Origin of the sequence: Nocardia sp. NPDC049190 (assembly GCF_040648115.1) — a bacterium.
GTDB lineage: Bacteria > Actinomycetota > Actinomycetes > Mycobacteriales > Mycobacteriaceae > Nocardia.
In genome coordinates this window covers 1-56487 of record NZ_JBEZDE010000013.1, presented here as the reverse complement: position 1 = coordinate 56487, position 56487 = coordinate 1, and the positions used below count along the sequence as shown (strand labels likewise).

54 protein-coding genes and 1 pseudogene are annotated in these 56487 nt (G+C 66.7%); 24 read left to right on the top strand and 31 right to left on the bottom strand.

The window, feature by feature from the left end:
• The 7 genes and pseudogenes from AB0B25_RS14070 to AB0B25_RS14040 all read left to right on the top strand — a co-directional run.
• A partial coding sequence (locus tag AB0B25_RS14070; protein WP_357178356.1) for an acyl-CoA dehydrogenase family protein occupies positions 1 to 1317 on the top strand: 1317 nt, incomplete at its 5' end.
• A gap of 25 nt (positions 1318 to 1342) precedes the next feature.
• Positions 1343 to 2407, top strand: a complete 1065-nt coding sequence (locus AB0B25_RS14065) for an acyl-CoA dehydrogenase family protein (RefSeq protein ID WP_357178353.1) — start codon at positions 1343 to 1345, stop codon at positions 2405 to 2407.
• Positions 2392 to 3786, top strand: a complete 1395-nt coding sequence (locus tag AB0B25_RS14060) for an acyl-CoA dehydrogenase family protein (RefSeq protein WP_357178351.1) — start codon at positions 2392 to 2394, stop codon at positions 3784 to 3786. The genes AB0B25_RS14065 and AB0B25_RS14060 overlap by 16 nt, the downstream gene beginning before the upstream one ends.
• 18 nt (positions 3787 to 3804) lie before the next feature.
• Positions 3805 to 4683: pseudogene (locus tag AB0B25_RS14055) on the top strand (bifunctional MaoC family dehydratase N-terminal/OB-fold nucleic acid binding domain-containing protein); the annotation flags it as partial.
• A gap of 517 nt (positions 4684 to 5200) precedes the next feature.
• A complete protein-coding gene (locus AB0B25_RS14050) occupies positions 5201 to 6379 on the top strand; it encodes a lipid-transfer protein (RefSeq protein ID WP_357178348.1) in 1179 nt (392 codons plus the stop codon).
• Between the two features lie 106 nt (positions 6380 to 6485).
• On the top strand, positions 6486 to 6926 hold the full coding sequence (locus AB0B25_RS14045) for an NUDIX domain-containing protein (RefSeq protein ID WP_357178345.1): 441 nt from the start codon (positions 6486 to 6488) through the stop codon (positions 6924 to 6926).
• Between the two features lie 295 nt (positions 6927 to 7221).
• Positions 7222 to 8811, top strand: a complete 1590-nt coding sequence (locus AB0B25_RS14040; RefSeq protein WP_357178342.1) for an NAD(P)/FAD-dependent oxidoreductase — start codon at positions 7222 to 7224, stop codon at positions 8809 to 8811.
• 9 nt (positions 8812 to 8820) lie between these two features.
• Here AB0B25_RS14040 and AB0B25_RS14035 read toward each other — a convergent pair whose 3' ends face one another.
• The 4 genes from AB0B25_RS14035 to crtI are packed head-to-tail and all read right to left on the bottom strand — an operon-like array spanning position 8821 to position 13502.
• Positions 8821 to 10218 carry a carotenoid oxygenase family protein gene (locus AB0B25_RS14035; RefSeq protein WP_357178339.1) on the bottom strand — a complete coding sequence of 466 codons (1398 nt, stop codon included), beginning with the start codon at positions 10216 to 10218 and terminating at the stop codon, positions 8821 to 8823.
• Positions 10219 to 10239: 21 nt separating this feature from the next.
• Positions 10240 to 11016: a lycopene cyclase domain-containing protein gene (locus AB0B25_RS14030; RefSeq protein WP_357178336.1), complete on the bottom strand. Its 777-nt coding sequence runs from the start codon at positions 11014 to 11016 to the stop codon at positions 10240 to 10242.
• Between the two features lie 30 nt (positions 11017 to 11046).
• A complete protein-coding gene (locus AB0B25_RS14025; protein ID WP_357178333.1) occupies positions 11047 to 11979 on the bottom strand; it encodes a phytoene/squalene synthase family protein in 933 nt (310 codons plus the stop codon).
• On the bottom strand, positions 11976 to 13502 hold the full coding sequence (gene crtI / locus AB0B25_RS14020; protein ID WP_357178330.1) for a phytoene desaturase family protein: 1527 nt from the start codon (positions 13500 to 13502) through the stop codon (positions 11976 to 11978). Before crtI ends, AB0B25_RS14025 begins: the two co-directional genes overlap by 4 nt.
• A gap of 396 nt (positions 13503 to 13898) precedes the next feature.
• Between crtI and AB0B25_RS14015 the strand changes: the two genes are divergently transcribed.
• Positions 13899 to 14930 (top strand): polyprenyl synthetase family protein, encoded by a 1032-nt coding sequence (locus AB0B25_RS14015; protein WP_357178328.1) that lies wholly within the window; start codon positions 13899 to 13901, stop codon positions 14928 to 14930.
• 100 nt (positions 14931 to 15030) lie between these two features.
• Here AB0B25_RS14015 and AB0B25_RS14010 read toward each other — a convergent pair whose 3' ends face one another.
• Positions 15031 to 15897, bottom strand: coding sequence for a MaoC/PaaZ C-terminal domain-containing protein (locus AB0B25_RS14010; RefSeq protein ID WP_357178325.1), 867 nt, complete (start codon positions 15895 to 15897; stop codon positions 15031 to 15033).
• 117 nt (positions 15898 to 16014) lie between these two features.
• Positions 16015 to 17724, bottom strand: a complete 1710-nt coding sequence (kstD, locus tag AB0B25_RS14005) for a 3-oxosteroid 1-dehydrogenase (RefSeq protein WP_357178322.1) — start codon at positions 17722 to 17724, stop codon at positions 16015 to 16017.
• Positions 17725 to 17829: 105 nt separating this feature from the next.
• Here kstD and AB0B25_RS14000 point away from each other — a divergent pair, with 105 nt between their 5' ends.
• From AB0B25_RS14000 to dmpG, 4 genes are read left to right on the top strand one after another with little or no spacing between them, the layout of a single operon-like run.
• Entirely contained in the window at positions 17830 to 19455 is a 1626-nt protein-coding gene (locus tag AB0B25_RS14000; RefSeq protein WP_357178319.1) for an FAD-binding protein, read from the top strand.
• 1 nt (position 19456) lies between these two features.
• Entirely contained in the window at positions 19457 to 20242 is a 786-nt protein-coding gene (locus AB0B25_RS13995; RefSeq protein WP_357178317.1) for a 2-keto-4-pentenoate hydratase, read from the top strand.
• Between the two features lie 10 nt (positions 20243 to 20252).
• On the top strand, positions 20253 to 21197 hold the full coding sequence (locus tag AB0B25_RS13990; RefSeq protein WP_357178314.1) for an acetaldehyde dehydrogenase (acetylating): 945 nt from the start codon (positions 20253 to 20255) through the stop codon (positions 21195 to 21197).
• 11 nt (positions 21198 to 21208) lie between these two features.
• Positions 21209 to 22246, top strand: a complete 1038-nt coding sequence (dmpG, locus tag AB0B25_RS13985; RefSeq protein ID WP_357178312.1) for a 4-hydroxy-2-oxovalerate aldolase — start codon at positions 21209 to 21211, stop codon at positions 22244 to 22246.
• Between the two features lie 68 nt (positions 22247 to 22314).
• On the opposite strand, the gene AB0B25_RS13980 is transcribed toward dmpG, so the two are convergent.
• The 3 genes from AB0B25_RS13980 to AB0B25_RS13970 form a co-directional block, all read right to left on the bottom strand.
• Positions 22315 to 22590, bottom strand: coding sequence for a YggT family protein (locus tag AB0B25_RS13980; RefSeq protein WP_357178309.1), 276 nt, complete (start codon positions 22588 to 22590; stop codon positions 22315 to 22317).
• A 293-nt stretch (positions 22591 to 22883) separates the two neighbouring features.
• On the bottom strand, positions 22884 to 23288 hold the full coding sequence (locus AB0B25_RS13975; protein WP_357178306.1) for a type II toxin-antitoxin system VapC family toxin: 405 nt from the start codon (positions 23286 to 23288) through the stop codon (positions 22884 to 22886).
• Positions 23285 to 23560 carry a type II toxin-antitoxin system prevent-host-death family antitoxin gene (locus tag AB0B25_RS13970; protein WP_357178304.1) on the bottom strand — a complete coding sequence of 92 codons (276 nt, stop codon included), beginning with the start codon at positions 23558 to 23560 and terminating at the stop codon, positions 23285 to 23287. Before AB0B25_RS13970 ends, AB0B25_RS13975 begins: the two co-directional genes overlap by 4 nt.
• 95 nt (positions 23561 to 23655) lie before the next feature.
• On the opposite strand from AB0B25_RS13970, the gene AB0B25_RS13965 reads away from it, so the two are divergent.
• Complete coding sequence (locus AB0B25_RS13965; protein ID WP_357178301.1) at positions 23656 to 25137, top strand: ATP-binding protein; 1482 nt, start codon at positions 23656 to 23658, stop codon at positions 25135 to 25137.
• 91 nt (positions 25138 to 25228) lie between these two features.
• On the opposite strand, the gene hsaB is transcribed toward AB0B25_RS13965, so the two are convergent.
• The 4 genes from hsaB to hsaA all read right to left on the bottom strand — a co-directional run bounded on the left by hsaB (position 25229) and on the right by hsaA (position 28913).
• A complete protein-coding gene (hsaB, locus tag AB0B25_RS13960; RefSeq protein WP_357178589.1) occupies positions 25229 to 25795 on the bottom strand; it encodes a 3-hydroxy-9,10-secoandrosta-1,3,5(10)-triene-9,17-dione monooxygenase reductase subunit in 567 nt (188 codons plus the stop codon).
• 20 nt (positions 25796 to 25815) lie between these two features.
• The gene (hsaC, locus tag AB0B25_RS13955) at positions 25816 to 26721 is read right to left on the bottom strand and encodes an iron-dependent extradiol dioxygenase HsaC (RefSeq protein ID WP_357178298.1); all 906 of its coding nucleotides are present in this window, start codon (positions 26719 to 26721) and stop codon (positions 25816 to 25818) included.
• 138 nt (positions 26722 to 26859) lie between these two features.
• The gene (gene hsaD / locus AB0B25_RS13950) at positions 26860 to 27741 is read right to left on the bottom strand and encodes a 4,5:9,10-diseco-3-hydroxy-5,9,17-trioxoandrosta-1(10),2-diene-4-oate hydrolase (RefSeq protein ID WP_357178295.1); all 882 of its coding nucleotides are present in this window, start codon (positions 27739 to 27741) and stop codon (positions 26860 to 26862) included.
• 8 nt (positions 27742 to 27749) lie between these two features.
• The gene (gene hsaA / locus AB0B25_RS13945; RefSeq protein ID WP_357178292.1) at positions 27750 to 28913 is read right to left on the bottom strand and encodes a 3-hydroxy-9,10-secoandrosta-1,3,5(10)-triene-9,17-dione monooxygenase oxygenase subunit; all 1164 of its coding nucleotides are present in this window, start codon (positions 28911 to 28913) and stop codon (positions 27750 to 27752) included.
• Positions 28914 to 29112: 199 nt separating this feature from the next.
• Here hsaA and AB0B25_RS13940 point away from each other — a divergent pair, with 199 nt between their 5' ends.
• The 3 genes from AB0B25_RS13940 to AB0B25_RS13930 all read left to right on the top strand — a co-directional run bounded on the left by AB0B25_RS13940 (position 29113) and on the right by AB0B25_RS13930 (position 31679).
• Positions 29113 to 30378, top strand: coding sequence for a Rieske 2Fe-2S domain-containing protein (locus AB0B25_RS13940; RefSeq protein ID WP_357178289.1), 1266 nt, complete (start codon positions 29113 to 29115; stop codon positions 30376 to 30378).
• Positions 30378 to 30707: a hypothetical protein gene (locus tag AB0B25_RS13935; RefSeq protein WP_357178286.1), complete on the top strand. Its 330-nt coding sequence runs from the start codon at positions 30378 to 30380 to the stop codon at positions 30705 to 30707. The genes AB0B25_RS13940 and AB0B25_RS13935 overlap by 1 nt, the downstream gene beginning before the upstream one ends.
• A 156-nt stretch (positions 30708 to 30863) precedes the next feature.
• On the top strand, positions 30864 to 31679 hold the full coding sequence (locus AB0B25_RS13930) for an MBL fold metallo-hydrolase (protein ID WP_357178284.1): 816 nt from the start codon (positions 30864 to 30866) through the stop codon (positions 31677 to 31679).
• Positions 31680 to 31711: 32 nt separating this feature from the next.
• Here the strand turns inward: AB0B25_RS13930 and AB0B25_RS13925 are convergent, their stop codons facing one another.
• From AB0B25_RS13925 to AB0B25_RS13910, 4 genes are all read right to left on the bottom strand, one after another.
• On the bottom strand, positions 31712 to 31981 hold the full coding sequence (locus tag AB0B25_RS13925) for a hypothetical protein (protein WP_357178282.1): 270 nt from the start codon (positions 31979 to 31981) through the stop codon (positions 31712 to 31714).
• Complete coding sequence (locus AB0B25_RS13920) at positions 31978 to 33498, bottom strand: hypothetical protein (protein WP_357178280.1); 1521 nt, start codon at positions 33496 to 33498, stop codon at positions 31978 to 31980. The genes AB0B25_RS13925 and AB0B25_RS13920 overlap by 4 nt, the downstream gene beginning before the upstream one ends.
• 474 nt (positions 33499 to 33972) lie before the next feature.
• The gene (locus tag AB0B25_RS13915) at positions 33973 to 34383 is read right to left on the bottom strand and encodes a cupin domain-containing protein (RefSeq protein ID WP_357178278.1); all 411 of its coding nucleotides are present in this window, start codon (positions 34381 to 34383) and stop codon (positions 33973 to 33975) included.
• Complete coding sequence (locus tag AB0B25_RS13910; protein ID WP_357178275.1) at positions 34383 to 35450, bottom strand: saccharopine dehydrogenase NADP-binding domain-containing protein; 1068 nt, start codon at positions 35448 to 35450, stop codon at positions 34383 to 34385. The genes AB0B25_RS13915 and AB0B25_RS13910 overlap by 1 nt, the downstream gene beginning before the upstream one ends.
• Positions 35451 to 35547: 97 nt before the next feature.
• Here AB0B25_RS13910 and AB0B25_RS13905 point away from each other — a divergent pair, with 97 nt between their 5' ends.
• Positions 35548 to 36480 carry an AraC family transcriptional regulator gene (locus AB0B25_RS13905; protein WP_357178273.1) on the top strand — a complete coding sequence of 311 codons (933 nt, stop codon included), beginning with the start codon at positions 35548 to 35550 and terminating at the stop codon, positions 36478 to 36480.
• A gap of 78 nt (positions 36481 to 36558) precedes the next feature.
• Here AB0B25_RS13905 and AB0B25_RS13900 read toward each other — a convergent pair whose 3' ends face one another.
• The 7 genes from AB0B25_RS13900 to AB0B25_RS13870 all read right to left on the bottom strand — a co-directional run bounded on the left by AB0B25_RS13900 (position 36559) and on the right by AB0B25_RS13870 (position 43659).
• Positions 36559 to 37311, bottom strand: coding sequence for a DUF427 domain-containing protein (locus AB0B25_RS13900; protein WP_357178270.1), 753 nt, complete (start codon positions 37309 to 37311; stop codon positions 36559 to 36561).
• Positions 37312 to 37381: 70 nt separating this feature from the next.
• Positions 37382 to 37837, bottom strand: coding sequence for a MarR family transcriptional regulator (locus tag AB0B25_RS13895; RefSeq protein WP_357178267.1), 456 nt, complete (start codon positions 37835 to 37837; stop codon positions 37382 to 37384).
• A gap of 147 nt (positions 37838 to 37984) precedes the next feature.
• Complete coding sequence (locus AB0B25_RS13890) at positions 37985 to 39040, bottom strand: acyl-CoA dehydrogenase family protein (RefSeq protein WP_357178264.1); 1056 nt, start codon at positions 39038 to 39040, stop codon at positions 37985 to 37987.
• Positions 39037 to 40038: an acyl-CoA dehydrogenase family protein gene (locus tag AB0B25_RS13885; RefSeq protein ID WP_357178262.1), complete on the bottom strand. Its 1002-nt coding sequence runs from the start codon at positions 40036 to 40038 to the stop codon at positions 39037 to 39039. Before AB0B25_RS13885 ends, AB0B25_RS13890 begins: the two co-directional genes overlap by 4 nt.
• A complete protein-coding gene (locus AB0B25_RS13880) occupies positions 40035 to 41177 on the bottom strand; it encodes an acyl-CoA dehydrogenase family protein (protein WP_357178259.1) in 1143 nt (380 codons plus the stop codon). The genes AB0B25_RS13885 and AB0B25_RS13880 overlap by 4 nt, the downstream gene beginning before the upstream one ends.
• Positions 41177 to 42091 carry an enoyl-CoA hydratase gene (locus AB0B25_RS13875; RefSeq protein WP_357178256.1) on the bottom strand — a complete coding sequence of 305 codons (915 nt, stop codon included), beginning with the start codon at positions 42089 to 42091 and terminating at the stop codon, positions 41177 to 41179. The genes AB0B25_RS13880 and AB0B25_RS13875 overlap by 1 nt, the downstream gene beginning before the upstream one ends.
• A complete protein-coding gene (locus AB0B25_RS13870) occupies positions 42076 to 43659 on the bottom strand; it encodes a FadD3 family acyl-CoA ligase (RefSeq protein ID WP_357178253.1) in 1584 nt (527 codons plus the stop codon). Before AB0B25_RS13870 ends, AB0B25_RS13875 begins: the two co-directional genes overlap by 16 nt.
• Before the next feature lie 86 nt (positions 43660 to 43745).
• On the opposite strand from AB0B25_RS13870, the gene AB0B25_RS13865 reads away from it, so the two are divergent.
• The 6 genes from AB0B25_RS13865 to AB0B25_RS13840 all read left to right on the top strand — a co-directional run bounded on the left by AB0B25_RS13865 (position 43746) and on the right by AB0B25_RS13840 (position 49787).
• Complete coding sequence (locus AB0B25_RS13865) at positions 43746 to 44951, top strand: acyl-CoA dehydrogenase family protein (RefSeq protein WP_357178586.1); 1206 nt, start codon at positions 43746 to 43748, stop codon at positions 44949 to 44951.
• On the top strand, positions 44948 to 45745 hold the full coding sequence (locus AB0B25_RS13860) for an SDR family oxidoreductase (RefSeq protein WP_357178250.1): 798 nt from the start codon (positions 44948 to 44950) through the stop codon (positions 45743 to 45745). Before AB0B25_RS13865 ends, AB0B25_RS13860 begins: the two co-directional genes overlap by 4 nt.
• Before the next feature lie 204 nt (positions 45746 to 45949).
• Entirely contained in the window at positions 45950 to 46852 is a 903-nt protein-coding gene (locus AB0B25_RS13855; RefSeq protein ID WP_357178247.1) for a hypothetical protein, read from the top strand.
• Between the two features lie 43 nt (positions 46853 to 46895).
• Positions 46896 to 47504 carry a TetR/AcrR family transcriptional regulator gene (locus tag AB0B25_RS13850; RefSeq protein WP_357178244.1) on the top strand — a complete coding sequence of 203 codons (609 nt, stop codon included), beginning with the start codon at positions 46896 to 46898 and terminating at the stop codon, positions 47502 to 47504.
• 49 nt (positions 47505 to 47553) lie between these two features.
• On the top strand, positions 47554 to 48708 hold the full coding sequence (locus AB0B25_RS13845; protein ID WP_357178583.1) for an acetyl-CoA C-acetyltransferase: 1155 nt from the start codon (positions 47554 to 47556) through the stop codon (positions 48706 to 48708).
• Positions 48709 to 48962: 254 nt separating this feature from the next.
• Complete coding sequence (locus AB0B25_RS13840; RefSeq protein WP_357178242.1) at positions 48963 to 49787, top strand: enoyl-CoA hydratase/isomerase family protein; 825 nt, start codon at positions 48963 to 48965, stop codon at positions 49785 to 49787.
• Positions 49788 to 49886: 99 nt separating this feature from the next.
• Here the strand turns inward: AB0B25_RS13840 and AB0B25_RS13835 are convergent, their stop codons facing one another.
• Entirely contained in the window at positions 49887 to 50942 is a 1056-nt protein-coding gene (locus tag AB0B25_RS13835) for an aldo/keto reductase (RefSeq protein WP_357178239.1), read from the bottom strand.
• A 105-nt stretch (positions 50943 to 51047) separates the two neighbouring features.
• On the opposite strand from AB0B25_RS13835, the gene AB0B25_RS13830 reads away from it, so the two are divergent.
• Positions 51048 to 51620, top strand: coding sequence for a TetR/AcrR family transcriptional regulator (locus AB0B25_RS13830; protein ID WP_357178237.1), 573 nt, complete (start codon positions 51048 to 51050; stop codon positions 51618 to 51620).
• 210 nt (positions 51621 to 51830) lie between these two features.
• Here the strand turns inward: AB0B25_RS13830 and AB0B25_RS13825 are convergent, their stop codons facing one another.
• The 6 genes from AB0B25_RS13825 to AB0B25_RS13800 form a co-directional block, all read right to left on the bottom strand.
• On the bottom strand, positions 51831 to 52610 hold the full coding sequence (locus AB0B25_RS13825) for an ESX secretion-associated protein EspG (RefSeq protein WP_357178234.1): 780 nt from the start codon (positions 52608 to 52610) through the stop codon (positions 51831 to 51833).
• Entirely contained in the window at positions 52603 to 53892 is a 1290-nt protein-coding gene (locus tag AB0B25_RS13820) for a hypothetical protein (RefSeq protein ID WP_357178231.1), read from the bottom strand. The genes AB0B25_RS13825 and AB0B25_RS13820 overlap by 8 nt, the downstream gene beginning before the upstream one ends.
• Complete coding sequence (locus AB0B25_RS13815) at positions 53889 to 54269, bottom strand: hypothetical protein (protein ID WP_357178228.1); 381 nt, start codon at positions 54267 to 54269, stop codon at positions 53889 to 53891. The genes AB0B25_RS13820 and AB0B25_RS13815 overlap by 4 nt, the downstream gene beginning before the upstream one ends.
• Before the next feature lie 9 nt (positions 54270 to 54278).
• Complete coding sequence (locus AB0B25_RS13810; RefSeq protein ID WP_357178225.1) at positions 54279 to 54857, bottom strand: DUF3558 domain-containing protein; 579 nt, start codon at positions 54855 to 54857, stop codon at positions 54279 to 54281.
• Between the two features lie 567 nt (positions 54858 to 55424).
• Positions 55425 to 55856 (bottom strand): DUF4254 domain-containing protein, encoded by a 432-nt coding sequence (locus tag AB0B25_RS13805; RefSeq protein WP_357178222.1) that lies wholly within the window; start codon positions 55854 to 55856, stop codon positions 55425 to 55427.
• 159 nt (positions 55857 to 56015) lie between these two features.
• Positions 56016 to 56372, bottom strand: coding sequence for a hypothetical protein (locus tag AB0B25_RS13800; protein ID WP_357178219.1), 357 nt, complete (start codon positions 56370 to 56372; stop codon positions 56016 to 56018).
• Positions 56373 to 56487: the final 115 nt, after the last annotated feature.

Sequence of the window (56487 nt, the reverse complement as noted above, 5' to 3'; positions counted from 1 at the left end):
CGGCCGGCCCCCCCCGCCCCCCACCCACGCGCCGGGGCGGCCCGCCCCCCCGAAGACTGCATTCAGGTGCTCGGCGGCATCGGCTTCACCTGGGAGCACGACGCGCACCTCTACCTACGCAGGGCGGTGGCGCTGCGCCAGCTGCTCGGCGGCTCGGCGCGCTGGCGGGCCAGGGTCACCGAACTCACGCGCGCGGGGCGGCGACGCAGCACCGGCGCCGATCGGGTGTTCGCCGCCGACGGCGTGGCTGTGGACAGTGACAGCGCGCACGAACTGGCCGCCGAGGTCGCGCGGATCGCGGCGCTGCCCGCCGACGAACAACAGGTTGCGCTGGTCGAGGCCGGACTGGTCATGCCGCACTGGCCGCGGCCCTACGGCCGCGCCGCGGATCCCAAGACCTGCCTGCTGATCTCCGACGAACTGCGCCGCACCGGGCTCACCGCCCCGGACTTGGCCATCGGCGGCTGGGCGATCCCTACCCTGCTGCAACATGGCACGCAGGAGCAGATCGATCGGTTCGCCTGGCCGACGCTGCGCGGCGAGGTGGTGTGGTGCCAGCTGTTCAGCGAACCAGAGGCGGGCTCGGACCTGGCCGCACTGCGTACCACCGCGAAGAAGGTTGACGGCGGCTGGGTGCTGCGTGGTCAGAAGGTGTGGACGTCGCTCGGCGACACGGCGAATTGGGCGATATGCCTGGCCCGCACCGATCCCGACACGCCCAAGCATCGCGGCATTTCCTATTTTCTTGTCGACATGCGCAGCGTGGGTCTCACGGTCCGGCCCTTGGTACAGATCACCGGCGACGCGCACTTCAGCGAGGTGTTCCTCGACGATGTGTTCGTGCCGGACGAGTGTGTCGTCGGCGCACTGAACAACGGATGGAAGATCGCCCGCTCAACCCTGTCGACCGAGCGTGTCGCCATGGGTGGCAACGGCATCGGTTCGATGCTCGAGGAGCTGATCGCGACATCGCCCGGCACGGGTGTCGGTGCGGAACTGGTGAACGACCGGCTCGGCGAATTCGTCGCCGAGGCTATTGCTGGACTATTGCTAGAGCAGCGCGCCGCGGCGAAGGTGCTTGCGGGCGGCGACCCTGGCGCGCAAAGTAGCGTACGCAAGTTGGTCGGAGTGCGTCACCGCCAAGCGGTCGCGGAATTCGCTGTCGAGATGGCTGGGCCCTTCGGCGCGCGGGATGTCGAAGTGGCGAAGGAATTCCTGCTCACGCGCTGTTTGTCGATCGCTGGTGGAACCGAGCAGATTCTGCTGACCGTTGCCGGTGAGCGGATTCTCGGGCTGCCTCGTGACGCGGACAGCTAGTCGTCGAGACAACTGGGAGAAAACCGTGGACTTCACCAGAGACGAAGGCCAGGATGCTGTGGCCGAAGTTGTCGTGAGCCTGATGGAACGCGAGCTGGCGCGTGATATGGATCTGTGGCCGAGCCTGGTCGACTCCGGCCTGTTGGCACTCGCGCTGCCCGAGCGACACGGCGGCGACGGCATGGGCCTACCCGAGGTGTCGGTGCTGCTCACGGAGTTGGCAATGGACGCCGTCGCGGTCCCGGCTCTTCCGACGCTCGGCTTCGGCGTCCTGCCGCTGCTGGCCTCTGCGCCGGAGAAGATCGTGGCACAGGTGCTGCCCGACGTCGCGAAGGGAACGGTGCTCACCGCGGCGCTGAGTGAACCGGCGGCGCCGTTCACCATCAAGCCGGAGACCACCGCGGTCACCAGCGGTGACACGGTGCGCATCACCGGGCGCAAGGTCGCCGTGCCCTATGCCGAGCAGGCGCGGTGGCTGCTCGTGCCGACCAGTTCCGGTATCGCCCTCGTCGATTCGGAAGCCGACGGCCTCGTCAAGACGCCGACACCGGTCTCCGGCGGCATTCCTGAATGCACCGTCCTGCTCGACGAGGTGGAGATACCCGTTGCCCAGCTCTGGGCGACCGGTCTGGTCGAGTTACACCGCCTCGCGCTCGCCTCGATCGGAGCGGTGGCTGATGGTTTGCTCAAGGGTGCGATCATCCTGACTGCCGAGCACCTGCGCACCCGCCGCCAATTCGGTAGGCCGCTGGCGGAGTTCCAGGCCGTCGCCCAGCAGATCGCCGATCTGTATGTCGTCTCGCGCACCTTGCATGTCGCCGCGGTGTCGGCGAACTGGGCACTGGCGCAGAACGATGCGAGTCAGCGACAAAGCGACCGCATCGACGACGACTTGGAGATTCTCGCCTACACCGTCACCGCGGAACTTCCGATGGCCATGCAGAAGTGTCATCACCTGCACGGCGGTCTCGGCGTGGACATGACCCACCCGATGCACCGCTATTACTCACAAGCCAAGGACATCGCCCGCTGGCTCGGCGGGGCGTCGTTCCGACTAGATCGATTGGGTGCCCGATGTTCATCGACCTGACGACCGAGCAACGCCGACTGCGTAACGAATTACGCTCGTACTTCGCCGATCTCGTGACCCCCGCGGAGGAGGCCGAGATGGCGGTGAACCGGCACGGCGACGCCTACCGCGCGGTGGTGCGCCGGATGGGGCGAGATGGTTGGCTCGGCGTGGGCTGGCCGAAGGAATATGGCGGCCAGGGATTCGGGCCGGTGGAACAACAGATTTTCCTCAACGAGGCGGTCCGGGCCGATGTCCCGCTCCCGCTGGTGACCTTGTTGACGGTCGGGCCGACGCTGCAGCAGTTCGGCACCGAGGAGCAGAAGCGCCGGTTTCTGCCCGGAATCCTCTCCGGGGATATCCATTTCGCGATCGGTTATTCCGAGCCGGAAGCAGGCACCGACCTGGCCTCGCTGCGCACCTCCGCCGTGCGCGACGACTCCGGTGACTGGATCGTCAACGGACAGAAGATCTTCACGACGGGCGCGCATGAGGCGGACTACGTCTGGCTGGCCTGCCGTACCGGATCGGTCGACTCGCGTCACCGCGGTATCACCATCCTGATCGTGGACACGAACGACCCCGGCTACTCGTGGACGCCGATCATCACCTGCGATGGCGCCCACCACACCAACGCCACTTACTTCGACAACGTACGAGTTCCAGCGAACATGCTGGTCGGCACGGAGAACCGGGGTTGGCAGCTGATCACGACGCAGCTCAACCACGAGCGGGTGAGCCTCGGTCCGTCCGGCAAGATCGAGCAGCTCTACGACCGGGTGCGGGACTGGGCGCAGGTGCGCGGCGTGCTCGGTGAGATCGACGTGCGTCGCTCGCTCGGCCGCATCCACGCCATGGTGCGGCTCAACGAGCTGCTGAACTGGCAGGTGGCCGCTGCATCCGAGGAGCGGCGTTCGCGGGGCCCTGCGTGGTCACGCTCTGCTACCGCCTCCGGGCCCGTCGCGACCGCCGCTGTGTCCGAGGAGCGGCGTTCGCGGGGCCCTGCGTGGTCACGCTCTGCTACCGCCTCCGGGCCCGTCGCGACCGCCGCTGGGTCCGAGGAGCGGCGATCGCGGGGCCCCGCCGGGTCACGTGCTGCGACCGTCGCCGGGCGCGTGGCGCGGGTGGCCGATGTCGACGGTGACCAGTCGCAGGTGATCGCGGACGCGTCGGCCACCAAGATCTACTCCACCGAATCGCTGCAAGAGGCGGGCAGGCTCGCGGAGGAGATCATCGGGCGCTATGGCGACCCGGCCGAAGCCGATACCGCGGAGCTGCTCACGTGGCTCGATCGCAGGACCAAGCAGAACCTCGTGGTGACTTTCGGCGGCGGGGTCAACGAGGTGATGCGCGAGTTGGTCGCCTCGTCCGGACTGCGGTTGCCGCGAGTACCCAGATAACGAGGGAAGGAGCCGCGCGTGCCGGAAACCAGTACTCCGGAAGCGATCGTCGCCGCAGCCGAAGCAATTCGGGCGAGGGGTGAGTGCGCGCCCCGTTTCGGACGCGACCCGGTGAATCAGCCGATGATCCGAAACTGGGTGGAGGCGCTGGGAGATACCAACCCCATCTATGTCGATCAGGAGGCGGCTCGCGCCGCAGGACACCCTGGTGTGGTCGCTCCGCCCGCCATGGCCCAGGTGTGGACCATGTTCGGGCTCAACGGTTCCCGGCCCGCCGACGACCCGATGGGCGCGGCCGCCGAGTTGCTCGACGCCGCGGGCTACACCTCCGTGGTGGCCACCGACTGTCGACAGACCTATCACCGTTACCTCACCATCGGGGAGGAGGTAGCGGTCACCACCAGGCTGTCGGATATCCAGGGGCCCAAGCGGACGGCGTTGGGGGAGGGTTGGTTCGTCACCTTCGAGACCAGTTGGCGCGTGCGTGACGAGGTGGTCGCCGAGATGCTGTTCCGGCTGTTGAAGTTCGCACCGGGTACCGGCGTGGCGGCGAAGCCCGACGCGGGTGCACGGGTCAAGCCGTTGGTTTCACGGGACACCGAATTCTTCTGGGCGGGAACCGAGATCGGCGAACTGCGCATCCAGCGGCTGCCGGACGGGTCGCTGCGGCACCCACCGGTTCCCGCGATCTGGCAGGACAAGTCGAAGCCGACCGACTACGTCGTCGCCTCCGGGCGCGGCACCGTGTTCAGCTACGTCGTCCATCACGCGCCGCAGGTGCCGGGCCGGCAGCTGCCGTTCGTGGTCGCGCTGGTCGAATTGGACGAAGGCGTGCGCATGCTCGGTGAACTGCGCGACGTCGACCCGGCCGAGGTACGGGTAGGTCTGCCGGTCGAGGTGGGTTTCGAGAAGCTCGACGACGAGGCGACGCTACCGATCTGGCAGGCGAGCGGACCGGGCAGGACCGGTCCAGGCCCACAGGAGGTAGCGCGCGTTGCCACGCAGGGCCGCATCGCGGAACCAGGTGCTGTGGAAGGGGGCACGGTGCTGCCGGAGCTGGTGATCACCGCTGATCCGACATTCGTGATCAGTACCGCCCTGGCGACAAGGGATTTCCAGGATGTGCACCACGACAGGGACAAAGCCGTCGCGCGGGGTTCCACAGACATCTTCGTCAACATCCTCACCGACACCGGGTTGGTGCAACGTTTCGTCACCGACTGGGCGGGCCCGCGTGCGATCGTGAAGTCGATCGCGTTGCGCCTCGGCGTGCCGCTGTACGCCGGAGACACGCTGACGCTGACCGGCACGGCGACCGCACTGGCGGATGACGACATTCACATCGACGTGGTCGGCACGGACAGCCTGGGCGACCACATCACGGCAACTGCGGTGATCGCGCTCCGGAGGGCCCATGACTGACCAGAGCTTGTCCGGCCGTGCGGCCATCGTCGGCATCGGCGCCACCGATTTCTCCAAGGACTCCGGCCGCAGCGAACTGCGCTTGGCCGCCGAGGCGGTCACCGCCGCGCTGGGGGACGCGGGGCTCACCCCCGCCGACGTCGACGGCCTGACCACCTTCACCATGGACACCAACACCCAGGCCGCGGTGGCCAGGGCAGTCGGCATCCCGCAGCTGACGTTTTTCAGCCATATCGGATATGGCGGCGGGGCCGCCTGTGCCACCGTCCAGCAGGCCGTCATGGCGGTGGCTACCGGCATCGCCGATGTGGTCGTCGCGTACCGCGCGTTCAACGAGCGCTCGGTGTCGCGGTTCGGGCAGTTCGCGACGGCGCTGGCGACGGCGCCGACCTCCTCGGGTATCGACGCCAGCTGGTCCTATCCGCACGGGCTCGGCACACCCGCCGCGCAGGTCGCGATGGTCGCCCGTCGCTACATGCACGTCTACGGCGCGACGAGTGCGGATTTCGGCCGGGTCGCGGTCGCCGACCGCAAGCACGCGGCGGTCAACCCCGACGCGTTCTTCTACGGCAAGCCGATCACATTGGACGACCATCAGAATTCGCGCTGGATCGCCGAGCCATTGCACCTGCTGGACTGTTGCCAGGAATCCGACGGCGGGGTCGCGATCGTGGTCACCAGTGTCGAACGGGCCCGCGACCTACGGCAGCGGCCCGCCGTGATCGCCGCGGCCGCACAGGGTTCCGGCGCCGACCAGTACGTGATGACCAGTTACTACCGCGACGCCATGACCGGACTTCCGGAAATGGGCCTGGTCGGTGACCAGCTGTGGTCGCAGAGCGGCCTGCGCCCACCGGACATGCAGGCCGCCATCCTCTATGACCACTTCACGCCGTTCGTGCTCATGCAGCTGGAGGAACTCGGCTTCTGTGCGCGTGGCGAAGGGAAGGACTTCATCGCCGATGGCGCCATCGAGATCGGCGGCCGACTGCCGCTGAATACCCACGGCGGACAGCTCGGCGAGGCCTACATTCACGGTATGAACGGCATCGCCGAGGCGGTGCGGCAGATCCGCGGCACCTCGGTCAATCCGGTGGCGAACCTCGAGCACATCGTGGTCACCGCAGGCACCGGCGTTCCGACCTCCGGACTCGTCCTCAGCGTCGACTGAGTGCCGCCGTACGCTGGGTACGTCTTCGGCGGATCTACCCATGTGCCATGCGGCATCTGTGCGGAGCTGGCCGGCGGGCGTACGGTGGCGCAGGGAGAGGAGGCCCATGACGTTTCGGCACTTGGTCGACGTTCATGTTCTGCTTCTTCGCGGCGACGAACTGCTGCTGAGCAAGCGTCGCAGTCACGACGAGTTCGACGGTTGCTGGCATCTTCCCGCGGGCAAGCTCGAAGCGGGCGAACCCGGTAGCGCCGGGGCTGTCCGTGAGGCGTACGAGGAGGTCGGTGTGGTGATCGATCGGGCTGATCTCCGCCACATCCACACCGCGCACGTCATCGGCTCCGGCCTCGAACCCCGCCTCGGTCTCTTCTTCGAAACCCGCCACTGGTCCGGCGAGCCGGTCAACCGCGAGCCCGACAAGTCCTACGAGCTGCGCTGGTTCGCGCTGTCGGCCCTTCCCGAAGCGACCCTCATCTCCTACTCGACAGCGGGCATCCGAGCCCACCTGACCGGCGCCACCTACAGCGAACAGGGTTGGCGCCGTTGAACGGCCGATAACTGCGGCACGACGCGAGAGCGCCCCGCCATGGTGTGCCCCACGTCAGAGGCCACGCTGCGGGTTTGCCAGCGCAGATTCGTTCGGCCGATCGATCAGCCGCTGATTGTGGTAGAAATCAGCCTGACGGTCTCAGAGTTCGCCGATCGTCCCAATACTCAAGGAATTCGCCTGACATGCTCGTGATCGATGACGACCTTGCCCCGATGCCGGTTGACGACAGCCGACACGTCGCCGCGCACCTGCGGCACCACCACCGGACGCTGCCGCGGGAGGTGTCGGTCCGATGAGCGTTCTGATTGTCGGCTCCGGCCATAACGCACTGGTAGCTGCATGCTATCTCGCTCGCGCCGGGCAACAGGTGGAGGTGCTCGAGCGGGACGAGGTGCTCGGTGGCGCGGTGTCCACGGTGGAGCGTTTCCCCGGACATCTGGTCGACCGGGGCTCGTCGGCGCACCTGATGGTCCGGCACACCGGGATCATCGAGGACCTGGAACTGCATCGATTCGGTTTGCGCTATATCGACTGTGACCCATGGGCCTTCGCCCCGGCGCCGGCCGGGAGTGAACAGCCGCCGATCGTATTCCATCGTGATCTGGATCGCACCTGCGCGTCGATCGAGGCTGCCTGCGGTGCGCGCGACGCCGACGCGTATCGGCGATTCGTGCGGATCTGGGGCCCGCGCAGCCGGCAGCTGATGCGGTCGTTCTCGGGCCGGCCGAACCCAGGCGGGCTCCTGCGCGCGTTCTGGCGACTGGACATCCGTGGTGCCGAGGGTGCGGTTCGCGGTCCGGCCGCCATGTCGCGGGATTTCCTGCAGACCGGGGATGCGTTGCTGGACAGCATGTTCGACGACGAGCGGTTGAAGGCGGCGCTGGCTTGGTTCGGGGCGCAGTCGGGGCCGCCGATGTCGGAACCTGGCACAGCGCCGATGGTCGGGTTCGCGGCGCTCATGCACACCCTGCCACCGGGGCGTGCGGTGGGCGGCAGCGGCGCGCTGAGCGCGGCGCTGGTCGCGCGCCTGAAGTCCGACGGCGGGACGGTCTCGGCCGGCGACGCGGTCACCGAACTACAGCGCGCCGGCGACGGCTGGCAGGTGCGCACGGCGTCCGGGCGAAACCTGCGCGCCAGCACCGTGATCGCGGGCGCCCACATTCTCAACACGCTGGACCTGCTGGAAAACGGCGGATTCGATGCCGGCACGCTGGAGGGCTGGCGCCGCCGCATCCGGGTCGGGCCGGGCATCGGCATGGTGGTCCGGGCGGCCACCGACGCTCTGCCGGTCTATCCCGGCGCCTCGACCGCGGAGTCGGCGCATGGACTGCAGTTGTTGGTGACCGACCGGCGGCAACTGCGGCAGGCGCACGGCGCCGCGCTGGCCGGCGATCTACCGCCGCGGCCGGTGGTGCTGGCCATGAGTTTCAGCGCGCTCGACCCGTCGATCGCGCCGGCCGGGCAGCATCAGCTGTCGCTGTGGGCGCAGTGGCATCCGTACCAGCTCGCCGACGGCAGCGACTGGTCCGCGCACGCCGACCGTGAAGGTGATCGCATCATCGGCGAAGTCGACGCGCTGGCACCGGGTTTCGCCGCGTCCGTGCGGGAGAGGTTCGTGCAGACGCCCGCCGACCTCGAGCGGGAGATGGGGTTGCGCGGCGGCAACGTGATGCACGTCGAGATGTCGCTGGATCAGATGTTCTTCTGGCGGCCGCTGCCGGAGATGTCGGGGCAACGGGTTCCCGGCGCGCCCGGGCTCTACCTCACCGGCGCCTCCACCCACCCCGGTGGCGGAGTGTCCGGGGCGAGCGGGCGCAGCGCGGCCAACCTGGTTCTGCGCGACCTGCGGCGCGGCCGGACACCCCGGTTCAGCCGACGGTGACCGGCCGGATCAGGTAGCGCGCTCCGGGCCGGTGAGTTCGTCGATGGCGGCGAGGTCCGCGGCAGCCACCCAGCTGCCGTGGAACCCCGATGGCACCCGATGAGGCAGGGACACGACGGCGACCGGCGGGCCGGCGAAGTCGCGGGCATCGAGGATGACCAGATCGCTGGCATCACGCGCTGGGTCGTAGACGTAACTCATGACCCAGCCCTGTCCTTCCTGCGGCCCGTCCGGCACGAAGACCGGCTGGCTGGGCACCATTCCCGCGCCGAAATCGTGGGTGAGCACGGCATCGGTGTCCAGGTCGCGCTGCATGAGCGTGACCGGAACGCTGAATCCGTCCGCGTCGTACCGGTCCCGGGGGCGGAACACGGCGGAGTACACGTACCGATGCCGCTTGCTCACCCGCCTGTCGTCCAGGGACGGCAACTCCTCGTACCGGTCATCGAGCTGGGATTCGGCAACCGTGCCGGTGTCCAGGTCGAGCACCCAGCGCCAATAGACCGCTCCCCGGGCGATCGGATTGGGCGGGGCGTCGTCGAAGATGCGGTCGTACCGCATGGCTTCGACAGTCACCTTCCGGCCGATCTCGTAGGCGTTGACAATGTGGAAGAGGAAACCCGCGGATACCTCGAACCATCGGATATCCTGCCCGCGTCCCTCGCGCGGCAGTACACCGAAACGGGTGGTGTGCTTGGGCTCCCAGCGATAGGGGACCCGACCCAGAACTATCCGCGCCGGCTTGAATACCACCGGCAGGTCGAATACCACGATGTGGTTCTCGGTGAGCGCGAAATCGTGCATCATCGGCCGTTGCGGCACATCGATGCGCTCCACCTTGCGGACCCGGCAGTTCGTGTCGACGATCAGATATTCGGCGTAGGGCAGAATCGGGTTGTACGCGATCGCGAACAGCTCCCCGGTGACCGGATCGCGCTTGGGATGCGCGGTGAATCCGTGTGGCAGTGTTCCGCCGAAGTTCGTGTACTCGACGGTGTCCAGCGTGGTCGACAGCCGCACGGGCATACATCCGCCTTCGACCAGCGCCAGCAGGCTGCCGCCGTGGGCGATCACATGGGTGTTCACCGCATCGTTCCACACGCGACGCGGCGGCCCGGGTGGGCGAGATCCGCCGAGGGACTTCGTCACGGTCTTGGACCGGACCCACCGGCTGCGATACCACTCGGCGCGGCCATCGGCCAGGCGCACACCGTGCAACATGCCGTCGTCGAGGAATCCGAGGATCTGGCGAGACGGTCCGGCGTCAGGTAACCGATTGGGCCCGATCCGCACGAACAGCCCGTCGAGTTGCGGTGGAATCGTGCCGCGCACCGGCAAGTCGTATGCGGTCGTCTCCTTGTCCACCGGTTCCCAGGCTCCCCGGTAATACGGGCTGGTCTGTTTCATGTACTGTTCTCGCTTCGAAATCTATTGGCGAACAATCTTTTTCGGAACAAATGCGCGCAGCCTCGCAGGCGACGCCGGATGGGTGGCGAGCACGAGGCTGTTGACGATCAGCAGACTCGTGACGACGAAGAACAGCGCTTCCTCGAGCGGAAGCCCCAGAATGCTGATTCCGAAGGTGTAATCGGCCGAGATGTGCCAGGTCCCTGCAGCGATGGCGATCCGATCGGCGACCCACAGGTAGGCGACGACCGGCACCAGGCTGCGCAACCGAACGGCCCGCCGCATTCGCAGCAGGTCCGCGCCCACCGCGCACTGGACGGCCAGTAGTGGACCGAACCACAGCAGCATCGAACCCAGATAGAGGCCGTGCGAATTCGTCACGGCGACAAAAGCTCCGACCACGGCGGCGACGCTCCATGCGACGGCCCCCGCGACCCGGCGCCGGGTGCCGTTGGGTACGACCGGTTCGAGTGCGTCGACGCGGCTGGTCTGCCACAGCGTCCACAACCCGGCGAGGCAGGTCTGCGCCGCCATGAACAAGTACTCCTCGAGGGGCACCCGGGCGAGGGTGGCGACGACCCCGCCCGCCGGATACGTCCAGACTCCGGCTCGGATGATCCAGCTATCCCACGGCGTCGTCCACACCCAGGCCACCGGCAGGAGCAGAGCGAGAATCCGCAGTCCGACATCGTACGGGCGGCGGGGGCGATCGGGTTGCCGCAGGGTGTATCTCGTGACCGCCAGGACGCCGATCAGGGGAGGCAGCAGGAAGATCGCCAGGAATTGCAGATACGTCATAGCTGTTCCTCAATCAAATCCCCGTGCAGGTCATGATCTGCGCTTCCAAGCCCTGCGTGCCTGGGCATAGGCCGGCGCGGCGACCCGCAGCCGGGTGGGAAGACTGACCGATACGCGGCGGCCGAGCACCTCGTATTCGGCGTCCTCGACCGCTTCGAGGATCCCGCCGTAGAGTCGATAGGCGACCTCGATGCAGGGACGGCTGGTGGGGTCGAGCATTCGGATGCCGCCGACGGCATAGGCATATATCTTTCGGGTGCGATCGATTTCGAACCGCAGGAGTTCGCGCACTGCCGAGTTGACCCGCGGCTGGGCGAGATCGTGCCGGGTGACGCCGAACTGCTCGAGATCCGTGCCCGGCAAATAGACCCGGCCGCGGACGAGGTCCTCGGCGACATCGCGGATGAAGTTGGTGAGTTGAAAGGCCTCGCCCAGCGCTCTCGCGCGGGGGTAGGCCTCATCGTCCAGCGGTCCGAGAATGGGCACCATCTGCAGGCCGATGACCGCGGCCGAGCCGTACATGTACCCGACGAGATCCTCGAAGGTCGGATAGTCGGTCACGGTGAGGTCGGCGGCCATCGAATCGAGGAAAGCGCGGACGGTGTCGAGCGGTATATCCCAGCGGGACAAGGTATGCCGCAGCGCCGCAGTGACCTGACCACCCGGGGTGGCCGGGTCGGTATCGGCGCTGTCGGCGAGCTCCGTGAGCACCTGCTTCGACCAGACGTCGAATTCGGCCGCGCGTGCGTCGGCAGGCCCGCTGTCGACTATTTCGTCGGCGTAGCGGGCGAACCCATACAGCGCGTGTACGTACGGCCGCTTCCATGGCGGCAACAGCAGGGTCGCCAGGTAATACGTGCGCCCGTACTGGGAGTGCAGGCGGCGGCAGCGGGCATACGCGCTGCGGAGCGCGGGGTCGGTGATGCCGGCGGCGTCGAGGAGACGGCGGTCGGTGGCGTTCATCGAGACACTCCCGACCGCACCCGCGCCTGCGGCTGTCCGGTGATCCGCTGGGTGGCGAGCCGGCCGCTGATCAGGGCCATGGGCACGCCCACGCCGGGATGTGTTCCCGCCCCGGCGAACACGATGTTCTCGCCGACCAGGTTGGAGGTGCGGAAGGGGCCGGTCTGGCGCATGGTGTGGGCTGCGCTGAAGGGGGTGCCGGCCGGACAGTCGAGCCGCTGCCAATCGTCCGGAGTGAGCACGTGTTCGTACTGGGCATTCTGCGCGAGTTCGGTATAGCCGTGGTCGTTCAGGGTTTTCATGACCTGGTCGCGATAGCGGGGCCCGTCCCGGGTCCAATCTTGATGTCCAATAGCGGAATTGGGAGTGGGGAACAGCACGTAGTAGCTGTGGGATCCGTCCGGCGCCAGCCCGGGGTCGGTGACCGAGGGCACGCTGACCAGGAAGGCGGGATCGCTCATCAACTCCCCGTCCCGGATGATCTCGTCGAAGCATTGCTGCCAGGCGTCACCGAAATGGATGTTGTGGTGGGCCATCGCCGGCTTGTCGGTGTCGCCCCGAGCGGCTCCCGCGAGAAGCAGGAAACACGAGGGCGAGTACTTGATTCGTCCCAGGCGGCGGGGCTCACGGCCGAGGAGCCGCGGAAATGCCAGCGCCGGGTCGGCGGTCACGATGACGGCATCGGCCGGGATGCGTTCTCCCTCTGCGGTGATCACCGCGCGCGCCCGTCCGTGCAGCGATACCTCGATCCGCTCCACGGTGGTGTTGTACCGGAGGCTTACGCCGTGGTCGGACGCCGCGTCCGCGAGTGCGACAGGCAGCGCGTGCATTCCGCCTTTGGGTAGGAATACCCCGGCTTGGGTGTCGAGGTAGGAAATGATGGAGTACAGCGCGCGCGCCTGATGCGGTGCGACGCCCGCGTAGAGCGCCTGGAACGAGAACAGGCGGATGGTGCGCGGATCACGAAGATACTTGCGGACTTTGGCGTCCATGTTCCGGAACGCGCCCATCGCCGTGAGCCGGGCGAGAGCCGGCAACGACAGGTCGAATGGCCCGTCGATATTGCGATCGATGAAATCGGCGTATTCACAGTCGTACAGGCGTTGCAGGAACGAGACGAATCGCCGATAGCCGTCCGCTTCGCGCGAGCCGCAGACCCGGGTGATCTCCTCGACCATGGCGTCGAGGTCGGTGAGCGCGTCCAGTGTCGACCCGTCGCTGTAGTGCGCCCGGTATGCCGGGTGAACCGGGAGCAATTCGAGCCGGTCGTCGATATTCTCGCCGACGGCCGCGAAGGTATCGGCAATGAGATCCGGCATGGTGAGCACGGTCGGCCCGTTGTCGAACGAGTACCCGCCGGCGGTGAACACGCCCGCTTTGCCACCCGGTTGCGCACTCTGCTCGAGGACGGTGACCGAGCGACCCGCGCCGGCGAGGTGGACTGCGGCGGACAGACCGGCGAGGCCGGCGCCGACGATCACGACATTGTCGACGTGGCCGGCCACAGTACGTGGTGAGCGCATCGCGCCCTCCTCCAAGGAACAAGAACGCCGGGGTACTCCCCCGGCTGGTGATTTCACATAGTAGGGCGCTCGACGGTAGCGCGCTCGACGACCCGGCGCCCATTCCGGCCGGACCCAACTCTGTTGCGGCTCACCTGTGCGAATCGTCATGGCGGTGTGAGTCCGGCTCCGGTCGAGGTCGTCGCCGCGAAACCCGGCAACCGGTGCGGTGGCACACCGGTCTGCCCGAGGGCAGGTCCAACGCACCGCCGTCGCCAATCAGCTAACAGGCAGGGAACTCCGGTACGCAGTACACTCCTCGTGATCGAGACAACGGGTCGCCGGCTGTCCACGGCCCGCAGCCGGGTCATGAGAGCCGCAGCTTCCCGATCACCAGCGAGAATTGAGACCGGACCGATGACGACGGTGCCCCTGACCACAGTCCCGGACCCCCACGCCACGGGTATCCTGGCTACGGCCCGCGAGGCGTGTGACCCACTGCTACGGCGTGTGGTATCCGAACTGCCGCAACCAATGCAACTCATGGCCGGATACCATTTCGGCTGGTCGGACCCGCAGGGAAACCCGATCGATGGACCATCGGGTAAAGGCCTGCGGGCCGCACTGGTATTCGCTGTGACCGCCGCCTGCCAGGGCGACCGAGCCGCGGCAGCGCCGGCGGCGGCGGCACTCGAGCTGATGCACAACTTCACCCTGATCCACGACGACGTCATGGATGCCGACGAATTCCGCCACGGACGCGCCACCGTGTGGAAGGTCTGGGGCCGCGACGCAGCCATGCTGCTCGGAGATGCATTGCACGCATCGGCTATTCGTATGGTATTGGATGTCCCTGCGCCCGCGGTGGGCCAAGCGGTGGCCCGGCTCGAGGACGCCGCCATCGAGCTGTGCCGGGGACAATTCGAGGATTACACCTTCGAGTCCCGTCAGCATGTCGAGGTCGACGAATACCTGCACATGGCGATGGGCAAGACCGGATCGCTGATGGGGGCTGCCTGCGCGCTCGGCGCACTCTGCGCGGGCGCCGACGCCGACCTCGTCTCCGCGTATGACACCTTCGGCCGCGAACTGGGCATGGCATTCCAGTTCACCGACGACATCATCGGAATCACCGGAGACGCCGCGGTAAGCGGCAAACCAGTGGGCAACGACCTGGCACGCCGCAAGCGAACCCTGCCTGTCATCGCGGGCCTGCAGACCGGCCATCACGCCGCCACCGAACTGGCAGACCTCTACGCGTCCGGTAAACCCCTTGACACCGAGGACATCACCTACGCCACCGAACTCGTGCAAACCACCGGTGGTTTGCACCAGACCCAGAAACACGCCGACGCGAGACTGCAAGCGGCGATCGACGCTTTGCCTGCCGCGCTCGCGACCCCGGAACTTCATGCGCTGACCCGAGCTATCACGCGCCGAGATCGATGAGCGCGCCGAAAGGCGCCGATACGCGGTTCCGGATAGCCGGTCGGAAAACCCGCGGACCTCGACTGTTTCGCCGCTGACCTTCGGCGGGAGGCGCCCGTCCTCAGGCCGACAGGAAACGCAGCGTGACGTCGCCGAGTACCGGTGCATCGTCGCGTTCGAACACGGTCGCGACGATCGTCAGCTCGTCGTCCTGCCGCCAGATCCGGGTGCGGATCGTCTCGCCCGGAAACAGCACGCCCGCGAACCGGGCGCGGAAGCTGGCGACCCGGCTCGCGTCGGCGCCGAGCACGGTGTCGGTCGCGGTCTTGCAGACGATGCCGTAGGTGCACAGTCCGTGCAGGATGGGCGCGGGAAAGCCGGCGGCGCGGGCGAATTCCGGGTCGGAGTGCAGTGGGTTGCGATCGCCGCACATGCGATAGAGCAGCGCCTGCTGCGGTAGCGTCGGCGTGCTGACGTCGAAATCCGGTGCGCGGTTCGGCGGTTCGGACTTGGCGCTGGGTCCGCGCTCGCCGCCGAAGCCGCCTTCGCCCCTGGCGAAGATCGATGAACGCGTAGTCCACAGCGGTGCGCCGTCCGAGCCGGTGATGGTGTGCTCCTGCACGACCACCGCGGCCGAGCCCTTGTCCCAGATCTCCGAGATCCGCCCGGTGCTGGTGGCCTTTCCCGCCGCCGGGAGCGGCCGGTGTACCTCGACCTCTTGGTGGCCGTGCACGACCTTCGCCAGGTCGATGTCGATGCCGGGGAAGCTCACCTTCGGGGGTCGGGTTTCGTGCAGCGTCTGCGCCACGGTCGCGAAGGTCGGCAGCACCTGCGGTTCCCGATCGTCGAGGTAGCGCAGCTCGGCCGCGTCGGTCCAGCGCGTACCCGCGCCGAGACCGAGCTGGTAGAGCTGGACATCCGACGGCGTCCAAGCGAACTCCCTGCTCGGAAGTTCCGCGCCGAGCGCGATTTTCGGGTCGATGGGCATCAATACTCCTTGTGCATGGTTGTGGACAACATGCTCCTGTCCGCTCCATCGTCGCTGGGTCGCGGCGGACATCGATGTCGCCGGAACCGACTGGGAACCAAGGCTTGTGGCATCACCTCACGCTCCGGCCGAGGCCGCCGCGGGCTGCTCCTTCTTGCGGTCGGCGATGTCGAGCACTGCCAGATAACCGAAGGTGAGCGCGGGACCGATGGTGGCGCCGGGGCCCGCGTAGGTGTGACCCATCACCGGCGCGCTGGCATTGCCCGCGGCGTAGAGGCCCTCGATGACGGTCCGGTCTTCGCGCAGTACCCGACCCGCGGTGTCGGTGACCAGGCCCCCCTTGGTGCCGAGATCGCCGGGCACCATCTCGGCCGCATAGAACGGTCCGGCCACCAGCGCTGCCAGACACGGGTTCGGCTTGACCGTGGGGTCGCCGTAATACTTGTCGTAGGCGCTGTCCCCGCGGTGGTAATCCTCGTCCACGCCGGTGGCCGCGAAGCCGTTGAACCGCTGCACGGTCGCGGTCAGATTCTGCTCCGGCACACCGATCTCGGTGGCCAGTTCGGCCAGGGTCGCCGCCTGGACGATGCGACCGTTCGCCATCCACCGGGACGGAAACCGCTGACCGGGCTGCAGCCCCGCGAAGATGTAGCGGTTGCGGTACCGCTGGTCGAACACCAGCCAGGCAGGCACGTTCTCGCCGGGACCCGACCCTTGCCCGTGCTCCCCGCCGTACATGGTGTGGACCGCCTCGACGTAAGGCGCCGACTCGTTGCCGAATCGCTTCCCGTCGGTGTTGACGATGATGCAGCCCGGCAGATTCCGCTCCGCGAGGCAGAACCAGGGCTTGCCGCCTTTGAAGATCGTCGGTCCCCACCAGGCGTCGGCCATGATGTCGACGGCCGCGCCGAGTTCCAGACCGGCGCGGATGCCATCTCCGGTGTTGGCCGTCGCGCCGGTGGTCCATGCGGTGGTGATCGGCTCGCGCTGGTAGGTGTGCCGCATCTCGTCGTTGTGCTCGAAGCCGCCGCTGGCCAGCACTACGCCGTAGCGGGCGGTGAAGCGCACGGTCCGTCCCTCGTGTTCGGCTTCGACCGCGGTGACCCGGTCGTCCTCGACGATCAGCCCGGTCAGCGGCGTGTTCAGCAGCAGGGGTACCCCCGCGTCGAGTAGACCTTTGCGGAGGGCGGCCGACAGCGCCTGTCCCATGCCGAGTAGATGCTTGCGGGTGAGCCGGGCCCACGTGGTCCGTGCGCCGACCCGCATCGCGCGCAGCATGCCGCGCGGGTGTCGTCTGATGAGATTGAGCTGCTTGAAATCCGCCTGGGTGACCACGACGTTCAGCGGAGCCTTGCTGTAGGGCGGCTCCAGGTTGAAGCGCTCCGCGCCGAGGATCTTGGCGTCGAACGGTTTCGGTTCACACGAACGGCCCTCGGCGCGGCCGCCGGGCGCTTCGGGGTAATAGTCGGAGTAGCCGGGCACCCAGCGCATCTTCAGTGGGGTGTGGTCGAGCACGAAGTCGAAGGCTTCGGCGCCGCGGTCGATATAGGTGTCGATCCGATCCTTGGGGACGACGCCGCCGATGATGCTGTGCAGGTAGGTCCGGGCGTCCTCGCGGTCGTCGGGCCGACCGGAGGCCCGCAGTGCTTTGTTACCGGGGATCCACACGCCGCCACCGGACCGCGCGGTCGACCCGCCGTAGTGCGCGGCCTTTTCGATGAGTACTGCGCTCAGCCCATGGTGGGCGGCGGTCAGGGCGGCGGTCATGCCGGCGGCGCCACTGCCGACCACCACCACGTCGTATTCCCGATCAGTCATGTAGAACACGTTATAGAATGGACGCGCAATTGGTCTATGTTGTGTGGCAGAAGACTTACTCGGCGTTCCATCTACCGAGGTAACTTGTTTCAATTCAGGACCGGAGAGAAGTGTATGGGGCACGATTGGGACCTGACCACCGACGTTGTCGTGGTCGGATACGGCGCCGCCGGCGCGGCCGCCGCGCTGGAAGCGACCGCGGCGGGCGCGCAGGTGCTCGTGCTCGAGCGGTTCGCCGGGGGCGGCGCGTCGGCGCTGTCCGGCGGTGTCATCTACGCGGGCGGCGGTACCTCGGTGCAGCAGGCGGCCGGAGTCGACGACACCCCGGCGGCGATGCTCGCCTACCTGGAGCGTGAGGTCGGCGACGCGGTGACACCCGAGACGCTGCGCCGGTTCGTCGACGAGAGCCCGGCCATGATCGAGTGGCTGCAAGGCCACGGCGTGCCGTTCGGGGCGTCGCTGTGCCCGTACAAGACCTCCTATCCGAACGATCACTTCTACCTGTATTACTCCGGCAGCGAGGTCTCCGGAGCGTTCCGGGACATTCCGGCCGCGCAGCGCGGACATCGGGTGAAGGGGCGGGGCACCTCGGGCAAGAAGCTCATCGGCCCGCTCGCCGCCTCCGCGTCCCGCCTCGGCGTACGCGTGGAAACCATGACGCGGGTGACGCGCTTGGTCACGGACAGCACGGGGGCGGTGATCGGCGTCGAGTGTCACACCCTGCGCGCCGCGCCGGGCCGGATCCGGGATCGATACACCCGCATGTCGAAGGTCGCGGCCAAGCCGGGGATCTACTATCCACGGCTACGCCGGGCATTGGAGCGGCGGCTCGCCCGGATGGAACGCCGGTACGGCACGACGATCCGGGTTCGGGCGCGCCGAGCCGTGGTGGTCAGCGCCGGCGGATTCATCGCCAACCGTGACATGGTGCGCCGGTACGCGCCGCAGTACCGCGGTGGCCTGTTACTCGGGACGACCGGCGACGACGGGAGCGGAATCGTGATGGCGCAGCAGGCCGGCGCGGCCGTCGGCCGGATGGACAACATCTCGGCGTGGCGATTCCTGCAGCCACCCAGCGCCTTGACCGGCGCGTTGCTGGTCGACGCGGGCGGCCGCCGAGTGATCGACGAGACCCGTTACGGCGCCGCGGTCGGGCACACGCTGATCAACGAGCACGAGGGCAAGGGCTGGCTGCTCGCCGACGACGCGTTGATGCGCACCGCCATCGGCCAGATCGGTAAACAGGGAACCTGGTTTCAGCGTGGTCAGTTCGAGGCCATGCGACGCACCGCGATTCGGGGCGGCACGATCGAGGAAGTCGCGGCGAAAGCAAAAATCGATGCCCCCGGTCTGCGCGCGACGGTCGAGGCGCACAATTCCGCGATCGACAGCGGTGCACCTGATCCGGTCGGCAAGCCCGCCGAGTTCACCACCAGGGTGCGCACCGGTCCGTTCTGGTTGCTGGATGTGAGTGTCACACCGAGTTTGACCAATCCGTGCGCCATGCTCACCCTCGGCGGCGTCCTGGTGAACGAGCGTTCCGGCGCGGTGAAATCGACCGAGGGAGGCGATATTCCGGGACTTTTCGCGGCGGGTCGGACCGCGATCGGCCTCTGCTCGCAGTCCTACGTCAGCGGCCTCTCGCTGTCGGACTGCATTTTCTCTGGTCGCCGGGCCGGTCGGTCCGCGGCGGCCGAGCGGGTTCCGGCGCTCGACCGAGCAACAGCGGAAGGAAACTAGCGTGCTGTCCGATGCGGTACGAAGGGAACTGGCCGACGCGCTCGAGCTCGCCGAACGCGACCGGGTAGCGGTTGATCCACTGGTCGCCCGATATCCGGATATCGACGTGATCGACGCCTACGAGATCCAGTTGATCAATATCCGGCGCAGGCTCGACGGCGGCGCCAGGGTGGTCGGCCACAAGGTCGGCCTGTCGTCGGAAGCCATGCAGCGGATGATGGGCGTGGATGAGCCCGATTACGGGCATCTGCTCGCGGACATGGAAGTTCACGAGAATATTCCGGTCGAGGCGGACCGCTATCTGTTCCCGCGGGTCGAGGTGGAGGTCGGCTTCGTGCTCGGCGCCGATCTGCCCGGCGCGGACTGCACCGAGCAGGACGTGCTCGCCGCGACGGTCGCCGTCGCGCCCGCGATCGAACTCATCGATTCGCGGATCAAGGACTGGAACATCGGCCTGGTCGACACCATCTCCGATAACGCCTCCTCCGCCGGTTTCCTGCTCGGCGCGCAGCGCGTCGCACCGCGGGATATCGACATCGCGGCGATAGACGCGGTGCTCACCCGCAACGGCGAGGTCGTCGCCGAAGGTCGCAGCGATGCCGTGCTCGGCGACCCGGTGATCGCGGTGGCCTGGTTGGCCCGCAAGGTCGCCGGCTTCGGGGTCCGGCTGAAAGCCGGCGACATCGTGTTGCCCGGTTCCTGCACCCGCGCCATCGACGCCTGTCCGGGCGACGCGTTCCACGCCGAGTTCGCCGGACTCGGTTCTGTCCGTCTGCAATTCAGCTAGGAGGCATGTCGTGTCCGTACCAGGGACCGTCGCCGCCGCGATCGTCGGGTCCGGCAATATCAGTACCGATCTGCTCTACAAGCTGCTGCGCTCAACGACCATCGAGCCACGCTGGATGATCGGCATCGATCCCGACAGTGCGGGTTTGCAGCGTGCCCGCGGGCTCGGGCTGGAAACCTCGCACGAAGGCATCGACTGGCTGCTCGGGCAAGGGGACCTGCCCGACCTGATCTTCGAGGCGACTTCCGCCGCCGTGCACCGTGCCGCCGCGCCGCGCTACGCCGAGGCGGGTATTCGGGCGGTGGACCTCACGCCCGCCGCCGTCGGTCCCGCCGTGGTGCCGTCGGTGAACCTGGGTGCGAATCTCGAAGCGCCGAACGTCAATATGATCACCTGCGGGGGTCAGGCGACGATTCCGATCGTCGCGGCCGTGTCGAGGGTCGTTGCGGTGCCCTACGCGGAGATCGTCGCGTCGGTGTCGTCGGTCTCCGCCGGCCCTGGCACCCGCGCCAACATCGACGAGTTCACCAAGACCACGAGCCGCGGCGTCGAGACCATCGGGGGTGCGCAGCGCGGCAAGGCGATCATCATCCTGAACCCGGCCGAGCCGCCGATGATCATGCGCGACACGATCTTCTGCGCCATCCCCGAGGACGCCGATACCGACCTGATCGGCGACTCCATCCACCGAATGGTCGGCGAGATCCAGCAGTACGTGCCCGGCTACCGGCTGCTCAACGACCCGCAGTTCGACGAACCGTCGGTGGTGTCCGGAGGCATGGCGAAGGTGTCGGTGTTCGTCGAGGTCGAAGGCGCGGGCGACTTCCTGCCGCCGTATGCGGGCAATCTCGACATCATGACCGCCGCGGCGACGCAGGTGGGCGAGGTCATCGCCGACCAGATCCGCGGCCGAGCGCACCGAGGCGACCAATCAGGCACCGAAACCCGGGTGTGAGGAGCGAAAATATGGCCTACTCAGCAGAACTGGACATCCGCGTCACCGACACCTCGCTGCGCGACGGTTCGCACCACAAGCGCCACCAGTTCACCACTACCGAGGTCCGTGCCATCGTCGCCGCGCTGGACGGCGCGGGCGTCCCGGTGATCGAGGTGACCCACGGCGACGGCCTCGGCGGCTCGTCGTTCAACTACGGCTTTTCCAGGACGCCCGAGCAGGAACTGGTCGCCATCGCCGCCGCGACAGCGAAACAGGCGAAGATCGCGGTGCTGATGCTGCCCGGCGTCGGTGTCAAAGAAGACATCAAGGTCGCCCGAGACAATGGCGCCGCCATCTGCCGCATCGCCACGCACTGCACCGAAGCGGACGTGTCGATCCAGCACTTCGGGCTCGCCCGCGAACTCGGCCTGGAGACGGTCGGCTTCCTGATGATGTCGCACACCCAGCCGCCGGAGGTACTGGCCGAGCAGGCGCGCATCATGGCCGACGCGGGCTGCCAGTGCGTCTACGTGGTGGATTCGGCGGGAGCTCTTGTCCTGGAACAGGTCTCCGATCGGGTCGCCGCCATCGTCGCCGAGCTCGGTAACGACGCTCAGGTCGGTTTCCACGGCCACGAGAACCTCGATCTCGCGGTCGCCAACTCCATCTGCGCCATTCGCGCGGGCGCAAGCCAGATCGACGGCAGCGCCCGCCGTTTCGGTGCGGGCGCGGGCAATACGCCGGTCGAGGCGTTGGTCGGGGTGTGCGACAAACTCGGTATCGAGACCGGCATCGATTTCTTCGCCATTGCCGATGCCGCCGAGGACGTGGTCCGGCCTACCATGCCGCAGGAATGCCTGCTGGATCGTCAAGCCCTGATGATGGGCTACGCGGGCGTCTACTCCAGTTTCCTCAAGCACGCGCAACGCCAAGCCGAGCGCTACGGTGTCTCCGCCGCCGAACTGCTCGTCCGCGCGGGCAAACGGAAGCTCGTCGGCGGGCAGGAGGATCAACTGGTCGACATCGCGCTGGAATTGCGGCGGGAGCAGGCAACGGTCTCTGCCTGACCGGCCGCCGACCGCGGGTCGCGCGCGTGTGCGGTCACCCCGCGCGGCCCGCCCGCGAGACTGCGGGCTTACAGGCTGAAGGCGATCGAGCGCAGGATCAGCGCAACGACGAATACCACGGTGAACGCCAGATCGATCGACAACCCTCCGGCACGAACCGGAGGTAGTGCCCGCCGCACCGGCGCGATCACCGGCTCCGTCCAGGCTCGAGTCAGCGAGCGCGCCCGACTCGCCCAGCGTGGGCTGTCGGCCATCGCCCCGATCCAGTCGAGCACCATCCGGGCGATCAACAGCAAGATGAACACCGTCAGGGCGTACCCGAGCAGGGTTCCGATCAGGCTCATGACCAACTCCTTGTGCCGCTGGGCGTCTCACCAGTTTCAACGTGGCGGCTCAGGTCGAAAGTGTCGCTTTTGCTGTGTTCTCAGCCGACTATCAGGTTGGAACCGACGTGGGCCGCGGTGCGATGGACCGTTCTCGTCCTTGTCAAACGGTTGTCGCGGTCTTTGCTCAGCGGGCACCGGATTGCAGTGCCGACAAGGTCAGTTCGTCTTGTCTTCGCCGGTACTGGTTGATGCGCTCAGGTACTGTTCGCGGTTGCGCAAAAACGACGCAACAGCGCGTTCCGCCCGTCCACTCAGACCGCGACGATCTCGACCATGCTTTCCAGCCCCCGGAAGTCTCCGCTGTTGCGGGTGTAGAGCGGTAATCCGCGTGCTGACGCGATCGCCGCGATGAGCAGGTCCATCCGGCGAGGACGCGGATCGCGGTTCGCGGCCAGAGTGAGGGCTACCAGCGTGCCGTAGCGTGTCGCGGCATCTTCATCGAATGGCAGCGGATCGAAGTCGACGATGGCGGCGCCGAGTTGCTCGGATCGCGCCGCGCGGGTGGCGGCGTCCTTCGCCATCGCCACGCCCTGATGCAATTCGGCTAGCGTGATAGCAGTGATCTCGGGTAGCTGGGGTAGGGCGACCGGATCGAGCGCATACAGGTCGATGTAGGTGCGGGTGTCGAGTACGCCCGATGCGTGCAATTCGCTCACCGACGTGATCCTCGAGCGTCGTCGTCCTCGATGCGATCTTCTGTGCGGAAAAATTCGTCGGCTTCTTGCCGCATCTGTGTGAAGTCGACACGGGGGAGTTTGCGGTGTCGTTCAACGAGTTCTTCGGCGGTTCGGCGTCGCTGTCGACGGACCGGCCGTACCTCAGCGACCTCGACGCCATTGCGGGTGACGCGAAACGTTTCCCCGGCCTCGACGGCATTCATGACCGCCGCCGAGTTGTTGCGGAATTCACGCTGCGTGATCACTTTCATTCCCGAAGTGTAGGCCGATGTAGCACTGGTGGCTACATGAGGCTACAAGTTGTGATTAGTATAGTTATCATAACTGTATTGATAATGGGAGAGCCATGCAGAAGCCGGCGGATGTGTTCAGCCGAGACCGTGAGTGGGAATCGCTGACCCGGTTCGTCACCGACCCTGCGGCCGGTGCGACTCTGGGTGTCGTATCCGGGCGTCGCAGGCAGGGCAAGAGCTTCCTCCTCGAGGCGGTCTGCGAGGTCGCCGACGGATTCTACTTTTCTGCGCAGGAAGCCACGGACGCGGAATCGCTGGCGTCGATCGGCGAAGCGCTGACCCGTCACCTCGACCTGGTCGCCCCGTTCACGCCATCGAATTGGGGGCAGGTGATCGACGTCCTGCTCCGCATGGGAGCGGAGCGGAATACTCCGGTGGTGGTCGACGAGTTCCCTTATCTGGCCAGGGCGAATCCTGCTCTGCCATCGATCATCCAGGGCGCATACGCGCCCAGGCGTACCGAGCGGACGGGCTCGCGTACTCGGTTGCTGCTGTGTGGTTCGGCGCTGTCGTTCATGGGTGGATTGCTGTCCGGAGACGCGCCGTTACGCGGTAGGGCATCGCTAGAATTGCCGATCCACACGTTGAATTACCGTCTGGCAGCTGATTTCTGGGGTATCACCGACCCGCGGTTGGCGCTACTCGTGCATTCGGTTGTCGGCGGAACGCCGGCATATCGGACCGAGATGATCCGCTACGACGCGCCGAGAGACTTGGCTGATTTCGATGACTGGGTAGTTCGAGCGGTTCTTTCCCCGGGCAGCCCGATGTTCTTGGAAGCGCGCTACCTGCTCGCCGAAGAACCCGATCTACGGGATGTGGCGCTGTATCACTCGGTCCTCAGTGCCGTCGCGTCCGGAAACAGCGGTAGGGGCGGCATTGCCGGGCACGTCGGCCGACCGGTCAACACGTTGTCCCATCCGTTGACCGTGCTCGAAGACGCCGGTTTGATCACCCGCGAGGTCGACGGATTCAGAGCCAACCGCACCGATTTCCGTATCGCCGAACCGCTGCTCGCCTTCTATCACGCGATCATGCGTCCGTTCTGGCCCCAACTGACTCTCGCGGCCGACACCGAGCGCATCTGGCGACGAGCGTCGCATCGGTTCGCCAGCAACGTCATCGGTCCGCACTTCGAGCGGATATGTCGCGAATGGGCACTGCGCTTCGCGCATGAACCCAGCGGCCAGGATCGGATCGGTGACCTCCCGATCCGGGTCAGTGCCGGCACGGTCAACGATTCGGCCCACCGCACGACGCATCAGGTCGATGTGGTCGCGGTCGGCTACGCGGAGGACTCGCGTCCGCCACTGCTCGGCATCGGGGAGGCGAAGTGGAACGAGACCATGGGCCTCGCTCACCTCGACCGGCTACGACACATCCTCGCACTCATCAACGTAGGCGGAAAATATGACACAACAAGTACGCGCCTGCTGTGCTTCTCGGGCGCCGGCTTCAGCGCGGAACTTCAGCAGGCCGAGCGGCGCGGCGAAGTCGCACTGATCAATCTCGAGGAACTCTATGGCGTCCGCTGATCGGCTGGGGCCGCGCGAGATCAACCGACAGCAACGGCACGACCTTCCGCCAGACCGGGAGACTGTGCAAGTCGGTCGCGCCGCCGAACCACTACAACCAGGTGTCGAGGGTGGTCGTGGTGAGGAAGTGCTCCAGATCGGCGCGCCAGGGAGCCGGGGTGGTCTTGTCCGGTTCGATGGCGGTGTATTGGCCGCGGTAGAACAGCAGGGGGCGACCGGAAGTGGTCGATTCCGTGAGAGCTTGGACTCGACCGATGACGATGTAGTGGTCGCCGCCGTCCACGACGCTGTCCACCTTGCACTCGACGGTGGCGAGCGCGTCGTCCAGGAGCGGGAGCTCCAGGTCGGAGGCGTGCCAGGTGACTCCGGCGAACTTGTCGGGTTCGCGGGAGCCGAAACGAGCACACAGCTCACGCTGCTCTTCGGCCAGGACGTTCACGCAGAAGCGTCCGGTTTTCTCGATCGCCGCCCAGGATCGGGACGCCTTGGTGGGGCAGAACAGGACGAGCGGCGGTTCGAGGGAGAGGGCGGCGAAAGACTGGCAGGCGAAACCGATCGGGGCTGCTTGGTCGCCGTCGAAGGTGGTGATCACCGTGATGCCCGTACAGAACTGCCCGAGCACGTTTCGGAACTGCCGTGGATCGATCTCCGCGGCCATCGTTTCGCCAGCCCTCTCGGTCACTGCTGTCGCTGCCCGACGGAGAAGTCGTGGCCCCACAGGCTCACGGCGGTGGACTCCCTGGCAATCCACTCGGCGTCGTCCACCGCCAGACCCTCACAGCCGAATTCGACATCGAAGCCGCCCGGCGTTTTCATGTAGAAGGAGAGCATCTTGTCGTTGACGTGCCGTCCGAGCGTCGCCGACATCTTGACCTTCTTGCGCAGCGCGCGATCCAGGCACAGCCCGACGTCGTCGGCCTCACCCACCTCGAGCATCAGATGCACGATGCCGCTCGGAGTCGGCATGGGTAGGAAGGCCAGTGAGTGGTGGCGGGGATTGCAGCCGAAGAAACGCAGCCACGCGGGCTCCCCGTCGGCTGGACGTCCGACCAACTGCGGTGGCAGCCGCATCGAGTCGCGCAACCGGAAACCGAGCACATCGCGATAGAACTCCAGTGCCGCCTTGTCGTCCTTGGTGCTGAGCACTACGTGCCCGAGCCCTTGCTCCTCGGTGACGAACCTGTGCCCGTAAGGGCTGACCACCCGGCGATGCTCCAGCGCGGCGCCGTGAAACGCCTCCAGAGTGTTGCCGGAAGGGTCGTCGAAGCGGATCAATTCGTACACCCGGCGATCGGCCAGTTCCGCGGCGGCGCCTTCCTTGTACGGCACCCCGGCCGCGTCCAGCCGATTGCGGATGTCCTGCAGCTCTTCGGCGTCGGCGGTCTCCCAGCCGGAGAGCTGCAACTGGTCCTTGGTGCCCGGAACAATCACCAGCCGGGCCGGAAACTCGTCCATGCGCAGATACAGCGACTCCGGGTCGGCGCCCTTGCCCTCGACCATGCCGAGCACCTTCAGTCCGTACTCTCGCCAGGCGGCCAGGTCGGTCGCCTCGATACGCAGATATCCCAGTGAGCGGATTCCCATCACTTCTCCTGTGTCCCGCGGGAGTTCCCGCACCCCGTCGGCGCGATGAGGGTTGCGTGAGTGTGTCTCATCGAGCCTCCTGTGTCCTGCGGGAGTTCCCGCACCCCGTCGGCGCGATGAGGGTTGCGTGAGTGTGTCTCATCGAGCCTCCTGGACGCCGGCGAGGAAATCGATGGCCAGCCGGTTGAATTCGTGGAATTTCTCCAGTTGTGCCCAGTGTCCGCAGCCGCCGAAGACGTGCAGCTGCGCGCGGGGGATCACCTTCATCGCAACGAGCGCGCCGTCGAGCGGGTTGACCCGGTCTTCGCGTCCCCAGATCAGCAGCACCGGCTGACGCAAGGTGTAGGCGTCCCGCCAGAGCATGCCCTTCTCGAAGTCCGCGCCGGCGAACGACTTCCCCATCGCGCGGGCCGCGGCCAGTGCTTCCGGCGTGCTCGCCGCGGCGAACCGCTCGTCGATCAACTCGTCGGTGATCAGCGACTGGTCGTAGACCATGATGCGCAGGAAGGCCTCCAGGTTCTGCCTGGTCGGCTCGTAGTTGAACGCGGCGAGCAGTTTCACGCCCTCGGTCGGGTCGGGCGCGAACAGGTTGGTGCTCAGCCCACCGGGACCCATCAGGACCAGTTTTCCCGCCCGCTGCGGATAATCCAGCGCGAACCGTACGGCCGCGCCGCCGCCGAGCGAGTTGCCGAGCAGGTGCACGCGTGAGGTGATCTGCAGGTGGTCGAGCAGATCGTGCAGCGCCGAGGCGCTGTGCACGAAGTACTGCGGATGCTCGGTCGGTTTGTCCGAGCGGCCGTACCCGGGCTGATCCACGGCGAGCACATGGAAATTCTCCGCCAGCACGGGGATGTTACGGCCGAAGTTCGACCAGGAGGATGCGCCGGGCCCGCCGCCGTGCAACAGGACGATCGTCGGCCCGTTGCCGACCCCCGCCTCGTGATAATGCAGCCGCAGGTCAGGGCGCACCTGCGCGTAGCGCGAGGTCGATGCAGCGGTGAGTTCCGCGGTTGAGGTCATGATCGCCCTTACACCATGCCGTCGGTGACGGGCAGCCCGAACTCGTGCGTGCCGTACATCAGGTACGCGCGCTCGGGATCATTGGCCGCGTGTACCCGTCCCGCGTGCGCGTCGCGCCAGAAGCGTTGCAGCGGAGTGTCGTTCGCCAGCGCGGTGGCGCCGGAGCTCTCGAACAGCTTGTCGATGGCGGCGATCGAGCGTCCGGTGGCGCGCACCTGGTCGCGCCGCGCCCGCACGCGCAGGTCGAACGGAATCTCCTCGCCTGCCACCAGCAGCGCGTACTCATCGGCTACATTGCCCGACAGCTGGCGCCATGCCGCGTCGATATCACTGGCCGCCTCGGCAATGCGCACCTTGGCGAACGGGTCGTCCTTGGCCTTCTCGCCCGCATAGGCCGCGCGCACGCGTTTCCCCTGGTGCGCCACATGTGCCTCGTACGCGCCGTAGGCCATGCCGACGATCGGGGTGGAGATGGTGGTGGGATGGATGGTGCCCCAGGGCATCTTGTACACCGGATCGGTGTTCTGTTCCAGGCCGGGCGAAGTCAATTCGCTCATGGCGCGGAAGCTCAGAAACCGGTGCGACGGCACGAAGACGTTGTCGACCGCGATGGTATTGGAGCCGGTGCCGCGCAGACCGACCACATTCCAGACATCATCGATCCGGTAGTCGTCGCGGGGGATCAGGAAGCTACCGAAGTCGACGGGTCTGCCGTCCTTGATCACCGGGCCGCCGAGCACCGCCCAGGTCGCGTGGTCGCAGCCGGACGACCAGGCCCACGCGCCGTTGACGAGGTAGCCGCCGTCGACGACCGTGCCCGCACCCATCGGCGCGTAGGACGAGGAGATCCGTACCTCGGTGTCCTCGCCCCAGACGTCCTCCTGCGCCTGCTGAGCGAACAGCGCCAGATGCCAGTTGTGCACGCCGACAATGCCGGACACCCAGCCGGTGGACCCGCACGCGCTGGCGATCTTGCGAACGATGTCGTAGAAGACCACGGGGTCGGCGGCATGGCCACCCCACTGTTTGGGCTGGAGCAACCGGAAGAAACCGGTCTCCTGTAACGCTTTCATGGTTTCGTCGGGGATGCGCCGCAGGTCTTCGGCTTCCTGCGCTCGCTCGCGCAGCATCGGCAACAGCGCGTCAACCCGCTCGGTCACTTCTTGCGTCATCTCGGGACCTGCTCCTGCCTGGTCGATGGATAACCGGTAATCTCATTTGCTTCTGAGACTAGAACAGGTTCCTATTTATGTCGAGAACCGGTGTTCACCCCAGTTCGTCGGTGGGCTTGTGCAGGAAGTGGGGCGAATCGCTGGCGTCCAGGGCGGTGATTTTGTAACGTGTTCTAGTACAGAAGGAGGAGGAATCGCCATGGCAATTACCCCACTGCCGCCGAGCGACGGGCCCGGAGGCGGCAGCGTGCGTAACCACGGAGGGGCCCGCGCGGCGGCCGATCCTGCGCCGCGCGGCGGTGCGAAGGTCCGGGAGCTCGATGTCGGCACCGCACCGAGCCGGTATGCGCGGGGATGGCATTGCCTGGGTCTGGCCGCAACGTTCCGGGACGGCAAGCCGCATGCGGTCACCGTGTTCGGTACCAAGCTCGTAGTCTGGGCCGACAGCAACGGTGATCTGCGCGTCCTCGACGCCTACTGCCGGCATATGGGCGGCGACCTGACGATGGGCGAGGTCAAGGGCGACGACATCGCCTGCCCGTTCCACGACTGGCGCTGGTCGGGCAGCAACGGCAAGTGCACCGCGATTCCGTACGCGCGCCGGGTGCCGCCCTTGGCCCGTACCAGGAAGTGGACCACGCTCGAGCGCAACGGACAGTTGTTCGTCTGGCAGGACTACGAGGGCAGTCAGCCACCGCCCGAGGTCACGATCCCGCACATCAAGGGCCCCTACACCGACGTAGATGGCAACCCCACCGAGGAACTCGACAGCGGCTGGACCGCCTGGACCTGGAACTCGATGTTGATCGAGGGCGCCAACTGTCGCGAGATCATCGACAACGTGGTCGACATGGCCCACTTCTTCTATATCCACTTCGCCTTCCCGACCTATTTCAAGAATGTTTTCGAAGGTCACATCGCCACCCAGTTCCTGGAGACCAAAGGCAGGCCCGATGTCGGCATGGCCGCCAAGTATGGTGGCGACACGCTGCTGAAGTCGGAAGCGTCGTATTTCGGGCCGTCGTACATGATCAACCCACTGGTCAATATCTACAGTGGCTACGAGGTCAAAAGCGTCCTGATCAACTGCCATTATCCGGTCACCCAGGACTCGTTCGTCCTGCAATGGGGCATCACACTGGAGAAGCCGAAGGGCGTCGAAGGTGATATGGCCGTCCGGCTCGCGGAGAAGATGACCGAGGGCATCAGCGTCGGCTTTCTGCAGGACGTCGAGATCTGGAAGCACAAGTCGAAGGTCGACAACCCGCTGCTGTGCGAGGAGGACGGGCCGGTCTACCAATTGCGTCGCTGGTACGACCAGTTCTACGTCGACCTGGCCGACGTGACCGAGAAGATGACCCAGCGCTTCGAGTTCGAGGTGGACACCACCAAGGCGAACGAGGTGTGGGAGGCCGAGGTCGCCGACAACCTGCGGCGCAAGCGCGAAGCCGAGGCCAACGCCTGATGGCCGCCTGGGCGAAGGCGCCGGATTTCGCCGACCAGCCTGCTCGGCGGGCCGAAGTGCGTGCCCAGACCGTGATCGACAAGCAGCGCTATCTGGAAGACGGACTGACCGCGCTGCGATGTCAGGCCTGCCGGAGCGAGGTACTGGTGCGCAAGAGCAGTTCGCACCAGACCTCGGTGCAGTGGCTCGGCGACCCGGCCGGACTCTGCCCGGTTTTCGCCGAGCTGAGGGCGAACGGGCTCGGGCCGGGCCGTCCCGACTCCTGCCCGAACCTGGAGCGCACCATCCAATGGGCGGTAGACGAGGGCGTGCTCGAAATTCCTGAATAGCCCGGTGCGGCACCGCGTTCGGGTCATCGGATTGTCGGCCGAGGGCGCGCACGGGCACCGTGCTGTCGCGGCCGTGCCGGGATCGGGCTACGTTGGCGGAAACAGACAGACCGGCGTGCCGGATCGGATCCGGTGCCGCAGGAGGGAGTTTCCGCGATGCTGGTTCGGCATCTGGACTGCGCGACGATGTGCCCGATCGGCGGGCGCGCGCTGCTCGGCAGCGGTGGCCTGCTGACCGGCGCGCTGGTCGGCCACTGCCTGCTCATCGAGACCGGCGACGGGCTTGTGCTGGTAGACACCGGGTTCGGCATGGCCGATGTGCTCGATGCGAGCAGGCTCGGCGCCGGCGCCAGGCTGTTGCGGCCGCGGTTGCGTCCGGAACAGACTGCATTGCACCAGATCCGCGCGCTCGGCTATCGGCGTGAGGATGTCCGCCACATTGTATTGACCCACCTCGATCTCGATCACGCGGGCGGATTATCCGATTTCCCGGACGCTGCCGTGCACGTCTTCGCCGATGAGTTGGACGCGGCGACCCAGCCCGCGACACTCGGCGAGAAGCTGCGCTATCGACAGCACCACTGGGAGCACGGCCCGCGCTGGCTCGCCCACGAAACCGGCGCCGACTCGTGGTTCGGCTTCACCGCGGTTCCGGTGCTCGAGGACATCATGTTGATTCCCTTGATCGGACACAGCCGCGGACACAGCGGGGTCGCGGTCCGGCAGAGCGACGGTTGGCTGTTGCACTGCGGCGACGCCTACTTTCATCGCCGGCAGCTGTACTCGGCGAAGACTCGTCCGCCGCTCGGGCTCGGGGTCTTCGAGGTGCTTGCGAGCACCTTGGGCCGAGCCCGGGTCGACAACCTGGAGCGATTGCGCACCCTGCGTGCCGAATTCGGTGACCGCGTGCGGCTGTTCTGCGCGCACGACCCGCACGAACTCGCCGAGCTGACTGCGGTGGCGGTGCGCTGAACTCCCGGGAAAATCGGTGTGAATCTGTCGAGTCACCGTGCAGTATCCGGCAGCAGAGCCGGGTCCCCGGCAACGCCCGAAGGGGCGGTGGAAACCGATTCCGCGGCAAACGCACGCCGTGCAGTCGTGATCATGTCGGCCGTGACAGCCGGATGGGCCAAAGCGATGGTGACCAACGCCGCATCGGTATCCGGCCCCAACCCCACGTGCATGCGCAGCGGTTTGCCGGCGACCGCCGCCGCCAGTTCGGTCTCGAATGTGTCGTGCTGCTCCGCTGCGGACCGCGCACCGATGTACCTCACGGCTGTGCCGTCGACGATAGCCGCGCCGTCTCGACGACCAAGCGGTGCAACACCTTCGCGGCCGGACCCGCGTCCTGCCCGTTCAGTTGGACCTCGGTGAACGCATCGGCCAACGCCATCCCGGGATCGAAGCGGCCGTCGCGCAGGCCATAGCCACTCAACTGAGCACGCCACTGCTCGAATTCGGCCGTGGGCGCGGTGGTCGAGTCCTCCGGTGCGCGAGTGCCCCGAATGCGCGTGAACTCGGCGATCAGCACGTCCTGGGCCGCCGGTCTGGCGCGAAAGCCCCCTGCGATATCCAGCGCATGCCCGACTTCGCGGATCACTGTCGAATACACCGGTCGCCGGTCCGATCCGCGCGCCAGCTTTCCCGATTGTGTTGCAGTGCACACCGATTCGACGAACTCATCAGGGTTGCGGGCGACGGCGGCGTCGAACACGATTCGGCGGGTGAACGGCTCCGGACCCTCGGCTCCGGCGACCCAATCCCATTCCAGGCATGTTGCCGCGTCCGCGGATTCGGCGATCGCAATCTGCCGTACGTCGGCATGGGGGTACTGCGTGAGCACATCGTCGAGCGCAGCCGCGAGTTCGCGCACCGTGTGCCGGTCGACACCTGGGGTGTCGAACCCGATGACTTCCAGATCGTGACGCTCGGCTAGTTCCCGCGCGATCCGTATGTTCTCGTCGACGAGTGCGCTATGGCTGGCCCATGGGTGATGACCGGTGGATTTCGATTCAGCACCAGGCGTCTTCCCGGTGGCCTTCGGCGCGGGCCAGCGATCGTGTCGCTCAGGAAATGGTGGCGCGGTCAGCCTCGGAAGGTTCGAGGGCACGCATACTTCGGGCGGATCGCTGCCTGGCATCGATGCTTGCGACGGGCTGTGTGATACCGAGGTGTTCGACGGGCCCATACCGGACACCCTTTTCGACCATGGCGTGTTGGGCAGTGTGCGCCCGGCCGTTTGGACATCGGCGGCTGCGCGCGTGGAGGTGGCCGGCGTCGCGAAATCAGGTGCGGCCGTCGGTGCGGCGCCCACCAGCGTGAGCTGGGCGCCCTGGCGTTCCTCGCCGCTGTCGTGCCCGTCTGTCGCGCCGACCGGATCGACCGGTCCGGCAGTGTTGTCGGAGAGTCGGCTGGTCGGGACATCCGGCGGCGGGTAGTGCTGCGCACTACCCGGAATGATCGCTGTGTCAGGCGAATGCAGCGCTGGACGATCGCTGGCATCGGAATCCGGCTCGATGCGAAGGAGTCTGGGCCCGGACGCGGCGCTCGTCGCGGGGATCGCATGTTGCGAACTCGGCGGATTCTGATCGGTGGGGGCGCTGAAGGGTTCGACGCGAATCTCGGCCCGCCCGGACGTCTGGCCCGCCGGGTCGTCATCCCAGCAGTTTCCTTCGTGCCCGATCGCGGCTTTCAACTGGCCGAGCAGACGCTGTGCTTCGGTGCCGATGTTCTCGAATTCCGCGACCATTGCCCGAAGCTGTTCTTGATCGACCCGCACCGACTGCCCCACACCGCCTCCTTGCGCCTCCCTGTGTCCAATTTCTCATGCCATGCGCATGAATTCTCAAGATTGGGAAGTAATTAGTTGGCTCGCTGATTGCCGTCGCCGGATGAATTGTGAATTCGGGCCTGTTCCGCGCCTGGGAGACGGGGTTTGCTGAATGCGGGACCGACACTCCGGCGGTGAGCCGATCTTCCTGGTGCCGGGCATGTATATGGTGATCTTGGTGAATGGCTTGCTTGCGCATCTCCAGGTGTATTTCGTCGGGTGTGCAAGGTGTGGATTCGACTATCTGTCGGTGAAAAAAACGAACAATTATGTTCGCTGTGGAATGAGTCTGTTACTCGGTGTTGGCATCGGCGCTGTGTCTGCGGGCATACCGGCATGACCAAATCGCGCGGTACCCAAAAATTGCCAGAATAAACACGGCCCGCACGGCCCGGCGCGTGCGCCGAGCCGGCGGCGGTTGCGGTGTGCCGAGCGTCAATCCATCCGGAAGTCGGCGAAGTCGAACCCTGGTGAGACGATGCAGCTGACCAGCGCATAGTTCTCGCCGACCGGGCGAGCTGCCTGGCTGACGCCGCCGGGCACCACGACTTGCAGCAGCTGTCCGTGTTCCACGTCCGGGCCGAGTATCACCACCTCACCGCCGACGCTGAGCGCCAGTGGGCCGCCGCGATGCCAGAGCCACAGTTCGTCCGAGCGCACCGTGTGTGGTTGCGACTGCTCGCCTGGCAGTAGCAGGAAGTAGATTCCCGTCGCGCTCGCGCGCGGACCTCCGTAGCCTTCCGGGGTGAATTCGACAGAGCTGCGCCAGGTCTCGCGGTACCAGCCGCCCTCGGGATGTGGCGAGAGATCGAGTGCGACGGCGAGGGGTGGTCGGTGGGCGGTCATTACTCGACTATGCCCGCCGCGCCGTCCTCGATGCGCCAGGTGATTCCGAACGGCGCCAGCGTGTCGAGGAAGCCGGCCGCGTCGAAAGCCTCGGCGACCGCGAGCGCCCCCGCTGCCGCCGATCGCTCGGCGAGTCGCATGGCGGTCTCGACCGCCATCAGTGCCGAATCGCGGTAGGAGTCGACGCCGCTGAGCACACCGCGCACCTTGCGGCCGTCGACACCGAATGCGTCCACAACGAGGTCGTAGCTCAGATCGGAGTCGGGTTCGTCGGGCAAGGCCTCGATCATGTCGGCGGTGAATCCGCTGAGTGTTTCGAGGATCGACGTAGCCAGAACTCCCTCGACGTACGAGACGTCCGAGTGGCGTGGGATGGTCAGGACCGCTGGCTGCGGGAACTTGGCGACCGGTGTCGGGCGGGTGTCGCCGGGAAATGTCATCGTGTCGTGGCGTGCGGCGGCGTCGGTCCGCCACGCGCCATCGGCGTAGTTCCAGCCGCCGCTGCGGAACCAGTGCAGGCTGGCGAGCACCGTCTCGGCGCTACCTTTGGAGCCGTTACCGCCGCTGTTGCTCAGATGGCTCAGTGTCACCGCAGCCGGTCCGGCGACCCGGCGGGTGGTGAGGTAGCCGAGCAGGTCACCGGGCAGATTGCTGTCAGTGACGCCGGCGATCACGGTGACGCCCGCCGCTTCGGCGCGTGGTCCGAATTCGTCGAAGACGCGCCGTAGGAACAGTTGTTCGCCGGACATGTCGGTGTAGTGCGCGCCCGCGTCGATTGCCGCCGTGAGTACCGCTGCCCCGTGATTCACATACGCGGGCAGGCTGCTGATCACTGCGTCGACGCCGGTGAACGCCGCGACGAGAGCCCTGTGATCGGTCAGGTCCGCGACTCGCACCTCGGCGTCCGGCAGTCCCGCGGCGACCGCGGCGGCTCGGATCCGATCGGCATCGCGGCCTACCAGGATCGGGGATGCGCCGCGGCGGCGCAGTTCGGTGAGAAGGTAGCCGCCGGTGTGGCCGGTGGCGCCGTAGACGGCGATGATCCGGGGGACTTTCTGCGATGTCATGGATGCGAATCTATTGTTATCTGAGGAGTGGTTGAATGGCTGTAATCCGCAATTGAATGTCTGAAACGCTCAGATGCAGAGTGCTACGGTAATCGGCGTGGACATTCTGAGCGAGGCTATCGCGGCCATCCGCACCGGCAGCCCGACCTCTGGTCTGTTCATTCGACACGCGCCGTGGGGCCGTCGGTATCCCATAGTCCCGGGCGCGGGCTTCCATGTGGTGTTGCAAGGTTCGTGCTGGGTGGTGCCACCGAACGGCGAGCCGATGGCGCTGGGCGTCGGTGACGTGCTGTTCATGCCGCGCGGCGCCGATCACGATCTGGTCGACAGTCTGGACAGCCCGGTCACCGAACGGGCGCTGCCCGGGGAGCCGAGGGAGATCGTCGGGCCCGGCGTGCGGACCGTGCTGCTGTGCGGTGCGTACGAACTCGGCAGGCGGCACAGTGTGGTCGGTCGTAGCCATCCGCTCCTGGACGAACTGCCGGAATTCGTCCATCTCCCAGCGCGTCCCGGCCGTCATCCGGCGCTGCGCGGCGCCGTCGATCTGCTGGCGGCCGAGATCGCCGAGCCGCGGCCGGGCAGCGACGCCGCGGTGCCCGCGCTGTTGGAGATGCTGCTGTTGTTCATCCTGCGTTCGTGGTTCGATGAGCAGGCTGATGCCCGATCCACCGGCTGGGCAGGCGCTTTCGCCGATCCCGCGGTCGCCGCGGTACTGCGCGCGGTGCACGCGCAGCCGGCGAGGGCGTGGACCGTCCCCGATCTCAGCGATGTCGCCGGTGTCTCGCGCGCTACGCTCGCCCGCCGATTCGCCGCGACGGTCGGCGAGCCACCCCTGGCGTATGTGACCCGTTGGCGCATGCTCACCGCCGCTCGTCTGCTGCGCGAAACGGACAGCGGCTTGGGCGCCGTGGCCCGCCGAGTCGGCTACACCTCGGAATTCGCCTTCGCGAAGGCCTTCAAACGCGAATACGGGCTGGCCCCAGGCCGGTACCGTCGCGCCGAGGACAACCCGCCCTTGGTCGCGGTCTGATCGTCGCTGCGCCCGGGTCCACGCGACCACCTCATCCAGGCTCGGTTGGACAATCCCTCGACCCCCGGCCGATTTGCGTCAGTTGAACGGGGTGCGTGGGCGTTCTTGGAGTTCGCCGTCGAGGTAGATGTCGACCTTTTCGTTGTAGAAGCAGGTCAATCCGGCGACTTTCTGGCTCTCCGGAAGCGGAGTGCGGTAGCCCCAGACGTAGTCGAGGTACTCCTTGTCGTCGATGCGGACTGTCCAGTAGTCGGCGGTGCCCTTGTACGGGCAACTACTGTGCGTGGCCGACGGGTGCAGCAGATCCATTCGAACGTCGGTCATCGGCAGGTAATACCGCGGCGGCAAACCGGTTTCGAAAAGGATGCGCGGCGAGTGCGAATCGGCGACGGTGATGCCGTCGATCTCCACCCGCACATGGCGGGAACTGGCCAGAATGTCGACCCGCGAGTACGGACTGCGCGGGTGGACGTAAACCGGCTCGTCCTCTTCGAACCATTCGTCCATCGCGCTCCATTCCAGCCGGACCAGATCGCGCAGTTCGGTGAGCGGTGAATCCGGATACCGCAGTGCTGCTGCGCCGGCGGTGGTGCCATCGACGATGACGTCATAGCCGGTCGCGTCGCCCCGGCTGGGGGAATGCCGGGTAATTCCGTTCGGTTCGAGCTTCGCGTGCAGATCCGCGACGGGCAGGTAATAGGTCGGATAGTGCGGGTTCTCCCACACGAGCACCGGACTGACGGTATCGGCCACCAAGTGCCCGCCCAGATAGACTCGCACTCGCTTATGGCCGGTCTCGACGTCGACGCGGCCACGCTTCGTTTCGGTCATACCTCTCGACCGTACTCCGCGCAGTGGCTGGCGCCAGGGCCGCAGATCGGGATCTGTCCTGGTCAGTCGCCTATCGTGCTGGCGGCTGCTTCCTCGACGCTGTGTGGACGCGGCTCGTGGTTTTCAGGACGTCCAGCAATTCGTGTAGTTCTCCGTCCAACCGGGCGAGCCGCGCGGTGTCGAAACCGGGTAGGTGTGCGCCGATCGCGTCGGCGAAGGCTTGACGGGACCTGGCCAGGCGGGTGCGTCCGGCCGGGGTGAGTTCGACGACGACGGCCCGGGAATCCGCCGGGTCCTTGCGTCGGGTCGCGAATCCTTCCGAGACCACCTTGCCGATCAGCGCCGTTGCCGCCGGCTGTGAGCATCGGTCGATCCTGGCGAACTCGCTGACCCGCACGGCGCCGTGTTCATCGAGTACCGCGAGTGCGCGCAACACGGCGCGTGGCAGGTCGTCGCCACTGATCACCCCGGCCAGCCGCGTCAGGCGGCCCGCGGTGACGAGAAGGTCGACGACGATGTCGTCCATTGCATTCGCCTGAGCCCGCTGCACGCGGGTATTATTACATAAGCTAATTATCCATTGGAGCAGGTCCAGCTGCGCCGGTGACCGGGTGCGCCGGACTGTCGACCCACGCGGCGTGGACCTGCTCGCTGTATCGGCGCTTCGTATCCCTCATACCGGCTCGACAGACGGCCGCCGAGCCGCCCCGAACAACTGGGCATCGCCGTGCGCGCGCTTGAAGAACAGGTGTGCGTCATGCTCCCAGGTGATCGCGATGCCGCCGTGCAGCTGGACGGTCTCGGCCGCGATGGTGGTGAGCGCCTCCGAGCAGTGCACCCGGGCGACCCAGACGTCTTCGGCCGCCGAGGGGCTGTTCGCCGCCACGGCGGCCGTCGCGGCTTCCGACACCGACCTGGCGGATTCCAGCAGCACATACATATCCGCCATGCGGTGCTTGAGCGCCTGGAAGCTGCCGATCACCCGGCCGAACTGCACCCGGGATTTGGTGTATTCCACCGTCATCTCCAGGCAGCGCTCGGCGGCGCCGACCTGCTCGGCAGCTACTGCCGCCCAGGCGATGTCGCGCAGCCTGGCGCGGCCGGCCGTCGGGTTGCCGGAGCCGAGGCGACGGGCGGGCGCCGCCGCGAAGGTGATCTCGGCGAGTTTGCGGGTGGGGTCCATGGTCGCGGCGGCACGTCGGGTGACACCCGTCGCGGTGGGCTCCACCTCGAAGAAGCCGGTCGGGGTCACCGCGACCAAGGTGTCGGCGGACATTCCGTCCAGCACGTAGTACGTGGTACCGGTGAGGGTTCCGTCCGTCTCGTGGATGTCGGGCTCATCCCAGCCGCCCTCGCCTGCCCAGCAGACCGCGATCGTTCTGGCGCCTTCGGCGACGTCGGGGAGCAGCCGCGCGCACGCTTCGGCATCGTCGGACAACAGCACCGCCTGCGCACCGAGTACCGCCGAGCCCAGCATCGGCACCCCCGCAAGGGTTCGGCCTAGTTCGCCCACCACCGACAGGGATTCGACCAAACTGGCGCCGAAGCCGCCGAACTTCTCCGGAATGGCCAGCGCACCGACCCCCATCTGCTGGGACAGTAGCCGCCACAGGACGGGGTCGTAGCCGAGTTCGGTGTCCATCGCCGCGCGGACGGCGGCGGATCCGGCATGCTTGGCCAGCAGCGCCCGCACCGCTGTGGTGAACTCCCGTTGTTCGGGCGTGCTCATGCGGTACCTCGCAGTGCGCGGGCGATCCGAGCGCGATGCAGATCCGGTGTGCCCCAGGCGGAACGCAGCGCCGTCACCTTGGTCAGCCACAACGACAGGGGGTATTCGGCGGTGTAGCCGATCGCCCCGTGTACCTGCAGCGCCGCGCGCGCCGCGCGGTACGCCGCATCGCCGCAGGCGATCACAGCGGCGGAGACGTCGCGACCGCGGGTCGGCTCGGTCATGGTCAGCGCGGCGCGGTAGACCAGGGGTTCGGCCGAATCCAGTGCGATCAGCACGTCGGCGAGCTTCTGCTTCACCGCCTGGAACTCGCCGATCGGTGCGCCGAACTGCCTGCGCTGCTTGGCGTATTCGGTGGCAGCCTGCAGCAGCGCTCGTCCCGCGCCGAGCAACTGGGCCGCGCAGGCCAGCGCGCCGGTGTCGAAACCGGCCGCGGCGGCCGCGCGCACCTGCTCGTCCTCGGCGACCACGTCGTCGGCGGTGACGGCGAACAGCCGGCGAGTGGGATCGACCGAGCGCACCAAGCCGGCGCGATGGCCGGTGCACAGCCGCGTGCCGTCGGCGAGTAGCACGACCTCGGCGGCGTCGGCGTCCAACGCGACGTCGCTCCGGTCGGGTGTCGCGAAGCTGACGGTGCCCAGCGCGACCCCCTCGGCGAAGTCGGGAAGCCAACGGTCGGCCAGGGTTCGGTCCGGAAGCGCTTGCAGCAGGGCAGGTATCGCGGCGGCGGTTTCCACGATCGGACCTGGCGCGGCAGCCCGTCCGATCTCCTGAAACGCCACGACCAGGTCGATCGGTTCGGCTCCGATGCCGCCGTGCTGCTCGGCGACGGCGAGACCGAGTACACCTGCCTCCGCCAACTGCCGGATCAACGCCCGACCGGGGCGGGGATCGCCGGCGGCCCAGGCCCGCGCGGCGCTCGGCGTGCGGCCCGCGTCGAGCAGCTTGCGCAGGGCGGCGCCGAAATCGGATTGTTCGGGACTGAGCGCGAATCTCATCGGCTGCTTCCCCTCGGTAGTCCGAGCAGCCGCTCGGCGATGATGTTGCGCTGAATCTCGTTGGTACCCGCGTAGATCGGTCCGGACAACGCGAACAGGTATCCGTCGGTCCACGGCCCGGAACGCTCGGCCGCCCCGCTGAGCACCGCCAGCGCGGTCTCGTGCATGGCGATATCGAGTTCGGACCAGAACACCTTGGTGATGGAGGATTCGGCGCCCAACTTCCCGCCCTCGTCGAGCCGGGTGATGGTGCCGAAGGTGTGCAGGCGGTAGGCCTCGCTGCCGATCCAGGCGTCGACTACCGCGTCACGCTGTGCGGTATTGGAGTGGTCGCCGCTGTCACGCCACAGATCGATCAGCCGCTGCGCGGTGGCGCTGAACCGGCCGGGGCTGCGCAGCGATAATCCGCGCTCGTTGCTGGAGGTGCTCATCGCGACCCGCCACCCCTCGCCGGGAGCACCGATCACGTCGCGGTCCGGCACGAACACGTCGTCGAGGAAGATCTCGGCGAAACCGGGCTCACCGTCCAGCTGCGGAATCGGCCGCACCTGCACGCCGTCGGCGGTCAGTGGGAACATCATGTAACTGAGGCCCTTGTGCCGCTCCGCCTCCGGGTCGCTGCGGAACAGCCCGAACGCCCAGTCCGCGAACGCCGCGCGCGAACTCCAGGTCTTCTGGCCGCGCAGCAGCCAACCGCCGGTGGTGCGCCGCGCGGTGGAGCGGATACCCGCCAAGTCGCTCCCCGCTTCCGGTTCGGACCATGCCTGTGCCCAGATGTCGTCGCCGCGGGCCATTCGCGGCATGATTCGTTCCAGTTGTTCGCGCGTGCCGTGTTCGAAAAGCGTCGGCGCGAGCAGGAAGATGCCGTTCTGGCCGACCCGACCCGGCGCGCCCGCGGCGTAATACTCCTGCTCGAACAGCACCCATTCCAGTAGCGATGCGCCGCGGCCGCCGAACTCCTCCGGCCAGGCGACCACCGAGAGGCGCGCGTCGGCGAGGGTGCGTTCCCACGCCCGGTGCGCCTCGAAGCCGGCTTTGGTGTCCATCGAGGGCAGCGGTGGGGTGGGTTTGCTCGCGGCGAGGAATGCGCGGACCTCCCGCTGGAATTCCTGGGTCGCCTGGTCGAGGTCGAGATCCACTACGTTGTTCCGTTCTGCTTCTGCTCCACGGTGCTCGCCGTGGCTTTCATCGACTCGGCGGTCATGCCGCCCAGCGAACCGGCGCCGACCTCCGCGTTGTGCGCGTGCGCGAAGTGGTGCAATCCGAAGACCGAGTCCATACCCGAACGCATGCCCATCAAATCTTCGGCCTGGTTGACCGCCTTCTTGGTCAGTGCGAGGCCGAATTGCGGCATAGTGGCGATCTTCTCGGCGAGCGCGAGGGTCGCGGCTTCGAGTTCGGCGCGTGGCACCACCCGGTTGACCATGCCCCACTCCTTGGCCTGCGCGGCGCCGAACCGGTCGCCGGTGAAGAGGAATTCCTTGGCCGCACGCGGGCCCATCACCCACGGATGCGCGAAGTATTCGACGCCCGGAATGCCCATCCGGACAACGGGATCGGAGAAGAACGCATCGTCGGAGGCGATGATCAGGTCGCATACCCAGGCCAGCATGAGCCCGCCCGCGATGCAGGCGCCCTGCACCATGGCGATGGTCGGCTTCGGGATCTCGCGCCAGCGACGGCACATGCCCAGGTAGACCTCGAGCTCGCGGGCGAACCGTTGATCGCCGCCGATCCGGTCCACGTGGTCCCACCACAGCGCTGCCTTGTTCTGGTATCGCACGTGGTGGTCGCGGCCCGGGGTGCCGATATCGTGCCCGGCGCTGAAGTGTTTCCCGGTGCCTGCCAGAACGATCACCCCGACCTCGGGGTCTTCCACCGCGCGCTCGAAGGCGGCGTCGAGCGCGTAGGTCATCACCGAGTTCTGCGCGTTGCGATAATCCGGCCGGTTCATCGCGACAATCGCGACCCGGCCGCGCCGCTCATAGGTGACGACCTCATCATTGGGCGGTTGCCGCCCTTTCGCCCCAACGGGATTCACTGGTTCCGACATTGACGACTCTCCTCCCGTAGTTGACGCTTGAGCACTTTCCCGGCGGCACTGTAGGGCAGCTGGTCACGGAATTCGATGAACCGTGGCACCTTGAAGTTGGCGAGCGCGGTGCTGGCGTGCGCGAATACCTGGTCCTGGGTGAGCGTCGAGCCCGGCCTGCGCACTACGTATGCCTTGCCCACTTCGCCCATCCGGTGGTCGGGCACTCCGACGACCGCGGATTCGGCTACCCCGTCCAGCCGGGCCAGCGCCTGTTCGATCTCGGCCGGGTACACATTGAATCCGCCGCAGATGTACATGTCCTTGAGTCGATCGGTGATCGCGAGGTACCCGCGTTCGTCGAGCGTGCCGACATCACCGGTGTGCAACCAGCCGTCGGCGTCGATGGCCTCGGCGGTGCTGTCCGGATCGTCCAGATAGCCGAGCATCACGTTCGGCCCGCGCAGCAAAACCTCGCCTGCCGCGCCGAGGCGCAGGTCGAAACCCGCGATGGGTCTGCCGCAGGTGTTCGCGATGGTCTCGGCGTCGTCGTCGGCGCGGCACATGGTGCCGAAACCCGCGGCTTCGGATAAGCCGTAGGCGGTGATGACGACGTCGAATTCGAGTTCGGAGCGCATCCGCTCGATCAGTACCACCGGCACCGTGGCCGCACCGGTGACCGCCACCCGCAGCGTGCTCAGGTCGTAGCGGTCCCGGTCGGGGAAGTCGAGGATCGTCTGATAGATGGTCGGCGGACCAGGCAACACCGTGACCTGTGCCGCGGCGACCAAACGCATCGTCTCCGGCACGTCGAACCTCGCCTGCGGGATGATCGTGGCACCGGTGACCAGGCAGGCGAGGATGCCCGCCTTGTAACCGAAGTTGTGGAAGAACGGGCTCACCACGAGATAGCGGTCGTCGCCGCGGAGCGTGGCGCACTCGGCCCAGGCCCGTACCACCGACAGCGCCTGCCGATGCGCGATCAGAGTGCCCTTGCTGCGACCGGTGGTGCCGGAGGTGAACAGGATGTCGGAGATGTCGTCGGGGGCGACCGCGGCGGCGCGTTCCTCGGCGGCTTCCACCGTCACCGGTTCGGCGACGGTGGCGAGCGCGGACCAGTTCAGTGCCGCGATGTCGGTGTTCTGCTCACCCGCGTTCTGCTCGCCCGCCTCGACCGGGATGACGATCACCGTGTCGATGGCGAGGTCCGGCCTGGCAGCGCGTAGTTCGGCCAGCCGGTCGCGGCCGAGAAAGTTCCCCGCGATGAACAGCGCCTTCGCGTCTACCCGGCTGAGCACATCGGCGGCTTCGTCGGCGACGTAACGGGTGTTCAGCGGCACCAGCGCGGCCCCGGCATAGTGCGCGCCGAGCGCGGCGACCACCCAGTGGTGGGTGTTGGGCGCCCAGATGGCGACTCGGTCGCCCGCCTGTACACCGCGCGCGATGAGCGCCCGCGCCACCTCCTGAACGGCTCTCAGCAGCTGCGTCCAGTCCAGTCGAATCGTGCCGTCGGCGACCGCGGGGGTGACGCCGAAGGTGCGGGCGGCGTGCTGCAGTGCCCTCGGTGTCGTGTGTGCAGGAGGTGTCACGGTTGTCCTCACCGTCCGTGCGAGCCGCTGATATCCGCGCGCTACAAAGCAAGTGCTTGGTAGGTTATCCTACCGGCGTGGGTGCGATCCAGACCTCAGAATCCGGCACCGCCGCGCCGGACGGGCGGTTTTCCGCGGAGCAAGACGCACAATTCGCCGCCGAGGTACGCGCGTGGCTGGCGCAGAACCTCGATGGAGAATTCCGCGGGTTGCGTGGCCTCGGCGGTCCGGGTCGCGAACACGAGGCATTCGACGAACGCCTCGCCTGGGACCGGCACCTGGCCGCCGCGGGGTGGACCTGCCTCGGCTGGCCCGAGCGGTACGGCGGCCGTGCGGCGGGCGTGCGGCGGCAGGTGATCTTCCACGAGGAGTACGCCAAGGCCGACGCGCCCGCTCGGGTGTCCCACGTCGGCGAGGAACTGCTCGGGCCCACCCTGCTCGCCTTCGGCACCCAGGCGCAGAAGGATCGCTTTCTTCCTGGCATCCGGACCGTCACCGAGCTGTGGTGCCAGGGCTATTCGGAACCCGGCGCCGGTTCGGACCTGGCCGCGATCACTACGGCGGCGCATCTGGGCGGCGACGAGTGGTCGATCAACGGGCAGAAGATCTGGACCTCGTTGGCGCACGTCGCGGACTGGTGTTTCGTCCTCGCCCGCACCGAGCGCGGCTCGAGCAGGCACAAGGGCCTGTCCTACCTGCTCGTTCCGATGAAACAGCCGGGTATCGATGTGCGCCCGATCATCCAGTTGACCGGCACCTCGGAGTTCAACGAGGTCTTCTTCGACAACGCGCGCACCGCGGCCGATCTGGTGGTCGGCGCGCCGGGCGAGGGCTGGCGCATCGCGATGGGCACACTGACCTTCGAGCGCGGCATCTCCACGCTCGGCCAGCAGATCCGGTTCGCGCGCGAGCTGGCCGGCATCGAGGCGCTGGCTCGCCGTACCGGCGCGGCCGACGACCCGCTGATCGCCGACCGGATCGACCACGCCTGGGTCGGGCTGCGGGTGCTACGCGCGCACGCCATGCGCACGATGGAGGGCGCGGCCGTCGATGACGGCGGCCAGGCGTCGGTGGCGAAACTGCTGTGGGCCACCTGGCATCGCGGTCTCGGCGAGTTGGCCATGGCGGTGCTCGGCGCCCGCGGCCTGGTAGCGGGTGCGGACGATCTCGACGAATGGCAGCGGCTGTACCTGTTCACCCGCGCCGACACCATCTACGGAGGTTCGAACGAAGTGCAGCGCAACATCATTGCCGAGCGCGTGCTCGGCCTGCCGCGCGAGACGCGACCGTGACCGGGCCGCTGTCGGTCGCCCCCGAGCCCATCCCCGGGCATGGCCTGTTGACCGGACGCTGCGCTGTGATCACGGCCGCCGCAGGGACCGGCATCGGCTCGGCCACCGCCCGCAGGCTGCTCGCCGAAGGCGCGGACGTGGTCGTCTCCGATTGGCACGCGCGGCGTCTCGCCGAGACGGCGACCGCGCTCGTGGCCGAGTTCCCGCAGCGGCGGGTCGCCTCGATCGTGTGCGATGTCCAGCGCACCGACCAGGTGAACGAACTGGTACGCGGCGCGGCCGCGGTCATGGGTCGCATCGACGTCATGGTGAACAACGCCGGGCTCGGCGGCGAGACGCCGGTGGTCGACATGACCGACGAGCAGTGGGCCCGGGTCCTGGACATCACCCTGAACGGCACCTTCCGGTGCACCCGGGCCGCACTCGGCTACTTCCGCGACGCGGGTCGCGGCGGCGTGATCGTGAACAATGCCAGCGTGCTCGGCTGGCGCGCACAGCACGGCCAGGCGCACTACGCCGCGGCGAAGGCGGGCGTGATGGCACTGACCAGGTGCAGCGCGGTCGAGGCCGCCGAACTCGGTGTCCGGATCAACGCGGTGGCGCCGAGTATCGCCAGGCACGCCTTTCTGGACAAGGTCAGCTCGACCGAACTGCTCGACCGCCTGTCCGAGCGTGAGGCGTTCGGCCGTGCCGCCGAGCCGTGGGAGGTCGCCGCGACGATCGCGATGCTGGCCAGTGACTACACCTCCTACCTGACCGGTGAGGTGGTCTCGGTCAGTAGTCAACGCGCCTGAGCTGTTCGCGTCGCGGTGGTTCCCCCCGTCTGGTCCGGCGTCGGCGACTTTCGGGCAATCGTCGGGAGGTGACCGGACGGCGCGTCAACCGCACGCTCGCGCGCAGCATTGCGATCGCCTTCGGGCATGCCGGCGAAGTCTGGCGAAAGGGAGCTGATCAGGAAAAAAGGCCGAGCCGGAGAGGGGTCGGGTGTGCGATGCTGAGTGAGGTCGGATTTCGCACTCGCCAAGGGGGCGGTGGCTATGGACCAGGGTCGCCCATCTGCCCGCGAACAACTGGAACTCGATGTGGTGCGCGAAGTCGTGCTGGCCAGGCGCAGGCTGGACAGCTTGATCCGTTCCGCGCTCGCGTTGGGCGCCGAACTCATCGAACACACCTCCGAACGCACGATCGCGATGCGGGCCGCGCAGATCCTGGAGCAGCACGCCGTCGACGAGACCGAGGTCGCCCGTGACCCGCGCGGTGCGTTGCGCACCGATCTGCTGCGCGATCGAGAGCGTGCCAGACGCCTCGGCCTCAGCCCCGAGGCTGATACATCGAACACCGGGAATACATCGAACACCGGGAGTATGTCGAACACCGGGAGTATGTCGGAAACCGGGAGTATGTCGGAAACCGGGAGTATGTCGGACATCGAACATACGTCGGACATCGAGCAGTACTTGCCGGACACCGAACAATATCGGCGCCGAGAACGGCAGACCGCACTGCTATGCGAAGTGCGCGCGGATCTGCTGGCGGTCATCGCGAAATGCCGGAATTTCCGGTTCGACCGGGCGGCCTTCGCCGACGAGATCGCGCAAGGTTTGTGCGCCGCCACCGACAAGTTGGTGCTCGGCGCCGACATGAACACCTATCGCGCCTGGCAGCGCGGCATGGTGCTCAAGCTGATCGAGGAACCGGTGCGCTACGGCCCGCCGCGGGTGATGGCCACGGTCGACGCCGGGCCCGGCCGCGGCCAACTCACCGTCGAGTGGGACAGCTGCGAGCGCCGTCTCGCGCTCGTCGCGCGGATGGCGAGGGCCGGCCTCTCGCCCGTGGTGATCTGTGATCGGCTGCTGGCCGACCTGTCGGTCTCCTCGCCGCTGCGCTACTCGGCGCGCTGAAATTCGACTCGACCAAGCAAATGCTTGGTTGTATCATGGGCCCGTGACCGCACCGGACCCCTCGAAATCAGCCCGCCGCGATGAACTGCTCACCTTGGCGGCCGAGTTGTTCGCCGAGCGGGGATTGCGTGCCACCACCGTGCGCGACATCGCCGACGCGGCCGGGATCCTTTCGGGCAGCCTCTACCATCACTTCGACTCCAAGGAATCGATGGTCGACGAGATCCTGCGCGGTTTCCTGGACGATCTGTTCGGCCGCTACCGGGAGATCGTGGCCACCGGGTTGAGTTCGCGAGATACCTTGGAAGCCTTGGTACTCGCATCCTACGAGTCTTTCGATCGCTGGCACGCCGCGGTCGCGATCTACCAGGCCGAGGCCAAGCGGCTGCGCAGCACAGAGCGTTTCACCTACATCGCCGACTACAACCGCGAATTCCGCGAGCTCTGGCACCGAGTACTGACCAACGGTGTGCGCGACGGCGCCTTTCGGCCGGAATTGGACGTCGAACTGGCCTATCGGTTCCTGCGCGACACAGTGTGGGTCGCGGTGCGGTGGTATCGCCCGGGTGGCGCCATCACCGTCGAGAATCTCGCCAAGCAGTATCTGACCATCGTGCTCGACGGACTCACCGTCTCCGACCACACCACGTAGGAGTCCTTACATGTCAGCACCCTCCGCGTCCCGCCGACCGTATGCCCCACTGCGAGACGCCTACGTGATCGATGCGGTACGAACTCCGGTCGGAAAACGCGGCGGCGCGCTGGCCGATGTGCACCCGGCCGATCTCGGTGCGACCGCATTGCGAGGTCTGTTGGACCGCAACCCGATCGACCCGCAGGACGTGGACGACGTCATCGTGGGTTGCGTCGACAACGTGGGTCCGCAAGCGGGCAACATCGGCCGCACCATGTGGCTGACCGCGGGCTATCCGGAACAAGTCCCCGGTGTCACGGTGGACCGGCAGTGTGGGTCCAGCCAGCAGGCCATCAATTTCGGGGCCCAGGCCATTATGAGCGGAACCGCCGAGGTGGTCGTCGCGGGCGGCGTGCAGAACATGAGCGCCATCCCGATCTCCGCGGCGATGCTCGCGGGTAAGGATTACGGGTTCGAGTCGCCGTTCGTCGGTGCGCAGGGCTGGGACCACCGGTATGGCACCGGCGAGGTGTCGCAATTCCACGGCGCCCGATTGATCGCCGAAAAGTGGGGAATCAGCAGGGAAGACATGGAGCGCTGGGCGCTGCGCAGCCACGAGCGGGCGCGTGACGCCATCAAGAACGGTCGTTTCGACAACGAGATCGTGCCGGTCGGCGACTTCTGGATCGACCAGGGCCCGCGTGAAACCAGCCTGGCGAAGATGGCCGCGCTGCCCGCGCTGGTCGACGGCAGCCCCCTCACCGCAGCCGTGGCCAGCCAGATTTCCGATGGCGCGAGCGCCACACTGCTCGCCTCGGACTGGGCGGTGCGGGAGTACGGCCTGCGGCCGAGAGCGCGCGTCCACCACCTCAGCGCCCGCGGCGCCGACCCGATCGTCATGCTCTCCGCACCGATTCCGGCAACCAAGTGGGCGTTGGAGAAGACCGGTCTCACCATCGACGACATCGACGTGATCGAGATCAACGAGGCATTCGCGCCGGTCGTGCTGGCATGGCTGCAGGAGACCGGCGCCGACCCCGAACGGGTGAACGTGAACGGCGGCGCCATCGCCCTCGGCCACCCGCTGGGCGCTACGGGCGCAAAGCTTTTCGCGACGCTGCTCAACGAACTGGAGCGGATCGACGGTCGCTACGGACTGCTCACCATCTGCGAGGGCGGCGGCACCGCCAACGTCACCATCATCGAGCGACTGTCCGACTGACCCCCACCGGCATCTGCGACGTGCTCAGTCGCGACACGGCTGAATTGATAGTGACGCCACATGCGCGCGACCTGACTTTCGTCAACAGTGCAAGCTCCCCGGTGCTGCTCGCTCAGCCGCGCCACTCGAGAAACGTGCTAGGACTGTAACGGCACTTGCTCGACTGAGTGCGGTCGATCTGGCACGGGCCGCACCGCTTACCCCGCATCGCACGGTTCCGGACGCTTGTTCACTGCCGCTGGAAAGGGAGGTCCATGAGCACCGACACACAGTTCCAGGTCCAGGAGGTCAGTCCTTCGTACTGGAAGGTGACGTTTGCCAACGGTGCGATCAACCTGATCGACCCCGACACCATTGAGCAGCTCTCGGATCTGATCACCCGTATCGAACAGGCCCCCAGCCTCACCGCCGTCGTCTTCCGCAGCGCAAACCCGGACTTCTTCATGGCGCACTGGGACATGCTGGCAGACCGCTCCCGCGTGGCCGCCATGAAGCCGGCGCCCTCCGGCCTCCACCCGTTCGCGGACAACGTCTACCGGCTCGCGAAGGTCCCGGCTGTCACCATCAGCGAGATCAACGGCCGTGCCCGCGGCGCAGGCAGCGAGTTCGTCCTGGCCACCGACATCCGTTTCGCCGGTCCTGGGGCCATCCTCGGACAATTCGAGGTGGGCGTCGGATCGGCGCCCGGAGGGAATCCCAGCGGGCGCCTGCCCCGCCTGCTGGGCCGAGGCCGCGCGCTCGAGATTCTGCTGGGCGCTGACGACTTCCCCGCCGACCTCGCGGCAGCCTACGGCTACGTCAACCGTGTCCTGCCGGACGACGAGCTGGCGCCCTTCGTCGACGAATTCGCCCGCCGGGTCGCCGGCTTCGACAAGGTGGCGGTACAGGAGACCAAGGCGCTTGTCGATGCCGTCACCGAGCCGCCCGTCGCAGAATTCGGCGCGGCCTTGGCGGCCTTCTTCCGCACCTCCGGTAGGCCCGAGAACGCGCACCGCGTCGAGCGACTCATCGAGGCAGGCCTGCAACAGCCGCAAGGCGTCGAACTCGACCTCGGTCGGCAGGTGGGCATCACCTCCTGAACATCGCCGGGGAGATGGATGAAAACCAGGCCTGCCTCGCCGGAGTAGACATGCATACGAGTTTGCGTTCCGGAGGCGCTACTCGCCGACCGCGCCTAGCTAGCTCGCGGGGATGAACTGGGGCACACGGTCCATGATGGCCTGCATGTAGGAATCGTCGGATAGGCCCTGGAAGTCGTGGCGTGGCGTGTAATGCACCTCGAGCGCGCGGATTTCGTCGGCGGTCAGTTCGGTCTCGAGCGAGGCCACCGCGTCGTCGATCTGCTGCGCGTGGCTTGCGCCGACGATGGGCGCGGTGACGACCGGCTTGCTGTGCAACCAGGCGAGTGCGACTTGTGCGCGCGTGATGCCGCGGGCGTCCGCGACCCGGCCGACAGCGTCGATGATGGCGCGGTCGGATTCCCCGGTCAGTGGCGGGTAGAGCAGATCGGCGAAGCCGTCGGTGCCGCCGCGTGCCGTCGTCTTGGCGTCGCCGAAGGCGCGGGCGAGGCGGCCACGGGCCAGCGGGCTCCAGACGATCGTGCCGACGCCCTCGTCGAGGCACAGCGGGATCATCTCGCGTTCTTCCTCGCGGGCGAGCAGGTTGTAGTGGTCTTGCATCGATACGAACCGCGCCCACCCGTTGGCCCGCTGTAGGTGCAGGGCCTTCGCGAATTCCCATGCGGGCATGGAGGAAGCGCCCAGATACCGCACCTTGCCTGCCTTGACGATGTCGTGCAGCGCCTCGAGGGTTTCCTCGAGCGGAGTGGAGTGGTCGTTGCGATGAATTTGGTACAGGTCGATGTAGTCGGTGCCGAGGCGGCGGAGCGAGTGGTCGATCTCGGCCATGATCGCCTTACGGGATAACCCCTTGCCGTTCGGGCCGGAGCGCATCGGATGGCGCAGCTTGGTGGCGATCACGATGTCGTCGCGGTTCGCGAAATCACGCAGCGCCCGACCGAGAATCTCCTCACTGGTGCCTTGCGAATAGATGTTCGCGGTGTCGAAGAAGTTGATGCCCGCCGCCACGGCGTGCCGGATGAGCGGGCGGGCGTCGTCCTCGCCGAGCGACCACACCGGGTGGCCGCGGTTCGGATCGCCATAGGTCATCGCACCGATGGCGATAGGTGAGACGTCGAGACCGGTGGTGCCGAGTTTGATGTATTGCATAGTCATTGTCTCCTGATACCGTGCTTCACGGAGAGTTCTCCGCATCTGTGCCAAGCTAGCGGAGAGTTCTCCGCATTTCAATGGTTCTCTCGCCGACGACAAGATGAAGTCATGACCAACCAGGACGCACTCACGTACGGACCACAGCGCAAGGCCGCCGCGCGCAATCGCGTCACAATTCTCGAGATCGCGCACGAGCTGCTGACCGAGTCGTCCGCCGTCTCGATGAACGAGATCGCCAAGCGCGCAGGTGTCGGCGCCGGGACCCTGTACCGGCACTTCCCGACGCGTGAGGATCTGATCCTGGCCGTCTATCGCCACGATGTGCACAAGCTCGTCGACTCCGTCGATCAGGTTCTTGCTACGAAGCCGCCCCTCGACGCGTTCGTCGCTTGGTTCGAGACGCTCGCCGCCTACGTCCGGGTGAAGCACGGTTTGGGTGAGGCCTTGCACAACGCGGCGATCCAAAACGCCATCGACGAGACTTATGCCCCCGTGGTCACGGCAGTCACGAAACTACTGGACGCGTGTGTGGCCGACGGCACTGTGCGCGCCGGCCTCGACCCCGCCGACGTGCTGCTGCTCATGGGCTACCTCTGGCGCGTCGATCCCGGCGAGGAGGGCCTTGCTCAGGGTCGGCGGCTTACCGGGCTCGTGCTCGACGGCATTCGTACGCGAGCATGACTATCGGCTGTTCGGCGGAATCGCATCTCGCCGATCGGCTCATGAATCAGAACCCGGCAACGGTGTGGGTGATCCGTTGGTCGGTTGGTGGATCGGGGATTGTTGCCCGTGTGGGCGATCCGTGGTCGGTGGTGAATCAAGCTCGCCATCTGTCTGGGTGATGTGCTGATTGGTTGGTGAATCAGTACCCGTCGCCGGAGTGGCTGTTGGCTACCGCTGTGAGCGCAGGTACGCGTCGTGTTCGAGGTCTTCGCGATGGTAACGCTGAGTCAGAACGGTGAGGCGCTGGATTTCGGCCGCCATGGCAGTGGATTCCATGGGTTTGGCGATGATGGGGTCGCCGGTTTTCACGTAGTAGCGGCCGTCGGCGTAGTCCATCCACCAGAAGCCGCGCCCGAAGCTGGGACGCGCGTCGATCGCGGAGCCCGCGAACATGGTGATTTCGCCGAGGGCGAGGCGTTCGCGTTTGAAGATCTGGTCCAACTGCGCGACGATGCCGACCTCGTACGGGTCGCGGATAGGACGTTCACGGTCGGCGGACACGTCCGCCCGCCGCACTTCGATCGGCGGGTGCGTGCCCGCTGGGGCTCGCGGCAGTGCGGCCACCGATCGTTCGGCGACTTCGCTTGCGGTGCAGTAACTTACGACTACATCGCCGCCGGTGTCCGGCGCAGTGCCCGGCAGTTGAACAAGGGTGGCTCCGATTCCCCCGCGCACCGCTCCGTGGAATCGGAAGACGGTCGACATCTCCGCGCCGCCCATCGCTTTGGACTCGACACGGACGTCCGGCTCGAGCAAGACATCGAGCGCTCGCTCCAAGTCGGCAGCGTATCGGCCCAGCAGCGCCTCGACCGCGGCCTCGCGCTGCCGCTTCAGATCGGCGAAATCCATGTCGTCGGGTCGGTATCGGAGCGGATACGGCAGCCGGTCGCGGCCGTATGCCGACCACAAGATCTCGAACTCCTGGCCGGAGAAACGCCAGTCAGCCATGGTCGCCACCGATGACCGGAGGCACGGTCTTCGGCAACGAGTCCAGACCGGTGACCATCCCGCCATTGTGCTGGTTGATCAGGTAATCCTTCGTGCCGGTCTCTCGTTCGTCGTCCTTGCCTCGACCGGCCGCGGCCGGCGCGGCCATTCCCGGCATACCTGCGGTACCCGGCCGGCTTGCCGGAGTGCTCGCGGCCGCCGCGGCGGGCATCGCACCTGGCTGCTGTGGAGCGCCTGGAATACTGCGGCCTGGTGCGGCGGGCGTATTCGAGGGGCCGGGAACGTTCGGGCGTCCAGGTGCGCTCGGACTTGGTCCGGTGGGGCGGCCCGGCATCGTCGGGGTAGGGGTGGCGAGGTTCGGACTCGGGGCGTTGGCATTGCTCGGGGTGGTGGTTGTTGTGCCGGGGGCTGCCGGCTGAGCGGATGTCAGCTGATCCAGACCGGCCGGAGTGACCGATTGCGGCGTTGTCGCGGGGAGATCGGTATCAGGTTGCGGGTCGCCACTCGGTTGGTCGGCGGTCTTCGGCCGCGCACCCTCCGGCTCGAGCTTGCCGGTATCGGATGCCGGCTGTGGCCCAGTCGAATTCGGGACACCAGGTGAGGGGCCGGGTGATCGCTCGGGTTCGGCGACGATTCGCGGCGCTGCGGGGAGGACGGGCACCCCGTGGTCGGTTTGATGTGCGACCTGGCCGTACACCGTGCGCAGAATCCGTCGCGCCTCCTGCGTGGCCTCCTCTTCGGTGTAATCGCCCGCTTTCATGACGCCATCCTTGGGCAGGGTTTTGCCGAGGAGGTCGGGACGTTCGCCAGCCTGTGGCATCAACGCCTGCGTCTGGTGCAGACCCGTATGCATTTCCGACAGTTTGAAACTCACCAAGGACGCGGACGAGGCGAGTGCCTGCGACTGCTCGCTGTAATGGGTCACCGCGTCTTTCGCCGCCTGACCGGACTGTCCGGTCCAGCCGCTGTGTGTACCGTCACCGGAAATGGTGCGTGCGAACTGCTGGTTGAACATCTCGATCGCGCCGGTCAAATTCATCCCGATATTCAGCCACGCCTCGGACGCCTCCCGAACAACGCCGGGCCGCATCGCATCGACCGCATCGACCATCTGAGCCAACGTCATGCTGTCGTAGTTGTCCGGGCCGGGAATTCGCGGTGGTTCGAACTCGCCGCGGAAGCCCTCGCTCAACCTGGTGGTGAAGTCGTAGATGGTGTCGCGCTCCCGGTTCCACTGCTCCTGCGCGGCGATGATCCTAGTGCGGTAGTCGTCGTAGGTCATGGTTGGGTGTCCAGGGCGGTGAATTGGTCGGCGCGGGATTGGTCTTGTTGGGTGAAGTTCGAGATGGCTTTGGCGACAACCTCTTTTGCGAGTTTCACGGAGTCGATGTGTTGCTTCAGTACGATGTCCATCGACTGGTCTGTACCGGTGGCCTTTAAGCTGAACTTCTCTTCGAGTGCTTTGCCTGAAGGGAATGGACCGAACCCGGCGACATAGTTCGTGCTGTCTAGCAATCTAAAAATGCCATCGAGTCTATCGAGATAATCGTCACAGATCTTGTCCAGTCCCTTTGCGACTTCAGGGGACAGCGAAATCTCGCCCGCGTTGGCTAGATCGAGAACTCTGCGCCACTCTGCTGGGTCGACGCCGAACTTCATCGTCCCTCCTCAACTTCCAGGCAGATACTGTGCGAGATCTTCGACATGACTTCGGACCTGAACGCACGGTTCACCCTGTTTGCCAATGGAGGGGCGGGTGACGACTCGGAACGCCACCGATCCTCGAGGTACCTCCACAGCGAATCCACACTTGAGTCGGTCTCGATCCCCGACATCGAGGAACTCCACTGCTTGGTGCGATCCAACGCTGCGCGGCGTGAACGCTTCGTAATCCCGGCGCTGTCGGATGTCCTCAAGTTTGGGGCTACCCGAGAAAATAGTGAGGTCATACCACCGCGTGGACGATCGCCAGCCACACACCTTCCACCCGGTGAAGTCCACTCCCGCGACGTCCTTCTCTTTGCTTGCCGGATCGAGTCCGGTTGCGGATATCGCCGACTCCGGAAGTTCGCACGGGTTCCACAGCGCTGCATCAGGATCGGCTGACTTCGTTACATCGGAAGCTGTCGTCGCATCGGAGGTAATCGAGGTTGCCGCACCGTCGGTCGTGCCTTTGCAGCCGGCCAGCGCAAGGACAGCGCCGACCGCGAGCGCCGTACCGCGCAGAGTATTCCCCCAGCTCGTCATCGGTTCCTCGCCGCCGGTGCCGCGCCATATCGATGGGAGTCAGACCGGCTTCTCCGCCCCCTGCAAGCTGGCCTCGACGCTACTGGCCGGTTCTCAGGGGTGCAACCGTCTCCGCGGGTCTGCATACTTTCTTGTCGCATACACCGGGATGCTGTGTCGCGTTCTGCGACTGCGACTGCGACTGCGTAGAGGGTTCCACTCCGGCATCGCTGGATCGCCGCATCGCTGGATCGCCGCATCGCCAGGCTGGTAGCACACCGTCGTGCGGGTAGGGGTGTCGGCGGATGTAGTGAATTGGCGGTTGTGGCGGGGTTTTCGAGCAGCCCTCTTTCTACTGTCGGGGGCTTCGAGGGTGGGGTGGTTTCGTTAGGGGATTGGTGGTGGAGCGTTATGGACTGCGGGGTTAGCACCGCCGCATGGCCAGGCTGGTGGCACACCGTCGTGCGGGTAGGGGTGTCGGCGGATGTAGTGGAATGGCGGTTGTGGCGGGGTTTTCGAGCAGCCTTTTTTCTACCGTCGGGGGCTTCGAGGGTGGGGTGGCTTCGCTTGGGGATTGCTGGTGGCGCGTTATGGACTGCCGGGTAAGCGTCGGTGGCCGGTAGTCACTTCGTCTTTCAAGTCTTCGTATCCGATTGACAGTTCGGCCAGCCGCTCCCATGCGTCGCTGAGCGCGGCGCTCGAGTTGCTGGCCAGTGCGGCATAGGCGAGGGCGGTGTAATGGGCGAGGCGATCTACCACGGCGCCTACTGTCTCGGTATGTATTCGCGCAGCTCCGAGCGATGGTCGTAGTTGGCCGGTGACCCAACGGTCGATGTCCCGGATCAGTAGTACGCGGCGTTTGTTGATCAGTTCGGCTTGTTCGAGCCCGGCGCCTAGTTGTCGTTCGTGGAGTTCGGCCAGTTGGCGGGCCGCACCGAGTAGCGGGTGAGCGTCATGTGCATCGCCTCGATAGGCGGCGAGGAGGCGGTGTTTTGTGGGCAGTGGCTCCAATGTGGTCACCATGTTCCGTTGGCTGCAACCGCTGTTGGATATGCACTGTGAGAGCGCGGCGGCATGGTGCGCGCGGCCCGAGGTCGTGGTGGTGTCCGGGTGCCGTTGCGCGAGTGCACGAATGTCATGCGGTCAAGTCCTTGCTGGTTGGTAAGTAGTTTTCGAGCGTCAGGACGTTGTTTTGTGGCCGCCTGCGGCGTACGGAAAGGACGCAGTGCGTGTCAGGTCACGTATCGACTCGACGATCACCCGTCCCGATGGCCGGAATGCGCAGCGTGGTGGCTCGATCCAGTGCCGAAACCTTGTGCACTGATCGGTGGGGGAGGGGAGTGCGATCTCACCGCCCGCCCGCACCACGGAGACGTCGAGTCGAAACATCTCCGTGAACAAACTGTCGTCGTCGGGCAGATCGGGCCGTATCAAGTAACTCCACCGACGTGAGCGCGGATGGGACATGATCGGGCCGATGTCGTGCCCGCGACGTTGTAGATCGATCTTGACGAGCTGTCCGAGGTGGGCGGGCATCATCAGCGCCCAGACGATTCTGGGCTGTCTCGGCTTGATGTCCGCCGGGTTGCGAGAGTCAGGACACCGATTGTAGGTGTCGATTGGTCTTCTCGAATTCGGTCGGGGTGAGCCA

Bases quoted from the DNA above. Each gene is read 5' to 3' on its own strand.
- AB0B25_RS14060 (WP_357178351.1), top strand. From the start codon at position 2,392: ATGTTCATCGACCTGACGACCGAGCAACGCCGACTGCGTAACGAATTA.
- AB0B25_RS14050 (WP_357178348.1), top strand. From the start codon at position 5,201: ATGACTGACCAGAGCTTGTCCGGCCGTGCGGCCATCGTCGGCATCGGC.
- AB0B25_RS14045 (WP_357178345.1), top strand. From the start codon at position 6,486: ATGACGTTTCGGCACTTGGTCGACGTTCATGTTCTGCTTCTTCGCGGC.
- AB0B25_RS14040 (WP_357178342.1), top strand. From the start codon at position 7,222: ATGAGCGTTCTGATTGTCGGCTCCGGCCATAACGCACTGGTAGCTGCA.
- AB0B25_RS14035 (WP_357178339.1), bottom strand. From the start codon at position 10,218: ATGAAACAGACCAGCCCGTATTACCGGGGAGCCTGGGAACCGGTGGAC.
- AB0B25_RS14030 (WP_357178336.1), bottom strand. From the start codon at position 11,016: ATGACGTATCTGCAATTCCTGGCGATCTTCCTGCTGCCTCCCCTGATC.
- AB0B25_RS14025 (WP_357178333.1), bottom strand. From the start codon at position 11,979: ATGAACGCCACCGACCGCCGTCTCCTCGACGCCGCCGGCATCACCGAC.
- crtI (WP_357178330.1), bottom strand. From the start codon at position 13,502: ATGCGCTCACCACGTACTGTGGCCGGCCACGTCGACAATGTCGTGATC.
- AB0B25_RS14015 (WP_357178328.1), top strand. From the start codon at position 13,899: ATGACGACGGTGCCCCTGACCACAGTCCCGGACCCCCACGCCACGGGT.
- AB0B25_RS14010 (WP_357178325.1), bottom strand. From the start codon at position 15,897: ATGCCCATCGACCCGAAAATCGCGCTCGGCGCGGAACTTCCGAGCAGG.
- AB0B25_RS14000 (WP_357178319.1), top strand. From the start codon at position 17,830: ATGGGGCACGATTGGGACCTGACCACCGACGTTGTCGTGGTCGGATAC.
- dmpG (WP_357178312.1), top strand. From the start codon at position 21,209: ATGGCCTACTCAGCAGAACTGGACATCCGCGTCACCGACACCTCGCTG.
- AB0B25_RS13980 (WP_357178309.1), bottom strand. From the start codon at position 22,590: ATGAGCCTGATCGGAACCCTGCTCGGGTACGCCCTGACGGTGTTCATC.
- AB0B25_RS13970 (WP_357178304.1), bottom strand. From the start codon at position 23,560: ATGAAAGTGATCACGCAGCGTGAATTCCGCAACAACTCGGCGGCGGTC.
- AB0B25_RS13965 (WP_357178301.1), top strand. From the start codon at position 23,656: ATGCAGAAGCCGGCGGATGTGTTCAGCCGAGACCGTGAGTGGGAATCG.
- hsaB (WP_357178589.1), bottom strand. From the start codon at position 25,795: ATGGCCGCGGAGATCGATCCACGGCAGTTCCGAAACGTGCTCGGGCAG.
- hsaC (WP_357178298.1), bottom strand. From the start codon at position 26,721: ATGGGAATCCGCTCACTGGGATATCTGCGTATCGAGGCGACCGACCTG.
- hsaD (WP_357178295.1), bottom strand. From the start codon at position 27,741: ATGACCTCAACCGCGGAACTCACCGCTGCATCGACCTCGCGCTACGCG.
- hsaA (WP_357178292.1), bottom strand. From the start codon at position 28,913: ATGACGCAAGAAGTGACCGAGCGGGTTGACGCGCTGTTGCCGATGCTG.
- AB0B25_RS13940 (WP_357178289.1), top strand. From the start codon at position 29,113: ATGGCAATTACCCCACTGCCGCCGAGCGACGGGCCCGGAGGCGGCAGC.
- AB0B25_RS13935 (WP_357178286.1), top strand. From the start codon at position 30,378: ATGGCCGCCTGGGCGAAGGCGCCGGATTTCGCCGACCAGCCTGCTCGG.
- AB0B25_RS13930 (WP_357178284.1), top strand. From the start codon at position 30,864: ATGCTGGTTCGGCATCTGGACTGCGCGACGATGTGCCCGATCGGCGGG.
- AB0B25_RS13915 (WP_357178278.1), bottom strand. From the start codon at position 34,383: ATGACCGCCCACCGACCACCCCTCGCCGTCGCACTCGATCTCTCGCCA.
- AB0B25_RS13910 (WP_357178275.1), bottom strand. From the start codon at position 35,450: ATGACATCGCAGAAAGTCCCCCGGATCATCGCCGTCTACGGCGCCACC.
- AB0B25_RS13900 (WP_357178270.1), bottom strand. From the start codon at position 37,311: ATGACCGAAACGAAGCGTGGCCGCGTCGACGTCGAGACCGGCCATAAG.
- AB0B25_RS13895 (WP_357178267.1), bottom strand. From the start codon at position 37,837: ATGGACGACATCGTCGTCGACCTTCTCGTCACCGCGGGCCGCCTGACG.
- AB0B25_RS13890 (WP_357178264.1), bottom strand. From the start codon at position 39,040: ATGAGCACGCCCGAACAACGGGAGTTCACCACAGCGGTGCGGGCGCTG.
- AB0B25_RS13885 (WP_357178262.1), bottom strand. From the start codon at position 40,038: ATGAGATTCGCGCTCAGTCCCGAACAATCCGATTTCGGCGCCGCCCTG.
- AB0B25_RS13875 (WP_357178256.1), bottom strand. From the start codon at position 42,091: ATGTCGGAACCAGTGAATCCCGTTGGGGCGAAAGGGCGGCAACCGCCC.
- AB0B25_RS13840 (WP_357178242.1), top strand. From the start codon at position 48,963: ATGAGCACCGACACACAGTTCCAGGTCCAGGAGGTCAGTCCTTCGTAC.
- AB0B25_RS13835 (WP_357178239.1), bottom strand. From the start codon at position 50,942: ATGACTATGCAATACATCAAACTCGGCACCACCGGTCTCGACGTCTCA.
- AB0B25_RS13830 (WP_357178237.1), top strand. From the start codon at position 51,048: ATGACCAACCAGGACGCACTCACGTACGGACCACAGCGCAAGGCCGCC.
- AB0B25_RS13825 (WP_357178234.1), bottom strand. From the start codon at position 52,610: ATGGCTGACTGGCGTTTCTCCGGCCAGGAGTTCGAGATCTTGTGGTCG.
- AB0B25_RS13820 (WP_357178231.1), bottom strand. From the start codon at position 53,892: ATGACCTACGACGACTACCGCACTAGGATCATCGCCGCGCAGGAGCAG.
- AB0B25_RS13815 (WP_357178228.1), bottom strand. From the start codon at position 54,269: ATGAAGTTCGGCGTCGACCCAGCAGAGTGGCGCAGAGTTCTCGATCTA.
- AB0B25_RS13810 (WP_357178225.1), bottom strand. From the start codon at position 54,857: ATGACGAGCTGGGGGAATACTCTGCGCGGTACGGCGCTCGCGGTCGGC.
- AB0B25_RS13800 (WP_357178219.1), bottom strand. From the start codon at position 56,372: ATGCCCGCCCACCTCGGACAGCTCGTCAAGATCGATCTACAACGTCGC.